Below are 57,671 nucleotides of genomic sequence, written 5' to 3' on the forward strand. Positions count from 1 at the left end.
AGTGGAGGCGCATTATAGGGAGTTCCTGACAGGCTGCAACCCCTAATTTCAAATAATTTTCCAACCGGCTTTTTTTTAGGCAAAACTCCATTAAATTGCGAGTTTTTTCAGCATTGGAAAGCCATAACCCTGTAAAACGGGCAATAAAGCATCAGTATCCGCATCTAACGCCATGCAATAAGCCACATTATCTTCCTGAGTAGAAATGACATTCTCTTGTGAAGAAATCAGCCAGGCAGTTCTGCGGGCAATCGCAGCACCGGAATCAACCATTCGCGTCCCCTCTGGCAACACCTGCGCCAGCTCTTCAGCTAATAGAGGGAAATGAGTACAGCCTAATACCACGGTGTCCGGCGGCTCACGCATACTCAGCCACGGATTAAGGATTTTCTTTAATGCAGAAAGAGGCACTTCCCCACCGTGTAATTTGGTTTCCGCCAGTTCCACCAGCTCAGATGAACCCAACAGCTCGATTTTGCAATCAGTCGCAAAGCGCGCGATCAGATCCAGAGTATATGAACGGTGCACAGTTGCCCGAGTTGCCAATAGCCCAACGACACCATTGCGGGTTAACCGCGCCGCAGGCTTGATTGCGGGTACGACACCAACAACAGGGAAAGAGAAGCGCTCACGTAAAGCTGGGAGGGAAACGGTGCTGGCGGTATTACAGGCGATGACGACAATGGCAAGGGGATGTTGTTGCTGAACCGCAGTGACGATCTCTACTACACGCTCGACAATAAACTCTTCGGACTTCTCTCCATAAGGAAAGGCGACGTTATCGAAAGCATATATATAGTGAAGATCCGGCAGAAGCTGCCGAATCTCTTGGTACACAGACAGCCCGCCGACGCCGGAATCAAAAATCAGCGCCGTCGGACGAATGGAAGTGTCTGCCTTAGAAGTTATAGCTTCCAGTGAAGTAGTATTCGCGTCCTGGGGTTTGGTAGCCATAAACCGTCTCATAATCTTTATCAAACAGGTTGGCGATTCTACCACGAACCGTAAGATGAGAGGTGACTGGATATGACACAGCAAGATCCCACAGGCTTACACCACCGAGTTTTACCGTTCTTTCAGGGTAAACACTGTAGTCTTTGTCATAACGCTGCCCAAGATACTGATAGGTTATAGACCAATCCAAATCAGCAACTTGCCAGTCCAACTGGTATTTAATCTGTTGTTTAGCACGACGAGTCAGAACTTCATTAGTTTCCGCATTGCGTGGATCCAGATATTCCAAAGTAAGCTGATGCGATAACGGTCCGGTATCGAATGAACCTGTCCATTCCACGCCCTTAATGGTGGCTTGATTGACGTTGAAATAGCTACTGGTCAGATTGCTGTAATCAATAAGTTGTTCAATATCATTACGGTAAGCGGACAAGCGCCAGTTTAACGCCCCGGTCAGCCCTTCGATACCCCCTTCCCATTGCTTGCTTTCTTCTGGCTTGAGATTGGCATTACCACCGAAAGCACTATATAGCTGCATCAGGTTAGGGGCTTTATAGGCCGTTCCATAGGAACCGATAAGCCGATAGCCCTCAACAAACTCCCAACCAGCACTGGTTTGCCATGTGGAATGCCAGCCAAATTGGGAATTATCGTCGCTTCGCACTGAGCCTTCCAAGGTAACATCACTAACTTGCTGCTGCCCTGTCAGATAAATACCGGTATTACGCTGTGTAAAATCAGAGGTGGTATTCGAATTGCTACTCTTACGCTCGGTTTTCTGCTCCTGCCAATCAGCTCCAGCGGCGATCGTGCCATTCGCCACCTGGAAAGTATTACCCCACTGTAGGTTATATTGCTCAGCATCGTCTAAAGAGGCGGTAATATCATGGGGGCCAAAGAGTGGGCTGTAATTATAATCTTTGGTGCGGTTATAGCTGGCTATCAGCTGAGAGGCATAAATACCGTTTTTATAGCGTAGCCCCGTATCATAGGTGCGACTAGACAATTTACGCGTATCTATCAGTGCTAATGGGTTACTGAAATTAGCATAGCCGTCATAGTCACTGCGGTTATCGAAACCGTATACACGGGCAAAACCATTAAACTGCTCGTTAAATTGATGCTCTAATCCTGCCCACAGCATTTTTCCCATAAAACCATCGCGGTCAGGCTGACGTGGGCCACCAGCTTCCGGCATCCCCGCTACAATGTCATATCCTTTGGTGTAGGTATAATTACCAGCCAAAGTGATTGTAGTGTCTTCACCCAACTTTTGCTGTGTTGAACCATCGTAGGTTTGATAACCGTGAGAACCCAGCCCTGCAGATAAAGTTGTGCCCGGGTTCTCACGCGCGGTAAGAATGTTAACAACCCCGCCAATCGCATCAGAGCCATATACCGCAGAGCGTGGCCCACGAATATATTCAATACGTTGTACCAACGAAATCGGAATTTGGCTGAGATCCGATGCGCCAGTGATCCCGGCCTGATTTAATCGAACACCGTCGATCAAAACCAGCACATGCCGGGATTCGGTGCCACGGATAAACAACGAGCTACGCTGCCCCATACCACCGTCTTGCGCAATATCAACACCCGGTAAACGGCGTAAAACATCATTAATACTGGTCGCCTGCCAGCGCACAATATCCTCACGGGTTACGATATTCATTGGCGCTAATACGCTGGATATTGGCTGAGGGAAGCGGTTTGCAGTGACCACCATTTGGTCTCTAGTGTCAGAAGAGGTGTTGGAACTGTCTTGCGCCCAGCCAGAAAAGGCTGTCACAGATAGAGCCGTGAACAGCGTATATTTTTTAATTGTCATGAAAAGCATCCAAACTTAATTGGCGGATGCCGCAGAACCATGGCCGGTAGCACGCGACGGCCACAAATATTGCGACGTAATACCGGCAGGTTTTCGGGCTTGGGATTTATTGCCTCAACCTCCTTATTAAAGTGCGAACTCTTAATAGATGAGGTAAAGCAATACCGGGCGATGACTTCCCATCCGCTATGGACAGTGTCTGTTAATAAACTATCGCCGTGACTTCCCCTTACCGCTGCGCGTCAGCTCTGGATTCACACCAGATTCCCATTTCACTCTCAGCTGGAGGCCGGACGGCAATGCTACGATCAACATAAATAGATGTCTAGACTGCTATGATTGTAACGAGGAATAAACACGACAAAACTGGACTTCATAGTCACATCCCCTACAATCCCGCAGGAATAACCATCCTTTTTACTGCCAGACGAGACGAAACATGACCCCCGACATCCTGCCTACTGAAAATTACGATCACCAATTGGCGGAGAAAATTGCCTCTCTCAAAGAGATGATGTCGCCGTTCAAGGCACCTGAACCGGAGGTTTTTCGTTCTCCGGCAGAACATTACCGTATGAGAGCCGAGTTTCGCGTTTGGCATGATGAAGATGAGCTGTACCACATCATGTTTGATCAGCACACCAAGCAGCGTATTCGCGTTGAACAATTCCCTGTCGCCAGCGTACTGATCAACCGTCTGATGAGCGCGCTAATGACCGCTATCCGCGCGCAGCCTATTTTGCGTCGCAAACTGTTCCAGATTGATTACCTATCAACACGCAGCGGCAAAATCATTGCTTCTTTACTGTATCACCGTCAATTGGACGAAGAATGGCAACAGCACGCCATGGCATTGCGGGATCAGCTGCGTGCTGAAGGCTTTGATTTACAATTGATTGGTCGCGCCGCTAAAACCAAAATCATGTTAGATCATGACTATGTCGATGAAATTCTACCGGTCGCTGGCCGCGATATGATTTATCGTCAGGTAGAAAACAGCTTTACCCAACCAAACGCCGCGGTAAATATTCACATGCTGGAGTGGGCGCTGGACGTCACTCAAGGTGCTAGCGGCGATCTGTTAGAGCTGTATTGCGGTAACGGTAATTTCTCTTTGGCATTGGCGCGAAATTTTGATCGGGTACTGGCTACCGAGATTGCTAAACCTTCCGTTGCAGCGGCACAATTTAATATTGCGGCTAACCATATTGATAACGTGCAGATTATTCGTATGTCGGCGGAAGAGTTTACTCAGGCCATGCAGGGCGTACGTGAGTTCAATCGCCTGAAAGGTATTGATCTGAAAAGCTATAACTGCGAAACCATTTTTGTCGATCCTCCACGCAGTGGCCTGGATGACGAAACCATCAAGATGGTGCAAGAATATCCACGTATTCTCTATATTTCCTGTAACCCGGAAACGCTGCGAGCTAATCTAGAACAACTACAACACACTCATAAAATCAGTCGGCTGGCGCTATTCGACCAATTCCCTTATACCCATCATATGGAATGCGGTGTGTGGCTGGAAAAACGCGACTAATCAGACAGCAAAAAGGGCAACATAGCGTTGCCCTTCTGATTTCAGCCTAATGGATTCCCACTCAATATTTCATGCCATAAGCGGGTATATCACTGTGATTCTGTTGCTGCTGCTTTACGCGCCTTCAGTTTGAAGAAAATCCAGAATACCAATATCACACACAGGATAGACGGCAAAAAATTCGAGCCTATCTGCGGATACTCGACCCGAATAATGGCACTGTAGGCCAGAATACCCAGCAGGAAACACGCCGAAGCCAGTTTAGGCAGCCCCAACGGCATTGGGTAGTTAAGATAACGCTGATGCAGACAGTAAACGGCCAGAACCAAAGCCAGCAACGGGAATAGCGAAAAAGAAACGAATGAGCTAAACAATGCGGCAAAAGAACCGTTTACTGCAAGCCCGGCAATCAACGCCAATATAAGGGTGCCATTTTCACGGCGAGGTTGTTCCATCATCTTCTTCCTTACTTTACTTTTCTTCAACACGGGATACAGCAAGCCTTTCCTGTTCACGGCGATACCAATAATAAGCGCCCTTGGAAATCATCCGTAACTGCAAGACTAACCGCTCCTCTAACTGTCGCCGTTGTTCAATATCAACGTCCAGCACTTCCGCACCGGCACTGAACACAATTGTGACCATGGCCTCAGCCTGCGCTTCGGTGAAGCTGCGCGGCATATGATTTTCCAATTCGAGATAGTCGGCCAGTTCTGCAATAAAATGCTGAATTTCGCGGGCTACAGCGGCACGGAAAGCCGCCGAGGTACCGGAACGCTCCCGTAGTAGCAAACGGAAGGCATTCGGATTGTTTCCAATAAACTCCATAAAGGTTGAGACCGAGGTGCGGATAACGCTACCGCCTTTGGCTATGCGTTGGCGAGCCTGGCGCATCAGTTGACGCAACATCAGGCCACTTTCATCCACCATAGTCAGGCCCAGTTCATCTACATCGCGGAAGTGGCGGTAAAATGAAGTAGGCGCAATACCGGCTTCGCGGGAAACTTCCCGCAGACTCAAGCTAGCGAAACTCCGCTCCGCACTCAGTTGGCTGAACGCCGCTTCGATCAGGGAACGACGCGTTCGCTCTTTTTGTTGTGCTCTGACGCCCATAATCGTACCCAAAAGATATCCATTTTCTTTAGCTAAGCCATATAGTAAGCAATATACCAAACTTTATAGTAACAACGACTATACAAACACATCATCCTTATCCGCGTAAGAACGAATTTACAGCAGGAGCCAAAGCCAACTGCCTAATGATGATTGGGTTATTTATAGGATGATGTTAATGTATCGTTGTAATTTTGTATAAAAATAGGTCTCTCCTACATGCAACAGCACTTCCATTTTGATGCCATCGTTATTGGCTCGGGCCCTGGCGGTGAAGGTGCCGCTATGGGATTGGTGAAACAAGGGGCTCGCGTTGCCGTGATTGAACGGTATAACAATGTGGGCGGTGGATGTACCCACTGGGGTACCATTCCTTCCAAAGCCCTGCGCCATGCCGTTAGCCGTATTATTGAATTCAACCAGAACCCACTTTACAGCGACAACTCGCGTGCCATCAGCTCCTCTTTCTCCGATATTTTGCGCCACGCCGATCGGGTCATTAACCAGCAAACCCGCATGCGACAAGGTTTTTACGATCGTAACCATTGTCAGATGTTTTCCGGTGATGCCAGCTTTGTCGACGCCAAAACCCTTAACGTACGTTACGCCGACGGCACGTCCGATCGCCTGACGGCCGATAACATCGTTATCGCGACCGGTTCGCGGCCTTATCGCCCGGAGAACGTTGATTTTACCCACGAGCGTATTTACGACAGCGACACTATTTTGCAGCTCAGCCACGAGCCACAGCACGTCATTATTTACGGTGCGGGAGTGATTGGCTGTGAATATGCATCGATCTTCCGGGGATTGAGCGTCAAAGTTGATTTAATCAACACCCGTGATCGTCTGCTGGCATTTCTCGATCAGGAAATGTCCGATGCGCTCTCCTATCACTTCTGGAATAACGGCGTGGTTATCCGCCACAACGAAGAGTTTGAGCAGATTGAAGGCACTCCTGATGGCGTTATCGTCCACCTGAAGTCCGGCAAGAAAGTGAAAGCCGATTGCCTGCTGTATGCCAACGGGCGTACCGGCAACACCAGCGGACTCGGTTTGGAAAATATCGGTCTGGAAGCGGACAGTCGTGGTCTGCTGAAGGTCAATAGCATGTACCAAACCGCGTTGCCTCATGTCTATGCCGTAGGAGATGTGATTGGCTATCCAAGTCTGGCATCCGCCGCTTACGATCAGGGCCGAATTGCTGCGCAGGCCATGATTCAAGGGGAAGCGCAGGTTCATCTGATTGATGATATTCCTACCGGAATTTATACCATTCCTGAAATCAGCTCCGTCGGGAAAACTGAGCAGGAACTGACAGCGATGAAAGTGCCTTATGAAGTTGGCCGGGCGCAGTTTAAGCATTTGGCTCGGGCGCAGATCGTCGGTATGGATGTTGGTAGCCTGAAAATTTTATTCCATCGGGAAACCAAACAGATTTTGGGTATTCATTGCTTTGGCGAACGCGCCGCAGAGATTATTCATATCGGTCAGGCCATTATGGAACAAAAAGGTGAAGGTAATACCCTGGAGTATTTCGTGAATACTACCTTCAACTATCCAACCATGGCCGAAGCCTATCGCGTTGCGGCTCTCAATGGCTTAAACCGCCTGTTCTAACGGCGCGCTCATGCGAATTTGCATGTGATCGCGTATCGCCTCGGCTAGTTGCTCATAGCGGCCACGCAATGGGGAGCCGGGGCGATAAACCAGAGCAATAGTGCGCTTCGGCTCCGGTTTGTAGCATTCCAGATAGCAGACACCGTCGCGCTCTTTTTCTTTTGGTACCGCCAGTGATGGCAATAAGGTGATGCCGCTGCCCGCCGCGACCATATTGCGCAGAGTTTCTAAACTGGTCGCGCGAAAATGGGTATCTTCCTCAGCACCCGCCTGGAAGCAAAAACCCATTGCCTGATCGCGCAAGCAGTGACCATCTTCCAGCATCAATAATTTTTCTCCTGCTAATTCATGCATTTGCACGCGGTCACGCTTCGCCCATGGATGGTCGGAATAAACCGCCAGATTCATTGGCTCATCAAATAACGGCACTTCGATAAAAGCTTCGGTCTCTTTGACCAACGCTAAAATAGCGCAATCCAGTTTACCGCTGTCCAGCTGTGCCAACAGATTATGAGTCTGCGCCTCGTGTAGATACATCTCCAGCTTTGGAAAAGCCTGATGCAGCATCGGAATAATTTGAGGTAATAAATATGGCCCGACAGTGGGAATCAAACCAATATGTAGCGGCCCGGACATACTCTCGCCCTGCAAACTGGCCATCTCTTTGAGCACTTTTACTTCCCGCAATACGGTTCTGGCCTGATCCACCAACAGCAAGCCAGCCTGGGTAAACAGCACCTTACGGCTGGTTCGCTCCAGCAGCATCACACCCAGTTCATCTTCCAACTTACGAATCTGGCCGCTTAAGGTCGGCTGGCTGACATGGCAGGAATCCGCAGCACGTCGGAAATGACGAAACTCGGCCAAAGCCACCAGATACTCGAGATCGCGAATGTTCATCTGCTCTCCACTTTATGATAGTCAATAACGATAGGTAAGATAGCAACCAGTGATTAGATCTATCAAGAGATAAAGTAAATAATGTGTCTCAAGAAAGAAAAGCCTAACTAAATGAAAAATTATGTTTTCTAATTAAGGAGTTACACATGTTTACCAGCCAAGAAGGTAAAAAAGTCCCACAGGTTACTTTCCATACCCGTCAGGGCGACCAGTGGGTTGACGTAACGACTGATGACCTGTTTAAAGATAAAACCGTTATCGTATTTTCACTGCCGGGCGCGTTCACCCCGACCTGTTCTTCCAGCCATTTACCGCGCTACAACGAGTTATCCGGCGTGTTCAAACAGCATGGCGTAGACAGCATTCTGTGCATTTCGGTCAACGACACTTTCGTAATGAACGCCTGGAAAGCCGACCAACATGCCGAAAATATTACTTTCGTGCCAGACGGCAACGGTGAATTCACCAAAGGCATGAACATGCTGGTAGAGAAGGCCGACCTTGGCTTTGGCCCACGCTCATGGCGTTACTCCATGCTGGTACGCAACGGCGTGGTAGAAAAAATGTTCGTTGAACCAAACAAACCGGGCGATCCGTTTGAAGTGTCCGACGCTGACACCATGCTGAAATATTTAGCGCCAGAATACAAAGTGCAGGAATCCGTGGCTATTTTCACCAAACCGGGCTGCCCATTCTGTGCTAAAGCGAAACAAATGTTGCAGGATCGCGGTATACAATATGAAGAAATCGTACTGGGTAAAGACGCAACTACCGTGAGTCTGCGCGCCGTCAGCGGCCGTTCAACTGTACCGCAAGTGTTTATCGGTGGCCGTCATATTGGTGGCAGCGACGATTTAGAAACCTATCTGCCAGCCTGATTACATCAATAAAAAAGAAGCCAACGTGAAGTATTTTGGTAGGCCTCGGCCTACCCTTTTTTCCTGTTAGGAGCGGATATGAAAACCTTAAACGTAGATGTCGCCGTAATCGGTGGCGGCACCGCCGGTCTGGGCGCTTATCGCGCAGCTAAACTTTCCACCCCCAGCGTGGTAATGATTGAAGGCGGCGAATACGGCACAACCTGTGCCCGCGTAGGCTGTATGCCTTCCAAGTTATTGATTGCAGCCGCCGAAGCGGTGCATGAAATTGAAAAGGCGCCCGGCTTTGGGATCTATCCGCAGGGAAAAACGCTGATTAATGGACGCGAAGTCATGGATCGCGTGAAACGTGAACGTGACCGTTTCGTAGGCTTCGTATTGGAAGGTGTCGAGAGCATCCCTGCCGTGGATAAAATTCAGGGCTACGCTCGCTTTATTGATGACAACACCCTGCAAGTGGACGATCACACCCGTATCGTAGCGCAACGTATTGTTATCGCAACGGGTTCTCGTCCGAGCTGGCCTGCACCCTGGAACGATTTGGGCGATCGCCTTATCGTGAACGACGATGTATTCAGCTGGGATGACTTACCTGAATCCGTCGCCGTGTTCGGCCCTGGCGTGATTGGCCTCGAATTAGGCCAAGCCCTACACCGCTTGGGCGTAAAAGTAAAAATGTTTGGCGTGGGTGGAGCCGTTGGCCCGCTAACTGATAGCGTAGTACGCGAATACGCAGCCAACACGCTAGGCGATGAGTTCTATCTCGATCCTGATGTAAAAGTCGAATTGATTCAGCGAGAAGGCGATAAAGTCTTTATTCGCTATCAAAATCTGGATGGAGAAATGCAGGAAATCATGGTGGACTACGTATTGGCCGCCACCGGTCGCCGTCCGAACGTCGATAAATTAGGGCTGGAAAATACCAGTCTGGAGCTAGATGAGCGCGGTGTACCTAAAGCCGACCGATTAACCATGCAAACCAGCGTACCGCATATTTTTATCGCCGGCGATGCCAGTAATCAGCTTCCTTTATTACATGAAGCCAGCGATCAGGCACGCATTGCCGGTGCAAATGCCGGTAGTTTCCCGGAAGTGTTGCCCGGTTTACGCCGAAGCCCGATTTCCGTCGTATTTTCCGATCCGCAAATCGCAATGGTAGGTTCGACTTTCCGTCAATTGAGCCAGAAATTCAGCGTCTGCGGCTGTTTTGAAATCGGTGAAGTTTCTTTCGAGAATCAGGGGCGTTCACGAGTTATGCTGCGTAATAAAGGCATACTGCGGGTTTACGGCGAGCAGGGTACAGGGCGCTTCCTCGGAGCCGAAATGATAGGACCAAGCGCTGAGCATATTGCTCACTTGCTGGCTTGGGCACATCAGCAGCAAATGACCATCGACCAGATGCTGGATATGCCGTTCTATCACCCGGTGATTGAAGAGGGTTTACGTACCGCACTGCGTGACCTGCAATCCAAGCTGAAACTTGGAACCGACGAGGCAGAACGCTGCCTACGTTGTCCGGGCGAGTAATTCGCCTCTCTATTACCTTTCTCTCAGCAAAACCGGGGTCTTGCCCGGTTTTTGCTTTCTACATTCTTTTTCTCCGCGCCGAATTTAAATTATTTCTGCGGGACGCCTCCCTGAAAAGCTCCGCCCTGATTGCCCCGCTGCAAAAAATTCCCCACTGTACTTTTCTCACCGCGAATAACAGAGATGTACTTGAAACAGTATCAATAACAGTACTGCATTGGAATTGGAGGCGTAATGAAAGGCATGGAAAGCCGGATTGCTCGTATCAAAGCGAACCCATCGGGAGTGAAGTTCAGTGAACTGGCAAAAATTTGCAGTTATTACTTAGGACCACCTCGACACAACTCAGGCAATCATCATGTCTACAGCATGCCTTGGCAAGGCGACCCACGAATTAACATTCAACTCGGCAATAACGGAATGTCGAAGTTTTATCAAGTGAAACAAGTAATTACATCTCTAGGAAAGTTAGAGGAGATGATCCATGGTTAATATTGAACACTACACCTACCGCATTACCTGGTCGGCAGAGGACGCGGAATTTATTGGTTTATGCGCCGAATTCCCCAGCGTGTCATGGTTAGCGCCTACCAGAGTACAGGCGCTGGATGGAATAACGGTAGTAGTGGCAGATATTCTGGCCAAAATGGTTCGCTCCGGTGAAACACCGCCGATACCGTTATCAGAGAAGCACTTCAGCGGGAAATTAGTGCTGCGTATGCCTCCCGACCAACATCGGCGTTTAGCCATCAATGCGACAGGAGAAGGGATTAGCTTAAATCGTTATTTATGCTCACGTTTGGCCTGTTAGTCACAGAAATCGTCTCGTTAGAGTCTGCTCGCCAATGGGCTTGCTGTGTGCAACAAAACTAACCGACTGAGCTTGTATTCGCAAAGCTGGAAACTCGTTTAGGCAGTTGGTGAATGCGTGATGAGCGCCGAAAGTACATATTTATCTGGCGGCTTCGGCTCTCTGTTTTATCTCGAAATCTACCGGCAGCGAGATAATCACCTGCCCACCAGATAACAATTCAGTCGGCGGAAAAGGTAGGGGCTGGGCACGTTTTAAAATAGCTAATGCCTCACGATCTAATAAAAGAGTGCCGCTGCTACTGGTCAAAGTAGCGGATAGCACTCGCCCTTTGCTATCAACGATAAATTTAACGATCGCGGTGCCCTGCCGCTTTTGCTTTCTGGCTCCGGGAGGGTAGCGCTTGAAGTTAGCTAAATGGCTTTGTAAAACGCCAGCCCAGTTTGCTCGTGCCTGAACATGTTGTAATGAGTGACTATTATTAGGTGCCGATACGCGCTGGGCTGTCCCTGATAACGGCGAACTCTTGCTCATCACAGTCGACAGTCTTTCATTATTTTCTTGATTTATAACGGTTTTAGATTTAAGCGCGTTAGCCTTTTCACTTGGCTTTTTTGCTATTTTCGGTTTTAGTTTCAAGGCGGGTAATACGGAATCAAGGGAAGGCTCTTCTGCCAAAAAGTTATTATTTTCAATATGTTGTTCTGTCTGCGATTCACCGACGGGTAAAGTTGGCTCTTGTTCAACGCCTACCTGAATTTTTTCAAGGCTTGGTGCAAATTCTGCTTCCGCTGACAGCGTTAGCACTACGGCGGACAGGGAATCTGGCGGTAACGGAGAAACAGATCGCTCTGCCAAAAACCACAGCCCGGTCAAATGCAACGCAAAAGATAACAACCCGCCGCACCACAAAGATATCGCCGAGGAGCCACGACAAACTGAAGAGTGAGTATTTTCCACGGATAAAATCATCACATTCCTTTGTTATTCAATTAATAGCGTAACTTTCATTAGGTAAGAGCAGCCGTTTACTCTTCTGCCAACGCGGCATACAGACGATCGGCCAAGGGTTTCAGTAAATAGCTCAGTAGTGAACGCTCTCCGGTGCGAATAAAAATATCGACGGACATACCTGACTGGATTTTTTCTGTGTGAGTTTGCTGTGCTTCATCCGTATTGATCGACACAGTTAATGGATAATAGGGCTGTAAGCTGCTTGGGTTATTCAATCGGTCAGCGCCTATATGCAGAACGCTTCCCTGCAATCGAGGAGAATGGCTTTGGTTGAAAGCGGAAAAAATAAGTTCTACAGGTAAATCTACCGCAACTTTATCGATCAATTCGATGGGTAGCTGAGCTTCAATCAACAGTGGGCGCCCGCTAGGAACAATTTCCATCAGTTGCTGCCCAAAGCCGATAACGCCCCCCACGGTGTGCTGTGCCAAGGCGATAATGATGCCGCTTTCTGGTGCATAAATGCGCATATTGGCCAGATCATATTCCGCTACGCGAATTTGCTGATCTAAATCCTGCAACCGTCGCTGAGTTTTAGCTAACTGCTCATGAATATCTGCCTGATATTGCTCAACCTGCTGTAATAATCGTTGCTCATTCGCCTTAATTTGCTGACAAGTTTCACTAATATGGCCACGGTGCTGATCCACCAAAGCCTTCAATGCAATAGCCTGGCTTTCCATATCAAGCTGGTGTTTAAGCGCCACATAGCCGCTTTTTGCCAGCGTACGCACACCTTTTAACTGTTGCTGAATTAAATCGGACTGAAGTTGGTTATTTGCTCGTTGTCTATGCAACCCGGCATGGCGAGCGCGTAAAAGAGCTATTTCCGCTGACAAACGCGCTATTTCCGCTTGTTGAGCCTGATATCGGTGGTAGAAAAGTTGCTGTTGTAAAACCATGAGCTCAGCAATATGGGGCTTCTCACGCTGCGTTAATAATGCGACTGGAAAGCGGATCTCCGCCTCATGATTTTTCTCAGCAATTAAACGCGCCTCTAGCGAGAGTAAGGAAAAATACTGCTGCTGTAGATTATCTCGCTGACTCCGTTCCGTTGTATCATCCAGCGAAATCAGCAATTGTCCCTTTTCTACCCATTTACCTTCGGCAATATGTAGCTGACTGATTCGCCCGCTTTGCGAAGACTGAACCACCTTTCTATTTTCTGTGACCACCACAACTCCGGCGACAGCGACGCCTTTATCTAGTGGCGCAAAACCGGCCCAAATAAAAAAACCAATAAACCAAATCAACACCAGCAGCCCGCCAATATAAAGATAGCGTCCGCTATTAATTTGCAGCGGTTCCTGAGCGGTGGCAAACGGCATGATTTCGCCCCTTTCCGTGGCTTTTGGATTAGTCACCTTGTGATGTTCTCCCGGCGGGAACAAACCGATAATTCGCCACGTTACCCCAGACATTTTTTTTATCTGCTTTTCGCGTCGAAGCGATATTATCTTTGGCGTAAAAACTGCTGAGCACTGCCGCAGTGCGATCAAACAGCTGTTGTTGCCCGTTTTTTAGAAGCAATAAAAAATCACTGCCAGACAATAATTCAGGCTTATGAGTGATCATAACCACCGTACTACCCTGCCGTTTTAGCTGTTCAATGCTCGCTAATAACGCCTTTTCTCCGCCTTCATCTAGGCTGGCATTCGGTTCATCCAACACAATCAGCCGCGGCATCCCGTACATAGCCCGCGCCAGCGCAATTCTCTGGCTCTGTCCTCCGGACAGTCCTTCCCCACCATCACCCAGCTGAGTGTCATAACCCTTTGGCAAATGTAGAATCAAATCATGCACATCCGCCATCTTTGCAGCAGCCACAATCTGGGATGAATCCAGCACGCCAAAACGAGCAATATTTTCAGCCACCGACCCTTGGAATAACTGCACATCTTGTGGCAGATAGCCGATGAATTTTCCCAGTAAGGATTTGTTCCAATGAGAAATTTCTGCTCCATCTAGTCGTATTGATCCACTGAATGCTGTCTGACTAGCAACCAGTAACCTCGCCAGCGTGGATTTACCGCTTCCTGATGGCCCCAAAACGCCAAGAACCTCCCCCGGTTGCAGGGTAAAATTGACGGAATGCAGGATAGGAACCGAAGTGCCAGCTCGGCAGGCGAGTAATTGAGTGACGGTTAACTGACCCAGAGGGTCAGGCAAAACTATCTCTGTCGTCAATGAGGATTGCTGATTAGCCAGCAAATCAGTTAAACGCTGATAAGCCAGACGGGCATGGCTCCAGTGTTTCCAGACTGCAATCAATTGATCGATCGGCCCCAATACTCGCCCGATCAATATTGATCCCGCAATCATCACTCCAGCCGTAATTTCTCCTCGAATAACCAGCAATGATCCTAATCCCAGCATCATTGATTGCAGCGTTAACTTGCTGGACTTGGCTAACGCACTAATGCGGCTGCTTCTGTCACTGGCAATATTTTGCAGATAAAGGAAGCGGCAATGCTGAGTTAGCCATCGTTCCCGCAAAGCTTTTAGCATCCCCATCGCCGCGATGGTATCGGCATTACGTAAATGGGCGTTTGCCTGCAAAGTTGCCCGCGAAGTGATTTCAGAGGCCTGTTTTAATGGTTTTTTACATGCCCAGTGATTAGTGCAAGCCAGTAGAATCAGCACGCCTGCCCCAATGGTTGCCATCGCTCCAAGCCAAGGGTGCAGCAGATAAATCACCAATAAATAGAAGGGAAACCAGGGCGCATCAAAAATGGCAAACAACGCATTGCCGGTGGCGAACTGGCGTAGCGTCGTCAGATCGTTAAGTGCCTGCGCGGCCTGAATTTTGTTACCTTGCAAAATTGATTGGAAGGTCGAGTTAAACACCTGCTGATTCAACTGCATATCGGCTCTGGTGCCTAAACGAATAACGACGGCTCCTCTCACCCATTCTAATAAGCCAATCAAAGCAAAAGCGCCCAAAACTAATAAAGTCAGCATCAGTAACGTCATGGTGTTTGCTGAGGCCAAGACGCGCTCGTAGACCTGTAACATATATATTGCGGGAGCCAACATCAGCAAATTGATAATTGCGGTGAATATCCCTATTCCCCATAGACTGGTTTTATCACAGATTAAAACCGCTAAAATCGGAGGTAAGGTCGTTTGAGAGGTATTAGCTAATGGCATGGGTCCGTTTCCACACTGTAATCACACTTTTAATTCGCACCGCAGCTACCATTCCAAAAGAGCAGTACAACTCGTAAAAATGCTTGAACAATGTATATCAAAATCACCACCGCACCTTATTTCCCTATTGGCACGGCGGTGACATTTTCATTCAGTCAAAGGGGTATTTCCCAGCAGCGCTTTATCAGGCGGCTAACAACATTTCGTTGTACTCTGCCACACCAATTGCTTCGATAAATGGTGCGTCATCCATCACGTCGCCAGAATTATACTGGCTAGCTATAGATAACGTGTTGAAGGCGCTGTCAACATCCACCCCACTCGTTTTGAGAATTTCCAGCATCGGATCAGGGTCTCCTTTCATTAAACCGTATAACGTTTTGTGCAAATCGCTCTGATGATTTTGTTCCTCAGTGAGCGCAGGATCATATTGCCCAGTGATAGCCAGACCACTAAAGGTGACCTCCGTTTTTACGATGTGTCTTCCCCCGCCGACGCTAGGTTCTAGCCCTTCACCAAACTGCACCTCATCAATATTGCCATGGAGCGTATGCTGAGGATAAAAGGTGTAATGTAAGTTACCCTTCGCTATCAGGCTGGTTTCCGTATTATGCGAACTGCCAATAGTAAATTGATGGCCATTAAAACCATCCGATCCCCCGTAAAATTGCCCACGATCTTTAACCGGAGCCAGTTCGATATTACCGAACCCCGCAGCCCACGCTTTTAGGTAAGATGAAACACTAAATTCGGCAAATTCTTCTTGGTATTTAATTGTTATACTCATAAATAATTTCCTTTTAGTAAATGGGATATAACTTAGAATATGATTATTAATATAACCATACATACCAACAGGGGTTAATTAACACACCTGAAGACTTTAAAATTTGTATTCAAATCCACCCTGAATAGTTCGGCCACGGCTAGCAGAAAATGACAGTGAATCGCCATAATTAACCAGATAAGCACGATTACTGATATTTTCTATTGAAGTACGTAATATCAAATTATTTGTTATTTTATAGCTGGCATATAAATCAAACACTATGTATTTCGGCCAGTCAGCGACATAAGCCGTACCTGGATAGCCATAACCATTAAGCACTGATAAATCTTGATACCCACGGTTATAACGGATTACGGTACCAAAATCTAACAGTTTATTTAATGCTCTTCCCCCCAACGTTAAACTGCCACGATCGCCCGGTAAATAAGCGGATGATCCGAATACCGCCCCATGTCTACAGAGAATGAAATCATTAAGATGGTTACCATCGACACCATACATTCCTATCCCTTTTGTATTTTTAACCGATTGAATACCGCCCAACCAGGCTGGTTTTGAGCAAGTATCGTTATGACCTATCATTCGGGTATAATTCAGACTGGTATAAAAAAAACCGGCATCGTAACTTAATTGATATTCCAATCCGCGAAAGCGACTTTTAAGTAAATTATTAACGTAAGCAGCATAGGCAAATGATTGGCTTCCGCGCAGAGGTAATGCTCGCTCTAATTCCAAGTTGATATAGTTCGTCACCCGGGTATCAAAGTAGGCCATTTTTGCGCCAAATTTATCGCCGCTAATGAATAAATCTTCCTGTTGAATATTCAACCCAGATTCCCAGGTGCGGGAGCGCTCTATGGCCAGATTAGGATTTGGGAACAAAAAACCCGAACCGTGGGCACTGCCGGTAGCCAGAGTTTCTGTTATACCCGGTGGCCGCCATGATTGACCGTAGTTGCCAAAAAACTCCAGCCATTGCACTCCTGGCTTCACCCCAATGCCCAAGGTTGGCAATATTTGCTGCTCATGGCGATCAACATCCCAAGTCATTGTCACAGGGACTTTTTTACAGGTATTTCTTTTTCCCCCGCCATGTTGGGGGTTACATGGGTTTTGCCGTGTATAAGGCATTTTTGATGTGTATAGCCAGGTATGCCCTTGTAATCGAGAATGTTCGAAACGCAGCCCGCCATCCAGCCGTAACCAGTCATCGTAGTGGTAATCAAACTGAGTGAAAACGCTAGTCAGACTGCGCTGGCCAGACGGAGTCACACCCTGCATGAGATCTTTGTTCGTGTGGCCGCTGGAACGATCGCTAAACCAATCCATACCATATTGAAGGCTCAATAAATGGTTATCCGGCAGCATGAAACGTTGAGTATTTTGTAGCTGGAGACCGCGCGTAGTTAAACGCGTGCGAGTGGTATATTTCCGACAGAAAATAGGATCAGAACACAAAGTATTGGTTTTATCATCGGTATCAACGTAATAGGCTTTTGCCTTGGCATCCAACCAGGGTAGATGCTCGGGCTGTAAGCTGTAATCCAATCCGAAATTCTGCGTTATGACATCGCTAATACTGCTGGTTTTCCAGCCGACGCCGCTTTTATTCGGTGAGTTTTTTACACTTACCAGAAAGCCGCCGTTAGGGCTGCTTACCTGAGTTTGCAGGTAACTGGCAACCAAACGCTGCTCCGCAGGCAAGTTCCAGCCCACTTTAGCCAGTCGGGTATGCATTTGGTAGCCGGAATTGAGCACTTTCATGTGCTTTAACTCATCACCGATTGAGTTTTTCCCCTTATTTCCATATCCAAAACGTAGCTCGCCCAGACTACCGATGTTTCCCGGCCAATAATCACCAAAGTTCCGCTCACTTATGGCTATCAATAAATCTCCGGTTTCATGACCAAATGCCAATGTTCCGCCACCTATAAATCGGGTACCGTTATCGCCCGTTGTGGCTCGCAGATTACCGCCAAGCTCTTTTCCTGGCTCAAGAAAATCCGCCGCGTTTATCGTATTAAAAGTAGCAATACCGCCAATTACGCCGGCGCTACCGATACCGCTGGTCGGCCCTTTTTCAATCACCACATTGCTAAGAATATCCGGATCAATAAACATCACGCCGTTACGTCCGCCGTGGCCACTTTTCATAAAGTTTTGCCGCATACCGTCAATATTCATATTTATACGACCAAAATCTTGAATACCGCGAATATTGACCGATAAAGCAGGATCTTGTTGGTCTACGGCAGAATAGACGCCCGCAGTCTGCTCCAATATATCAGCCGCATGGCGGGCAGGACGGTTATCTAATTGTTCTTTAGTTATTTCACTAACAGAGCGAGGTTCATCATATATCCAATCGTCAGAATATTGCAGACCGCCACCTTCTATTTTTAGCGGTTCTAATACCACATTATTATCATCTATCTTTGAAGAGGGGATATTAACATCAAGCTGTTCCGAGTAACTTTTATCACTAAATAAATAAAAAATAAAAAAAAGAATGATACTGATTAAACCATTAGGCTTAATTTTATTCACATAATTATTATGCATATTTTTGCTTCATCCTTGGAAAAATAATGCGGCAGCCAACTTAGTTATTTCACTAAATCAACAGTTTAAAAATAAAGTCTTACATTAGCGCTTTATTTATATTTCAACAATTGAGAATGATTATCATAATCACTTAATGAAATAAACTCAACTTCCTACAGGAAGAAATAAAGAAATAGCGCCAATGAATGACAGTAAATGTGAATACTCGCCCTAATGCTAAAGGAATGAATGGTTAATTATCGCAGATGAACCCAATATATTAATTAAAGGGATGTTTAATTACGACTGACAGTTAGCCTATAGCTAACATATTCACAGGGAAGGGAATATTTGGCAATAAAGCGGATGGTAAGCGTGCCATCCGCAATGCGTAAGGAATTAATTAAAACAAACGCTCTTTAGCTTCAGCAATGGCTGATGCCACCTGCAGTGGCGATACGCCGCCCTTGGCCACACGTTTATCCAGACAGGATTGTAAAGCCAGTATTGGGTACACGTCGTCGCTAATAATGGCGCTGAATTTTCGCAAATCCTGCAACGGCAACGCTTCCAGTGCTTTACCCTGACGAATGGCTTCAACCACCGCTTCGCCGACAATATGATGCGCTTCACGGAAAGGCACGCCTTTCGCTACCAGATAATCCGCCAATTCGGTCGCATTCGCATAACCCTGCTCGGCAGCTTCTTTGCAACGCGGACGTTTCACCTGAATACCATCCAATACCAGCGCCGCCATATGCAGGCAATCCAGCCAGGTATCCAATGCGTCAAACAGCCCTTCTTTATCTTCCTGCATATCTTTGTTGTAAGCCAAAGGCAGGCCTTTCAATGTCATCATCATCCCGGTCAATGCGCCTTGTACACGGCCACATTTACCCCGAATCAGTTCCAACGCATCCGGGTTTTTCTTCTGCGGCATCAGGGAAGAGCCTGAAGTGACGCGGTCAGATAAATCGACAAAGGCCGCTTCGCCACTGTTGAAGAAAATCAAATCTTCGGCAAAACGAGAGAGATGAACCATACCAATGCTGGCATTTGACAGTAATTCCAGCACATGGTCGCGATCGGAAACACTATCCAGACTGTTGCGGGTCGCAGAAGCAAAACCCAGCCAATCGGCCAGCTGTTCGCGATCGATGGCGTAAGCTGTTCCCGCCAGCGCTCCACAGCCCAATGGGCTCACGTCCAAACGCTTTAAAGTGTCTTGCAACCGACTTTCATCACGAGCCAGCATTTCGCTGTAAGCCAAACACCAGTGAGCAAAGGTCACCGGCTGAGCGCGTTGCAGATGGGTATAACCCGGCATGACCGCGTCCTGATTGGCTTCCGCAGTGATGACCAACGCCTGTTGCAGCTGGCGTACCGCCGATTGCAGCTCCGTCACTTGGAATTTGCACCATAGTTTTAAATCGGTAGCGACCTGATCGTTACGGCTACGTCCGGTATGCAGCTTTTTACCTAAATCGCCGACTTTGGCAATCAGTTTGGTTTCTACCCAGCTATGAATATCTTCCGCATCGCTGGTCAGAATGGCTTGTGGATCGGCCTGAACCTCTTCCAATAATACGGTCAACGCCTGTTCGAGTTGTAATTGCTCTTCGGCGCTCAACACGCCTACGGTAACCAGCGCTTTTGACCAGGCAACAGAGCCGAAAATATCCTGTTCTGCCAATCGGTAATCAAACCGCAGAGAATCGTTAAATTGCTTAAACCGCTGATCTGCTGCCTGACTGAACCGTCCGCCCCACAATGCCATAACTTGATTTCCTTAAACTGATAAACCGATAATCCTGATAAACGATGCTAAAACAGTGAGATGCGAGCGCAAGCAGAGCTGCACTCGCAAAGGTCACCGCATTACTTCTTCGCGTTCAGCGCACGAATACGGGAAGACAGCGAGAACAGACGGATAAAGCCGCCGGCGTGGCTGTGATCGTAAACTTCATCTTCACCGAAAGTAGCAAACTCTTCGGAATACAGGCTGTTAGAAGACGTTTTCTGAATTGCAGTCACCTGACCTTTATACAGTTTTAGAACCACTTCACCGTTAACTTCCTGCGCCAATACTTCGGCCGCAGCCTGCAAGGATTGACGCAACGGGGCGAACCAACGGCCATCGTAAACCACGTAGGACATTTCCAGACCTAACTGCTCACGCCATTTAAAGCTATCGCGATCCAGCACCAGTTGCTCAACGCCACGCAGCGCAGCCATCATGATGGTGCCCCCCGGCGTTTCGTAACAGCCACGGGATTTAATGCCAACCAGACGGTTTTCCACGATATCGATACGGCCAATACCGTGTTTAGCGCCCAGCGTATTCAATGCATCCAGACATTGGAACGGGCTCATCGCTTTGCCATTAACCGCAACCACTTTGCCTTTTTCAACGGCAACGGTGACCAGCTCAGGTTCGTCCGGCGCATCTTCTGGCGCTACGGTCCAAACCCAGCAATCTTTGTTTGAAGCATTAGCCGGGCTTTCCAACACGCCGCCTTCAGTAGAGATATGCCACGCATTCTCGTCACGGCTATAGATTTTTTCCAAGGATGCCGTAGTCGGAATATCACGCTCTTTCAGGTAATCCAGCAGCGCTTCACGGGAACGCAGATCCCACTCACGCCAAGGCGCAACCACTTTCAGTTGTGGCGCCAGCGCGGTATAGGTGCTTTCGAAACGCACCTGATCGTTACCTTTACCGGTCGCACCGTGGGCTACCGCATCAGCACCCAGTTTCAACGCTAGCTCAACCTGCGCTTTAGCAATTAACGGACGCGCCATTGAAGTGCCCAGCAGGTAAGTACCTTCGTACAGAGCGCCCGTTTGCAGCACTGGATACACGTAATCTTTGATAAATTCTTCACGCAGGTCAGCCACATAGCAGGCTGAGGCACCCGTTCGCAGCGCTTTTTGTTCAATCCCTTCCAGATCGGCACGTTCCTGCCCGATATCCGCAACGAAGGCGATCACTTCGCAGTTATCATAGTTTTCTTTCAGCCATGGAATGATTGCCGAAGTATCTAAGCCGCCGGAATAAGCCAGAACAATTTTGCTGATGCCTTTAGTTTGCATTTTCATTTCCTTGAATCTCAATTCAGATAAAACAATAGAAGAAGAATCTGTAATCACCGGAGCGACGAGGCTCAGGCCAGAATACGTGTACCTATCGGTACCCCGTTAAACAGAGCAGGAAGCTGGTCAGCATGACGCCAGCTGGCAATATCCACCGGACGCCCCAGTGAACGGGCTGCATCCAACGCCGCGTTCACTTTCACCACCATACCATCAGTAATAATGCCCTGAGCAATCAGTTGCTCTGCTTTTTGCGCCGTCATTTCGGCAATGCGTTGCCCTTTGCCATCCAGAATGCCGCTAACATCAGACAACAGGATTAAATCCGCGCCTAAGGTTGCCGCCAGCGCGGTTGCCGCCTGATCCGCATTCACATTCATTAGCTCGCCAGAGGCGGTAATGCCGATAGAACTAATGATCGGCATGTAGTTAGCAGCCAGTAGGGTTTGTACTAACGTCGGTGAACCCGGTTGAGCACCTCCAACGTGACCCAACTCCGCATCTAGCGGCGTTACTGTGACCGTATTACCATCGCCCAAACACAGGCCAACGGCGGCGATATGATGTTTCACCGCCCAGGCTAACAGGGTTTTATTGGCAGTCCCCGCCAGTGCACCGGTGATGATGTCGATCTGGTCGGCCGGCGTCACCCGCAGGCCATTTTTCTTCACGACAGGCAGAGCCAGTTTTTTCATCAAGTCGTCTACCAGACAGCCGCCGCCATGCATAATGACCAGCGGACGCTGATGCTTTTCGCGGTAGATCACCAAGGCATTAAACAGGCGCTCCAACGCCTCTTCGCTGTCCAATAACACCCCACCTAATTTAATGACTAACGGATTCATCATGGTCTGCGCCTCAATTGCGTCTTGAAAATATAGGGGTGAGCGAGAATACGTTGCGGGAGAATTTCGCTACCGTCCCTGATTAAAGCAAAGCCTGAGTTTCCGGGAAACCAAAGCGTATATTCATGCACTGAACAGCCTGAGCTGCCGCGCCTTTCAGTAAGTTATCTTCCGTCGCGACCACAATCAGATGTTCGCCCTGAACCGAAAAGCCGATATCGCAAAACGGTAACCCAACCACGGCTTTCAGTGCGGGAACGCCCTGCTGATACAAACGCACCAGAGGTTTATCCTGATAGGCGTTGTGATAGGCCTCGGCGATATCCTGTGCGGTGACGCCAGCGTTTAGGCGACAGGTAATGGTAGCCAGAATGCCGCGGGCAAAATTCCCCAGATGCGGAGTGAAAATGACCGGCGTACCCAAATGAGCCACAATTTCAGGCTGATGACGATGAGTAAACAAGCCGTAAGGCTGCAAACTGACTTCGCAGAAGCTGTTGCCGACGCTGGCTTTACGCCCCGCGCCGCTCACGCCGCTTACTGCATTAATCACTGGCCACTGTTCCTGATTTAGCAAACCGTTTTCTACCAGAGGCTTTAACGCCAACTGGGATGCCGTGGGATAACAACCCGGCACGGCAATCAACTGAGCTTGTTTAATTTTATCCGCCTGCCATTCCGCCAGGCCGTAAACTGCCTGCTCCAGCCATTCGGCATGCTGATGTTCAAAACCGTAATAAGTGGTATAAAAATCAGGGTCCTGTACGCGATACGCACCGGACAAATCGAATACTACGCAGCCCGCCGCTAGAAATTGCGGAGCCAAATCGTGGCTAACTTCATGAGCGGTTGCCAGAAACACCACATCCACGTTTTTCGCAGCTTGAGCCACATCAACCAAGGGTTGCAGCGGTAAATCGATGATGCCTTTTAACTGCGGGTGCAGATCGGAAAGCAATTTTCCTGCATCTGCACTTTGCGCTGAAACCGTTAAACCGGTTATGTTCATATGTGGGTGACGATTCAGGTAAGCCGTAAGTTCAGCTCCGGCATAACCGCTGGCACCAACAATCAGCGTATTCAACATGGATTCAGTTCACCTTCTGACTAACTGTACATAAGTACGCAAAACGAGTTGCAGGGTTTATCAGCAAGTTTTTACTGTTTCCCTACGCGATTGAGCATTGACATTTTCGTAAATTCAAGGGCGTTTCTGGTTCCCTTACGCTCATGCTTGCTGTATTTTCATTCAAATAGTTATTCACAATAACTGCATGAATATTGATACTACCCTAACCAAAGGCTGTCAACAGTGAAGATGAAATTACCTCCATTTATTGAGCTGTACCGGGCGTTAATCGCAACGCCCTCTATTAGCGCAACCGATAGCGCTCTGGATCAAAGTAATGAAGCGTTAATCAACTTGTTGGCCGAATGGTTTAGCGAACTAGGTTTTCGCGTGGAAATCCAACCAGTGCCGGAATCCCGCAACAAATTCAACCTGCTGGCCAGCATTGGTGAAGGCAGCGGCGGGCTGCTGCTGGCGGGTCATACCGATACAGTACCTTACGATGAAGGCCGCTGGACGCGCGATCCGTTCACTTTGAGCGAACATGACAACAAGCTGTACGGTTTAGGTACTGCGGATATGAAAGGCTTCTTTGCCTTTATTCTGGATGCGGTGCGCGATATCGACGCCAGTAAACTGACCAAACCGCTGTATATTCTGGCTACCGCGGATGAAGAAACGACTATGGCCGGAGCGCGTTATTTTGCGGCTTCCACCCAACTACGCCCCGATTTTGCCATTATCGGCGAGCCAACCTCGCTGAAACCGGTGCGTGCCCATAAAGGCCATATTTCTAGCGCTATTCGCATCGTGGGTCAGTCCGGTCACTCCAGCGATCCGGCGCGCGGCGTCAACGCCATAGATCTGATGCATGAATCCATCACCCATTTGATGGCGCTACGCAACACATTGCAGGAGCGTTACAACAATCCGGCCTTCAATATTCCCTATCCCACCATGAACTTTGGCCACATCTCCGGCGGTGACGCGGCAAACCGTATTTGTGCCTGCTGTGAATTACATATGGATATTCGCCCGCTACCGGGGCTGACGTTGAGCGATTTAAGCGAATTGATGAATGAAGCGCTGGCACCGGTGAGCCAACGCTGGCCGGGTCGCTTGACCATCGACGAGCTACACCCGCCGATTCCGGGTTACGAATGCCCAACCGATCACGCTATGGTGGCGGTGATTGAGAAACTGCTGGGCAGCCGTACCGAGGTGGTGAATTACTGCACCGAAGCACCGTTTATTCAGCAGGTATGCCCTACACTGGTGCTTGGCCCTGGCTCGATTAATCAGGCACATCAGCCAGATGAATATATAGACACCGCTTTTATTGAACCGACCCGCGAGCTGATTTCCCAGTTGGTCGATCACTTCTGCCAGCAGTAAGCAAGCTACCCGAACGCATGTGTTATCGGGTAAGCACGTGTTATCAGATAAAAAAGTGGATGGGAGATCGCTACCCATCCACAGATAGCCCATTTCGATCAATATCGATGATTAGCCAGACTGATAACCTGCGACCAGTAATTAAATTTCAGAAATACCCCCAATTTTGATGTTTTTTTGCTAAAAATAGTGTCAATTGGGTTATTGGAATTGAACGCGGCGAGATTCGTAATCAGTCTCAGCCTCTTGGGTGAAATTAATTTACAAAAAGAAACCATAAAAGGTTATACCTCTAATTATGAGGGTTATAGGCAAGCGGCCAACAAACGCATCCGATGAGCTTACTCTGGTCAGCCATTCACATGAGCGAGCGTAACCAACATGTCTGTAACCTCAAATACGCAGGGTATATATGGGTCAGGGGTCATATGAACGAACAATATTCCGCAATGCGAAGTAACGTCAGTATGCTCGGCACACTACTCGGAGACACAATTAAGGAAGCGCTGGGCGAGCACATCCTTGACCGGGTAGAAACCATTCGTAAGTTATCTAAATCTTCGCGAGCCGGTAATGAAGCGCACCGTCAGGAGCTGCTTTCGACGCTGCAAAACCTTTCTAACGACGAGTTATTGCCCGTCGCTCGTGCGTTTAGCCAGTTTCTTAATCTGACGAACACCGCTGAGCAATACCACAGCATTTCGCCGCATGGTGAAGCGGCAAGTAATCCAGAAGCCTTGGCCCAGCTGTTTAATCGTCTGAAAGATAAGAATCTAAGCAATAAGGATATGTGCAAAGCGGTGGATGAACTGTCCATCGAACTAGTTCTTACTGCGCATCCAACCGAAATTACCCGCCGTACTCTGATTCATAAACTGGTTGAAGTGAATACTTGCCTGAGCCAGTTGGATCACAATGATTTAGCCGATTACGAACGCAACAAGATCATGCGTCGTTTGCGGCAGTTAGTTGCACAATCTTGGCATACCGACGAAATTCGCAAACTGCGGCCGTCACCTATCGACGAGGCCAAATGGGGTTTTGCCGTTGTTGAAAACAGTCTGTGGGAAGGGGTTCCGGCTTTCCTGCGTGAATTCAATGAGCAGTTGGAAAATTCTCTCGATTACCGACTGCCGGTAGAAGCGGTGCCGATTCGCTTTACCTCGTGGATGGGCGGCGACCGCGACGGCAACCCGAACGTTACCGCCGAAGTCACCCGCCACGTTCTGCTACTCAGCCGCTGGAAAGCGACCGATCTGTTCTTGCGCGATATTCAGGTGCTGGTTTCCGAACTGTCGATGTCGGAATGTACACCGGAACTACGCAAACTGGCCGGTGGCAAAGAGGTGCTGGAACCTTATCGCGAATTGATGAAACGAATTCGTACCCAGCTAATCAACACCCAAACTTATCTGGAAGGCCGCCTGAAAGGCGATCGCGTATTACCTCCGGAAGATCTGTTGATCAGCAATGAACAACTGTGGGAACCGTTGTATGCCAGCTATCAATCGCTAAAAGCCTGTGGGATGGAAATTATCGCCAACGGCCAGTTGCTGGATACGCTGCGCCGCGTGCGCTGCTTCGGCGTGCCGCTGGTGCGTATCGACGTTCGTCAAGAAAGTACCCGTCACACCGATGCTATTGCCGAACTGACTCGCTATTTGGGTCTGGGTGATTATGAAAGCTGGTCAGAATCAGATAAACAAGCGTTCCTGATTCGCGAACTTAACTCCAAGCGCCCGCTGGTACCATTAAAGTGGGAGCCCAGCGCCGAGACTCAGGAAGTGCTGGAAACCTGCCGGGTTATCGCCGAAGCGCCGGAAGGCTCCATCGCCGCTTACGTGATTTCCATGGCGAAAGTCCCTTCTGACGTACTGGCCGTGCATTTACTGCTCAAAGAAGCCGGTTGTCCATTCACTCTGCCCGTTGCGCCGCTGTTTGAAACTCTCGACGATCTGAATAACGCCGATGACGTGATGAAACAGTTGCTAAGCATTGACTGGTATCGCGGCCTGATTCAGGGCAAACAGATGGTTATGATCGGTTATTCCGATTCAGCCAAAGACGCGGGTGTCATGGCCGCTTCGTGGGCGCAGTATCGTGCTCAGGATGCCTTAATTAAAACCTGTGAGAAAGCCGGTGTCGCTTTGACGCTGTTCCACGGTCGCGGCGGTTCTATCGGTCGCGGTGGCGCACCTGCTCATGCGGCGCTGCTCTCCCAGCCTCCGGGTAGCCTGAAAGGTGGCCTGCGCGTCACCGAGCAAGGCGAAATGATTCGCTTTAAATTCGGTTTACCTGAAGTCACTATCAGCAGTCTGGCGCTGTACGCCGGGGCGATTCTGGAAGCCAATCTATTGCCACCGCCGGAACCGAAGAAAGAGTGGGTCGAAGTCATGGATCTACTGTCTGAGGCATCCTGTGATATGTATCGCGGCTATATTCGTGAAAATCCTGACTTTGTGCCTTATTTCCGTGCGGCAACGCCGGAACTGGAATTGGGCAAATTGCCGTTGGGTTCTCGCCCGGCGAAACGCCGCCCGAACGGTGGTGTGGAAAGTCTGCGCGCTATTCCGTGGATTTTCGCCTGGACGCAAAACCGCCTGATGCTGCCCGCTTGGCTGGGTGCCGGGGCCGGTTTGCAAAAAGCCATTGATGCAGGAAAACAGGATGAGCTGGCAACCATGTGCCGCGATTGGCCATTCTTCTCCACTCGCATCGGCATGCTGGAAATGGTCTTCGCTAAAGCCGATCTGTGGCTGGCTGAATATTACGATCAGCGTTTGGTCGACAAAAAGCTCTGGCCGTTAGGTAAGCAATTGCGCGATCAGCTCGCCGCCGATATTAAAGTGGTGTTAACCATCGCCAATGACGATCATTTGATGGCCGATCTACCGTGGATTGCCGAATCTATCGCGTTACGCAACGTTTATACCGATCCATTGAACGTGCTTCAGGCGGAATTACTGCACCGTTCCCGTCAGCAGGAACATCCGGATGCCCGCGTTGAACAGGCGTTGATGGTGACTATTGCTGGCGTCGCCGCAGGTATGCGTAATACCGGCTAGTTTCTGATGGGGGAGCAATCCCCCAAATGATGAAATCGCAAAATCGTTATTGTAAGGACGACAAAGGGGCTAATTAGCCCCTTTTGCATATTGAAATCTATAATGTCGACAATAAGTTAAGGCCTAACACCCAAAGTATGGCAAATGGCGTAGCTCATTTCTGCCCGATTCAGGGTATAGAAATGGAAATCCTTTACTCCTTCGCGGCTCAGAATTTTCACCATATCCATAGCGATAGAAGCGCCCAGCATTTTGCGCGTCTCAGGGTCGTTATCCAGCCCTTCAAATACGCTGGTCATCCAATGAGGAACGCGCACGTTGGTCATGGTGGCAAAGCGCTGTAGCTGCTTAAAGTTGGATACCGGCAAAATTCCCGGCACGATTTCTACGTCAATTCCCGTCGCCACACAGCGATCGCGAAAACGCAGGTAACTTTCTACGTCGAAGAAAAACTGAGTAATGGCACGGTTAGCACCGGCATCAATCTTACGCTTAAGATTAATCAAATCCGCCTGAGCGCTCTTAGCCTCAGGATGTACTTCCGGATAAGCCGCCACGGAAATATCAAAATCGCCGACGTCTTTCAGCAAAGCAACCAGATCGGTTGCATACATTTCCGGCTTACCGCTGCCCTCCGGCAAATCACCGCGTAACGCCACAATATGACGAATGCCATTGCGCCAGTAATCCTGCGCAATCTCACGCAGCTCACCCGCCGAGGCGTCAATGCAGGTCAAATGCGGTGCAGCATCCAGACCGGTACGCTCTTTAATGTCTTTAATAATGCTGTGAGTACGGTCGCGCTCACCGGAGTTAGCCCCGTAAGTCACTGAAACAAACTTAGGTTTCAGTGTGCTTAAACGGTCAATCGAGCTCCACAGGGTGTCTTCCATCTCGCTGGTACGCGGCGGGAAAAACTCGAAAGAGACGTTAATCTGACCCTGCAACTCTGCCAGACTCTGATTCAGCGCTTCCCGCTGGTTTGCGTGAAAAAAACTCATACCCTGTCTACCTCGTCACCCATCGTTATCGATATCGCGGTTTAGTTTCTCCGCATTTACCATTCTAAGCGTCCATACGTTTAGACGTCTAGATAGAAAATGACCGATCTTATCGCTGGAGTCAACGCTTATATTAGTTTAGCCCGATGATTAATCTTCACTCAGTACACGCAGGAAATTCATGTGTATAAAAACGGGCAAACATGCTCGAAATGAGCCGCGGTAGACAGGGGAAATAACAGAATATTGATATGAATAACAGGCCGCTAGCCAGATAGAAACTCTGAATAGCGACCTGCCAGAAGTACGATTACAACAGCTGAGACAAACGGTTCAAATCGGACTGGATAGCGCCGGCGGTTACGTCTCGCCCCGCTCCCGGCCCGCGAATCACTAATGGGTTATCACGATACCAACGACTTTCAATGGCAAACACATTATCGCATGGCAATAACGAGGCCAGCGGATGTTCAGGACGAACGGCTTCCACGCCAACCCGCGCTTTACCATTGGCATCAAAACGCGCGACGTAACGTAATACCAGCCCCATTTCGTTGGCCGCCTCCAGACGCTGAATCATTTGCTGATTTAACGCTTCGCCATTTTCGAAGAATTGATCGACAGAACCTGTCTCAGTACCCGCAGGCACCAGGGACTCGACCCGCACTTGATTAGGTTCGATGTCGTAACCCGCTTCGCGAGCCAGAATCACCAGTTTGCGCATGACATCCTGTCCGGAAAGATCGACGCGCGGATCGGGTTCGGTTAATCCTTGCTGCCACGCCTGATCCACCAGCTCGGTGAAAGGTACTGTGCCGTCAAACTGTAGGAACAACCAGGATAAAGTACCGGAGAAAATGCCGCTAATTGCCAGAATGCTGTCACCGCTGTCGCGCAGATCCCGCACCGTATGGTTGACCGGCAAACCGGCACCCACGGTGGCGTTGTACAACCAATGGCGACCCGTTTTGGCGAAAGCATCGCGAATCTGTCGATAAGTATTGCTGCTGGATGCGCCCGCCAGCTTATTGGCGCTAATCACGTGGAAACCATAGCTGGCAAAGTCCAGATATTGCTCCGCCAGCGACTGACTGGCCGTGACATCCAATACCACCAAATCATCGAATGGATGCGCACGCATCCACAGGAAAAGTGATTCTTCATCCTGCTCTTTGGCTTCATCATCGTAGAAAGCCAAGGTGCGGCTGGCGTCCAGCCCGTCGTAACTCAGCAAGCTGCGGCGGCTATCAACCACACCTGCCAGTACAAATTCGAATCCGCTGCGAGCCGAAATGTTTTTTTGTTCGCGGGCAAAGAGCTCCAGCCAGCGAGCACCAATATTACCTTTGCCGAACAGCATCAGCCCGATACGTTTTTCCGCCCGGAACAGAGTCTGGTGTAGGCCTTGAATCAAATGTTGGGTCGGCCCCAGACGCAGTACCGCAACGATGCTGATACCGTCTTCGGCCTGCCAGATAAACTCAACCGGCTGATCTTTAAGCTGTTGATAGAAACGATGGCTGTGCAACGGATTCTTGCAAACGCCTGCGCCTACTAATGCCACCAGTGCCAAGCCTTCCCGTAGCGATAATTTCCCCGGCAGCGTGGCATCTTCCAACACCCGCAGGGCGCTATTGACGACTTCAGAGGTATAGCAAAGCTGCAATAGGTTACGATCGGGATGAATCCCCGTCGCTAACGGTTTGATTTGTGAGCGTTTCAGCAGCAGGTCTATCTCTTTTTGCGCCAGCGAGAAATCGTGGTGACGGGCTATCTGCAATTCAATCAGGCAGACATCATCATGACTGGTCACTATTTTTGCACCGGTGCCTGATGCCAGCACGCGTTCGATGCGAGTAGAGCCTTGCTCCGGCTGGTAGCTACAGCGCAGCTGCAAATCGATATCACTGCCAGAAACCGGCTGCAAAGTACGCGTATGCAATACCGGCGCAGCCAGACGCGCCAGCTCGCTAGCTTCATCCAAACGCAGCAACGGCAACAAACAGGCATCTTTAACTTTGCGCGGATCGGCGCTATATACGCCAGCGACGTCACTCCAGATGGTTACCCGCTCGGCGGCGGCCAATGCCCCAACCTGAGTTGCCGAATAGTCACTGCCATTACGACCAAGCAGTACGGTTTCACCTGCATCGTTACGCGAGATAAAACCGGTGACCACTAAACGTTGATGAGGATGTTGCGCCAATAGCTGTTGCAGCAGCGGATAAGATCGCCCTTCGTCGATCTGTGGCTGTGCTGCCCGCTCTGCCCGCAGGAAGCTGCGCGCATCCAGCCAGGTGGCATCCATATCCTGCTTTTGCAGTACCGCCGCCATCAGGCGCGCTGACCAGATTTCTCCATGGCCAACCACTTCGGCATAAATAGCATCGTCAACGCGGTTATCCAATAATCCAGCCAGACGCTCCAGATCCTGAATAAAGGCTGCAATCAACGGCTCGGCGGCCTCCGGTGGCAATAATCCATTAATCAAATCCTGCTGATAGCGGCGCAGCGCTTGCTGCACCTGATGCGCAGACAAACGATCGCTTTGGCTTAGTTTTAGCCAGTTTATCAATTGGTTGGTCGTACTGCCTGCGGCAGATACCACCATTAAATCACCCGGTTTACTGTAGTTGGCCATAATTTCGGCCACTCGCAGGTAACACTTCACGTCAGCAAGGCTGCTACCACCAAATTTATGCAGTTGACGCCCAGTGACCGCCCCTGCTATCGCTATTGCATTCATGCTTACCTCGTTACCGCCAACCGGAAGGCATTTTCCAGATCGGCAATCAAATCTTCGCTGTCTTCAATACCCACGGAAATGCGTAACAAGCTGTCGGTGATACCCGCAGCAGTCCTTGCTTCCGCCGCCATACCCGCGTGAGTCATGGTAGCGGCATGGGAAATCAGGCTTTCCACGCCGCCTAATGACTCTGCCAATGTGAATAATTCCAAAGCAGAAAGGAAGCGGCGCAGCACCTGTTCATCTCCATCCAGTTCAAAACTGAGCATCGCACCGAAGCCAGACTGTTGGCGACAGGCAATTTCGTGGCCGGGATGTTGTGGCAGAGAAGGATGATACAGCTTTTTTACTAAAGGCTGCTGTTGTAAATAACCAACAATGTCATCCGCGTTGCGCTGCTGTTGAGCCATTCGCGGTGAAAGCGTTCGCAGGCCACGTAATAACAAATAGCTGTCGAAAGCCGCGCCGGTCACGCCAATATTATTCGCCCACCACGCCAGCTCTACCGCCAGCGCTGGGTCTTTGGCAATCACCGCGCCGGCAACCACGTCCGAGTGACCGTTGAGATATTTGGTGCAGGAATGGATCACCAAATCGGCACCCAGCGCCAGCGGTTGCTGCAATACCGGGCTGAGGAAGGTATTATCCACCACGGTCAGCGCGCCCACGGCCTGCGCCGCCTGGCAGATGGCTGCAATATCTACCACCCGCAATAATGGGTTGCTTGGGGTCTCAATCAGTACCAGCTTGGGTTTTTCCGCCAGCGCACGTTTTAACGCCGCTTCATCCCCTTGATCGACAAACAGCACCCGATAGGCACCGCGCTTACTCAGACTATCAAACAGACGATAGCTACCGCCGTAGCAGTCATGGGGCGCAACCAGTAAATCACCCGGCTGCAATAGCGTAGTGCAAACCAAATGAATCGCAGACATACCGGAGCTGGTCATTACCGCTCCCGCACCGCCTTCCAGCTCAGCCAGAGCACGTTGTACCACGTCGCGCGTCGGGTTGCCGCGTCGGGAATAATCGTGCGTTCTGGGCTGATTAAAATCGATAAAGTTATAGGTACTGGAGAGGTGAATCGGCGGAACAACACAGCCATATTGCTCGTCATCATTCAACCCGCTACGGACTGCTATTGTTGCCTGTTTACGTGTCATATTGGTTTCTGCCTGCCGGGACGCTAAAAATGTTACGTCAGATTAGACGCACAAAGAATGGACGTCAATACATCTGGACATCTAAACTTCTTTGCGTATAGATTGAGCAATGGAATAATACCCGCTAAAATTATAGCGGCTTTAAGTATCATTATGATGTCACGCTGATTTCAGCTATGCCCCGTGCAACAATCAGGGTATTAAGCAACAGGTTGAGTCTATTAATCACGGGCAAATTGCGTCCTTTCAGTGACTCTGGTCGAGTAAAACCGACATTTATTTAGTGAGAACACGGAAGATCGGGCATAATTGGCCGGTTTTCAGAATTTTGTATTTTTCCGACAAATTTAAGGTGTCCCATGGCTGAGTGGAACGGCGAGTATGTCAGCCCTTACGCTGAACACGGCAAGAAGAGCGAACAAGTCAAAAAAATTACGGTATCCATTCCTCTGAAGGTATTAAAAATCCTCACCGATGAGCGGACCCGACGCCAGGTGAATAACCTGCGCCATGCGACCAACAGTGAATTACTGTGCGAAGCATTTCTGCATGCCTTTACCGGGCAGCCGTTGCCGAATGATGAAGATCTGCGTAAAGAACGCAGTGATGAAATTCCTGAAGCAGCGAAGATTATTATGCGTGAGCTGGGTGTTGATCCCGACACTTGGGAATATTGATTTCGCAGTAATACCCAAAACAGCGGGTAACATGCTATCGAGACAATCTATCGACCTATCGACTCGACGAAGTCGCCTTCTGTCCACAGTAGGCGGCTTTATCCTACGTCAGGACATGATTTATATGGAATGACTGATTGGCAGACCTGAATCCTGCGATATACACAGTATTTAGGCAGATTGATGATGATTGAGAAGCAGAAATGAAAAAAGGCGCTAAAAGCGCCTTTTTCGTCTGACGGGCAGAGATTACTTCTTGGCACCCGGCACGCTGAAACGCTTGTTGAAGCGGTCAACACGGCCACCGGTAGCAACGTCACGCTGCTTGCCAGTGTAGAACGGATGGCATTCACCACACACGTCCAGATTCAGGTCATGACCAACAGTAGAGTTGATCTTGATTACGTTACCGCAAGAACAAGATGCAGTAACCAATTCGTATTTAGGGTGGATACCTTTTTGCATGGGAAACCTCTAATTTAGGCCGTGTCGCTATCCAGCCCTGTTCCGCCAGACACCACACGTAGTTAATAATAGGATTTGATATCGGATTATATCAAAGGCGGCGAATCATACAGAATTTGAGCAGCCCTCGCAATCGAATCCGCACATTGTGAATCACACAGTGTAAACTGTTCAATCTTTTTTTATCCAGGATGGTGTCATGTCCGTTGTTCAAGTTGCATTGCCGGTACCGCTTGCACGCTCATTCGACTACCGCTTAGGCAGTAATATGAGCAGCCCGGCGATCGGCGGGCGCGTTAGCGTCACCTTCGGCAAACGCAAAGCTATCGGAATCGTGGTGGGTCTTAGCGAAACCAGCGATTTCCCTCTTGAGCAGCTCAAACCTATTGAAGAAGTTCTGGATCAGGAAAGTTTATTCCCACCAAGCCTGTGGCGTATTTTGCGCTGGGCTGCGGATTATTATCACTATCCCATTGGAGAAGTGCTGTTTCACGCCCTGCCAATATTGCTACGACAGGGGAAACCGGCTCAATCCGCACCGCTTTGGCAATGGTTTGCAACCGAACAAGGCCGGGCTACGCCGCCGGAAAGCCTGAAGCGCGCCCCTAAGCAACAGCAGGCTCTGGCCGCGCTACTACAAAAACCTGTTTATCGTCATCAGGTTAATGAACTCGCCCTGACAGAAAGCGCCTTGCAGGCGTTACGCTCCAAAGGATTAATCGACCTCCGGGCGCAGGAACCGGCAACCACCGACTGGCGTACTCATTTCGAAGTGCTGGGCGACCGGCTGCGCCTCAATACCGAGCAGGCCACCGCCGTGGGTGCGATTCGCAGCGAAGATACTCAGTTTGCCGCCTGGCTGCTGGCTGGCGTCACCGGTTCAGGTAAAACCGAAGTTTACCTGAGCGTACTGGAAAATATTCTGGCGCAAGGGCGTCAAGCATTGATTCTGGTGCCAGAGATTGGCCTGACGCCGCAAACCATCGCCAGATTCCGCGAACGCTTTAATGCACCGGTGGAAGTCCTGCATTCCGGCTTGAACGATAGCGAACGTTTATCGGTTTGGCTGCGGGCGCGTAACGGCGAAGCGGCCATCGTTATCGGCACGCGTTCTGCGCTGTTTACGCCGTTTTCTCGCCTTGGCGTCATTATTATCGATGAAGAGCACGACAGTTCCTATAAGCAACAGGACGGCTGGCGCTATCATGCGCGGGATTTAGCCGTGTTTCGCGCTCGCGAAGAAAATATTCCCATTGTGATGGGGTCTGCCACGCCCGCGCTAGAAACCCTGCATAACGTGCAACTGGGTAAGTATCGTCAGTTAACCCTGACTAAGCGTGCCGGGAATGCCAAACCGGCGGCGCAGCATTTACTGGATTTAAAGGGTCTGCCGCTCAAAGTGGGCCTATCCCAGCCGTTATTACAGCGCATGAAAGATCATCTTAAAGCTGATAATCAGGTAATTCTGTTCCTTAACCGCCGCGGTTATGCTCCAGCGTTGCTGTGCCACGAATGCGGTTGGATCGCCGAATGCCAGCGTTGCGATCACTATTACACTTTGCATCAGAATCAGCGCCAGCTGCGGTGTCACCATTGTGACAGCCAGCGTCCGGTGCCTCATCAGTGCCCTCACTGCGGCTCTACCCATATGGTTTCCGTTGGCGTAGGAACCGAACAGTTGGAAAATGAGTTGGCACCGCTGTTCCCAGATGTACCGATCACCCGAATCGACCGCGATACCACTAGCCGTAAAGGCTCATTGGAACAGGCTTTGGCCGAGGTACATCAGGGTGGCGCGCGCATTCTGATCGGTACGCAAATGCTGGCTAAGGGTCACCATTTTCCCGATGTCACACTGGTGGCATTACTTGATGTGGACGGCGCGCTGTTCTCCGCCGATTTCCGCTCAGCCGAACGTTTTGCTCAACTGTATACGCAGGTTTCTGGCCGAGCCGGACGAGCAGGCAAAAAAGGCGAAGTGATCCTGCAAACCCATCATCCGGAGCACCCCTTGCTGCAAACCCTGCTGCAACGCGGCTACGATGATTTTGCCAAACAGGCTCTGGCAGAGCGCCAAAGCGTTTTTCTGCCGCCTTACACCAGCCATATTATTGTACGCAGCGAAGATCACGATAATCGACAGTCAGCGCTATTCCTGCAACAGCTACGCAATCTGCTGGAAGCCAGTCCGATGAAAGATGATGCTCTGTGGATCATGGGGCCAGTACCGGCGCTACAGGCCAAACGCGGTGGGCGTTTCCGCTGGCAACTCCTGCTCCAGCATCCATCCCGTCAGTTTCTACAAAAATTGATAAAAAGCAGCCAACCGCTAATCAACACTTTGCCTCAGGCAAGGAAAGTTAAGTGGACTTTAGACGTCGATCCCATAGACAGTTAGTCTTTAGCTTGTTAATTAATAGATACAGGTAGGGTTACAAGGCAAACGTTTACGGTGTGATCTGCGAGGCATATCGAAAAAAACTACTTATGTCACATTTTTCATGCAAATTAGGTAACAAATTGACCTCACTATCTGTATAGAATGACGTAAGGCATTAATTTTACCGAGACCACTCGGCTTGGAACGAACATCACCTCGCCGATCGGGAATCCCATTCGCGTGCGATAAAACATTAATATTCCGTGCTATTGGTAACAAACTATCTCAAAGCGTTGGTGCTGGCTCGGAGCCAGAGCAAGGAGAAAGGCGTTGGAACATAAGAAAGAATTCAGTATGGCGACCATGAAAGACGTTGCTGAAATGGCCGGTGTTTCAACCGCGACGGTTTCTCGGGCATTAATGAATCCGGAAAAAGTCTCGACCATGACGCGACAAAAAGTAGAGCAAGCCGTCCTCGCCGTGGGTTATTCCCCCCATGCCTTATCCCGAAATATCAAACGCAACGAGTCGCGTACTATTCTGGTCATTGTGCCGGACATCAGCGATCCCTTTTTTGCCGACATTGTTCAGGGTATTGAGCAAACCGCCGCCCAACAAGGCTATTTGGTGTTAATTGGCGACTGCGCGCAGCAAACCCAGCAGGAACGCACTTTCGTCAATTTGATTATTACCAAACAGATTGATGGGATGCTGTTACTCGGTTCCAACCTGCCGTTTGATGCCAGTAAAGAAGAACAACGCAACCTTCCACCGATGGTGATGGCTAACGAATTCGCGCCAGAGCTGGAGCTGCCGACGGTTCATATCGATAACTTAACCGCCGCTTTTGAAGCCGTACATTATCTGCATCAGTTGGGTCATACGCGCATTGCCACCATCGCCGGGCCAGAGACAATGCCGCTGAGCCATTATCGCTTACAGGGTTACGTACAAGCGCTGCGCCGTAATGGGATTGCCATTGAGCAAACTTATATTTTGCGGGGCAATTTCAGCTATGAAGCCGGTGCAGAAGCCTTTGCCGAACTGATGTCACTGCCGAAACCGCCAACGGCGATTTTCTGCCACAACGACGTCATGGCGATCGGCGCTATCTGGCAAGCGAAGAAGATGGGGATTCGTATTCCCGAAGATGTATCACTGGTTGGTTTTGACGATCTCAAACTGTCGCAATACTGCGATCCGCCATTGACCACGGTAGCGCAACCTCGCTACCAAATTGGTCAGCAAGCCATGTTACTATTACTGGAACAGCTACAAGGGAATAACGTTCAAAGCGGTTCTCGACTGTTAGATAGCGAATTAATCATTCGAAACAGTACCTGTAAGCCTAAAAGCTAGGCAAATATTATAGGGTTAAGTAACATGACTGACTTACTCCAACATCAAAACGCAGCGAAACGATAGTGGCACAAAGAGATTATGTAAGCCGAGGGCGCTCAGGAGCGCGGCGCAAGAGCACCAGCAAGAAGAAAAGCAGTGCTCCAAGAATATCGAAAACCCTGGTGGCGCTAGCCGGCGCCTTGTTGGTGGTATTCGTTGGTGGCCTCTATTTCATTACTCATAACAAACCGGGTGAACTCCCGCTGTTACCCAGCCATGATCCGCGCACGGGCAATGGATTACCGCCTAAGCCGGAAGAACGCTGGCGGTATATCAAAGAACTAGAAAATCGTCAGATTGGTGTAACGACGCCAACCGAACCTTCTGCTGGCGGCGGCATCGATGCAAAAACCCAGTTAACCAACGAACAGCGCCAATTATTAGAACAAATGCAGGCCGATATGCGGCAACAACCGACACAACTGTCGGAAGTGCCTTATAACGATGCCACTCAGGTTCCTCGTTCTCAGGTAACAATCAAGCCGCCAGTGAATGTTCAGCCACAGATTCAGCAACCGGTTAGCCAACCGCGCCAAACCGCGCCGGTAACAGCGCCATCAGCGCAGCAGCGGATGTTGCCGTCTAATCCGGCTCCGGTTACTCCGGCGGTAACGCCACCGAAGCCGGAAAAAGAGAAGGAAAAAGAAAAAACCCAGCGCTGGATGTTGCAGTGTGGTTCCTTCAAAGCAATGGATCAGGCCGAATCAGTGCGCGCGCAGCTGGCATTTGAAGGTATTGAGAGCCGGATTACTACCGGTGGCGGTTGGAATCGCGTGGTTCTGGGGCCTTATAGCACCCGCCCTGCGGCAGATAAAATGCAGCAACGATTGAAAGGCGCAGGTGTATCCAGCTGTATTCCCCTCTCTATTGGGGGTTGAAAAGTATCAATCCCCCCCCATTTATAATCTCAATATGCCTCGCGTTGTGTTGAACGATACAACGCGGGGGCTCATTCCGTCTGCAACGAGGGTTCGCTCGTGACAACAATTGTAAGTGTACGCCGAAATGGCCATGTAGTAATTGGTGGTGATGGTCAGGTCACTCTGGGCAATACCGTGATGAAAGGGAACGCTAAAAAAGTTCGCCGCCTATATAACAATAAGGTCATTGCCGGTTTTGCAGGTGGCACCGCTGACGCTTTCACTTTATTTGAACTCTTTGAGCGCAAACTGGAAATGCATCAGGGTCATTTGACCAAGGCCGCCGTTGAGTTAGCCAAAGACTGGCGAACCGACCGCATGCTGCGCAAACTCGAAGCGCTGCTGGCAGTCGCGGATGAAACCGCTTCGCTTATCATCACCGGTAACGGTGACGTCGTGCAGCCAGAAGATGATTTGATCGCTATCGGCTCCGGTGGGCCATACGCTCAATCCGCCGCGCGCGCGCTGCTGGAAAACACAGAATTAGGTGCTCGGGATATCGTTGAGAAATCACTGAGTATTGCGGGGGATATTTGTATCTATACCAACCGCTTCCAAACTATTGAAGAATTAACTTACAAGGCGTAAGGATAGAATATATGTCTGAGATGACCCCACGCGAAATCGTCAGTGAGCTTGATAGCTACATCATTGGCCAGGACAAAGCTAAGCGCGCAGTGGCGATCGCCCTGCGTAACCGCTGGCGTCGTATGCAGCTTAACGAAGAGCTGCGCCATGAAGTGACCCCGAAAAACATTCTGATGATCGGCCCAACCGGCGTCGGTAAAACCGAAATTGCCCGCCGTCTTGCAAAACTGGCGAACGCGCCGTTTATCAAAGTTGAAGCCACTAAATTCACCGAAGTTGGCTATGTTGGTAAAGAAGTGGACTCTATTATCCGCGATCTTACCGACGCCGCCGTGAAAATGGTCCGTCATCAGTCCATTGAAAAAAACCGTTACCGCGCTGAAGAACTGGCGGAAGAACGTATTCTGGATGTGCTGATTCCACCGGCTAAAAACAACTGGGGCCAGGTTGACGAATCTCAGGAGCCTTCCGCTACCCGTCAGGCATTCCGCAAAAAACTGCGTGAAGGCCAGTTGGACGATAAAGAAATCGAAATCGATCTGGCTGCCGCACCGATGGGCGTTGAAATCATGGCGCCTCCTGGTATGGAAGAAATGACCAACCAGTTGCAATCCATGTTCCAGAACATTGCTGGTCAGAAACAAAAACCGCGTAAAATCAAAATCAAAGAAGCATTCAAGCTGTTGATTGAAGAAGAAGCGGCCAAACTGGTTAATCCGGAAGAGCTGAAACAGCAGGCTATCGATGCCGTTGAACAGCACGGTATCGTGTTCGTGGACGAGATCGATAAAATCTGTAAGCGCGGCGAAACCTCCGGCCCGGATGTCTCCCGCGAAGGTGTGCAGCGCGACCTGTTGCCGCTGGTTGAAGGCTGTACCGTTTCGACCAAGCACGGCATGGTGAAAACCGATCACATTCTGTTCATCGCTTCAGGCGCTTTCCAGGTTGCCAGCCCGTCGGATTTGATTCCTGAGCTTCAGGGTCGTCTGCCAATCCGCGTAGAGCTACAGGCACTGACCACCGAAGATTTTGAACGCATTCTGACCGAGCCTAGCGCTTCCTTGACCGAGCAATACAAAGCGCTGATGGCAACCGAAGGCGTTACCATCGATTTTACTGCAGAAGGTATTCGTCGCATCGCAGAAGCCGCATGGCAGGTTAATGAGCGTACCGAAAATATCGGTGCCCGCCGTCTGCATACCGTTCTGGAACGTTTGATGGAAGATATTTCCTTCGATGCCAGCGAAAGTAACGGTTCATCCGTGACTATTGATGCTGAATACGTTGGGAATCATCTGGATGAGCTCGTAGCAGATGAAGATCTGAGTCGATTTATTCTATAATTTGGTTCTATTAGCGTCCGCTGGATAGATAAAAGTGGGAGGCTTGGCCTCCCCTTTTTGTCTCTGGCTGACATGGACTCACACAGACCGAAGCGAATTATGAGCTCATCAACTTCTACCAGCCAAGCTCAAGCCTGGCTAGAAAGCCTGCGGCCACGGACTTTACCACTGGCTTTTGCCTCTATTGTTACCGGCTCCGCCCTGGCTTATTGGCTCGACAGTTTTAAACCTGCGGTAGCGCTACTGGCCTTGATTACTGCCGGTATGCTGCAAATTTTATCTAATCTGGCCAATGACTACGGCGACGCGGTGAAAGGTAGTGATACCGAAGAACGCATCGGGCCACTGCGCGGAATGCAAAAAGGCATCATAACCCGCGAGCAGATGAAGAAAGCGCTGATTCTCACCGTTATTCTCACCATTATTTCCGGCGTAGCGCTGATTGCCGTTGCCTGTGAAAAACCGAGCGATATTCTGGGCTTTCTGGTACTCGGCTTGATGGCGATTGTCGCCGCCATCACCTACACCATTGGTAGTAAACCTTACGGTTATATGGGTTTGGGGGACATTTCGGTACTAATGTTCTTCGGCTGGCTAAGCGTGGCCGGTACCTATTATCTGCAATCGGGCCATTTTGACAGTCTGGTGATGCTACCGGCTACCGCCTGCGGTTTATTGGCCACTGCGGTGTTAAACATTAATAATCTGCGCGATATCGAAAGCGATGCGGCCAACGGCAAAAATACCCTCGCCGTGCGTTTGGGCCCACAGCGCGCCCGTTATTATCACGCCGTATTAATCACCGCCGCGATTGCCTGTCTGGCGTTGTTTAGCCTGCTTTATCTGCACCGCTGGACCGGCTGGATCTTTGTTCTGGCTATTCCGCTACTGGTAAAACACGCGATTTATGTACTGCGCGAGCCAACCGCCGCAGGCATGCGTCCGATGCTGGAACATATGGTAAAAGCTGCGCTGCTCACCAATATCCTGTTTGCCGTTGGTCTGGTATTTAACTAACGCGCCTTTTTCTGCCAATTCCCAGAAAACCCTGCGGATTGGCAGAATTTAACAATTGATGATTTTGCCAACAGTAGCCAGAAAGGGATATACTGACTATCCCAGCCGCAACCAGACATTAATCCTATGAAATATGATACTTCCGAACTCTGTGACATCTATCATGAAGAGATAAATGTGGTAGAACCTCTGTTCTCCAATTTTGGCGGACGTACTTCATTTGGTGGCCAAATCACGACCGTAAAATGCTTCGAAGACAACGGGTTACTCTTTGACCTACTTGAGGAGAACGGGCGTGGACGCGTGCTGGTCGTTGACGGAGGTGGTTCAGTGCGCCGAGCGCTGGTCAACGCAGAATTGGCTAGCTTGGCGGCCGCGAATGAATGGGAAGGCATTGTGGTTTACGGTGCCGTCCGTCAGGTAGACGATCTGGCCGAACTGGACATTGGCATTCAGGCTATGGCTGCTATTCCGGTAGGTGCTGCTAGCGAAGGCATCGGCGAAAGCGATATTCGCGTGAACTTCGGCGGCGTAACTTTCTTCTCCGGCGATCATCTGTATGCTGATAATACAGGGATTATTCTGTCGGAAGATCCGCTGGATATCGAATAACACCGACTCGGTTATACCAAACGAATTCTATAAGAAAGGGCGATATAAATATCGCCCTTTTGCTTTTGCGCTTAATCGGTTGCCAGCGCTATGGATGCCGAGAATAACCTCAGACCTCTTCCATTTTACCCAGCAGTGCGCGCAGACGATCCTGCCATACGTGCTGTTCTTGCTTTAGCTGCTCATTTTCACGCACTAACGCTTCACGGTTACCCGCTGCGTCCTGAACCTCTTGGGACAGGGTGTTGTTTTTTTCTTTCAGCTCTTCAATTTCCATCTGCAACAAAGTGATGGTATCAATCGCCTGCTGAACTTTACCTTCCAGTTTCTCAAATACTTCAAATGACATTCTTTAGTCCCCTCATGATCGCAAGGCGTACATCTATTGGTAGCGGTCGCATTTTGAAGATGCAACCACTGCGAATATCCATCGCGCTATATATTCATCGAACTCGGTAACAAGCGCTGTATTTTAACGCGCCCCCGTAAACAGCGGCGCAGCTTGATTAAAACGATTGTATGTAGCCTGTCTCCCCCTGTCTAGCGACATACCGGCACAAAGCACAGTCTCTCGCAATTTACCTAGCGCCACTATCAGCAAATGCTGAAAACCTGCGGCCTGTTATCGCGTCATATTTTACATATTTACAACAATGGAAAGTAAAAGCACTGGTCTGATCACACTTTCAGAAAGCACTAACACCCACGCGTTACGCGAATTCGCTCATTTTTATGACAAGGCACACAGATTTCGATTTCGCTATTTCTCGTTTGTGCTCGTTAACGATAAATTCACATAAACCCCAAGGATGAATTTGGGGAAAAAACAATAAATACCCTATAACTCTCTGTCTGTAGGACATCACTATGAGCCAAACATCAAGTCCGACCCTAAAAGGCCAGTGCATTGCGGAATTTCTTGGCACCGCTTTGCTGATATTTTTTGGCGTTGGCTGTGTTGCCGCATTAAAATTAGCCGGTGCAAGTTTCGGCCAATGGGAAATCAGTATTATCTGGGGTCTAGGCGTCGCCATGGCCATTTATCTAACGGCAGCCATTTCAGGGGCGCACCTTAACCCCGCCGTCACTATCGCTCTGTGGCTGTTTGCCTGTTTTGATCGCAAAAAAGTCCTTCCTTACATTGTGGCTCAGGTTGTTGGCGCATTCTGCGGCGCGGCTCTGGTCTACGGCCTGTACTACGGCCTGTTTGTTGATTTCGAACAAACCCACCAAGTGGTACGCGGCAGTAGCGAAAGCCTGAATCTGGCAGGAATTTTCTCTACTTACCCAAATGCCCACATCACCGTTTTCCAAGCTTTCCTGGTTGAAACCGTGATTACCGCCATTCTGATGTGCCTGATTCTGGCGTTGACCGACGACGGTAACGGCATTCCACGCGGCCCGCTGGCTCCCCTGCTGATTGGTATCCTGATTGCGGTTATTGGTGCTTCGATGGGGCCATTGACTGGCTTTGCGTTGAACCCGGCTCGTGATTTCGGCCCTAAGGTATTTGCTTATCTGGCTGGCTGGGGCGATATCGCCTTCACGGGCGGGCGTGATATTCCTTACTTCCTGGTACCGATTTTCGGACCTATAGTAGGCGCATTATTAGGTGCATTCGGCTACCGCGCACTGATTGGCCGCCATTTGCCATGTGACGTCTGCGTTGTGGAAGAAGATGCTTCCACCAGCACCACCGAACGTAAAGCGTAATCCAGACACTGGAATAAACGGTAACTAAAGCAGGCTTATTATTATGACAACAGAAAATAATACTGAAAAAAAATACATCGTTGCTCTCGACCAAGGCACCACCAGCTCCCGCGCCGTGGTGCTGGATCATGACGCCAACATCGTGAGCGTTTCCCAACGGGAATTTACCCAAATTTATCCAAAAGCCGGCTGGGTTGAACACGACCCAATGGAAATCTGGGCTACGCAAAGCTCAACTCTGGTAGAAGTGCTGGCAAAAGCCGATATTCGCTCCGATCAAATCGCCGGTATCGGTATCACCAACCAGCGTGAAACCACCATCGTATGGGAAAAAGAAACCGGTAAGCCAATTTATAACGCCATTGTCTGGCAGTGTCGTCGCACCGCAGAAATCTGCGAAAAACTGAAAAAAGACGGGCTGGAAGAGTATATCCGCCACAATACCGGCCTGGTGGTTGATCCCTATTTCTCCGGCACTAAGGTGAAATGGATTCTGGATCACGTGGAAGGCGCTCGTGAACGCGCCAAACGCGGCGAACTATTATTCGGTACCGTGGACACATGGTTAGTGTGGAAGATGACCCAAGGACGGGTACACGTCACGGATTTCACCAACGCATCTCGTACCATGATGTTCAACATTCATCAGTTGGATTGGGATGAGCGCATGCTGGAAGTGCTGGATATTCCGCGCGCCATGCTGCCAAAAGTGCGTTCTTCTTCTGAGATTTATGGGCAAACCAACATCGGTGGTAAAGGCGGTACTCGTATTCCAATCGCCGGTATCGCGGGTGATCAGCAGGCCGCGCTGTATGGCCAGCTGTGCGTTCAACCTGGTATGGCGAAGAATACCTATGGTACCGGCTGCTTCTTGCTGATGAACACCGGCAAAGAGGCGGTACGCTCCAATCACGGCCTGTTAACCACTATCGCCTGCGGCCCACGCGGCGAAGTGAACTATGCGTTAGAAGGGGCGGTGTTTATCGGCGGGGCTTCCATTCAATGGCTGCGTGACGAATTGAAACTGATCAGCGATGCCGCCGATTCCGAATACTTCGCTACCAAAGTGAAAGACAGCAACGGCGTTTACGTCGTGCCAGCCTTCACTGGACTGGGCGCGCCTTACTGGGATCCGTATGCCCGTGGCGCAATCTTCGGTCTGACTCGCGGCGCGAACAGCAACCACATTATTCGCGCAACGCTGGAATCCATCGCTTATCAAACTCGCGACGTGCTGGATGCGATGCAGGCCGATGCCAATACACGCCTACAATCCCTGCGCGTAGACGGCGGTGCGGTAGCCAATAACTTCCTGATGCAGTTCCAGGCAGATATTCTGGGCACTCGCGTTGAACGTCCTGCCGTACGTGAAAGCACCGCATTGGGTGCCGCTTTCCTCGCTGGTTTAGCCATCGGTTTCTGGAACGATCTGGACGAAGTTAAGAGCAAAGCAACCATTGAGCGGGAATTCCGCCCAAGCATCGAAACGACGGAACGTAACTACCGTTACAGCGGTTGGAAAAAAGCCGTGGCCCGTGCTCAAGCCTGGGAAGAACACGACTAATATTGTCAACTTTCGCATCGCAGCAGCCAGAGCTGTAATTTGAAAGAGTACATGCATGACCCATCACGCGCTGTCGCTCCCCCCGGCAGCGCGTTTTTTATCCCTTCGCCCCTGCCGCCACGCCCCAGTGTGATAGAATTCCCGCTCTATATCCGTTTTCCCATTCTGCAATTAACAGGTCGAGCCATGAAACGTGAATTAGCCATCGAATTCTCCCGCGTAACCGAAGCCGCCGCCTTGGCGGGCTACAAATGGTTAGGTCGGGGTGACAAAAATGCCGCCGACGGCGCTGCCGTACGAGCTATGCGCATTATGCTCAACAAGGTCAATATCGATGGCCGGATCGTGATCGGCGAAGGGGAAATTGATGAAGCCCCGATGCTGTTTATCGGCGAAAATGTCGGGACTGGCGAAGGAGATACGGTAGATATCGCCGTTGACCCTATTGAAGGCACCCGCATGACCGCAATGGGCCAATCTAACGCTCTGGCTGTTTTGGCGGTTGGTGATAAGGGCACCTTCCTACATGCGCCTGATATGTATATGGAAAAACTGGTGGTCGGCCCGGGAGCCAAAGGCGCAATTGATCTCAATTTACCGTTGGCTGATAACCTGAAAAATATCGCCCATAAACTCAATAAACCGTTATCAGAACTGACGGTTATTACGCTGGCTAAGCCACGCCACGACGGTGTGATTGCCCAAATGCAGCAAATGGGCGTCAAAGTGTTTGCCATTCCTGACGGTGACGTCGCGGCCTCTATCCTAACCTGTATGCCGGAAAGCGAAGTGGATGTGATGTACTGCGTCGGCGGCGCGCCGGAAGGGGTTATTTCCGCAGCGGTCATTCGCGCACTGGACGGCGATATGCAAGGGCGTTTGTTGCCGCGTCATGAAGTCAAAGGGGACAACGAAGAAAACCGTCGTTTAGGAGAGCAAGAGCTGGAGCGCTGTCTGAGCATGGGCATCGAGGCGGGTAAAGTACTGCGTCTGGACGATATTGCTCGTAACGATAACGTGATCTTCTCAGCGACCGGTATTACCAAAGGGGATTTGCTGGAAGGTATTTATCGTAAAGGGAATATGGCCACCACGGAAACCCTGTTGATTCGCGGTAAATCCCGCACCATACGCCGCATTCGCTCTACTCACTTCCTCGATCGTAAAGACGAAGCCTTGCACGAATATCTGCTGTAATTCATCCGACTAAGCAAAAAAATGATAAGGGCACCGAATCACAAGTGCCCTTAACGTCACTAAACCATATGTTCCTGGCGCTGCATCCGATGAGACAGCGGCCACCAGCACAGCAAAATCAACAACGCCATAGCAAACATCAGCAACCCAAGACTAAACTGCCCGCTCTGCGGTAACATCGCCGATAGCCAGGTTGTCAGGCCGGAGCCGATATTCTGCAAGCCTCCCACCAAAGCACCTGCGGCACCCGCCAGGTATGGGAAAGGTTCCATCGCCCCGGTCGTTGCCAGCGGGAATAACATACCCGCGCCAAAGAAGAACAAAGCGGCAGGAATGATCAGCGTCCAGATATTCATGATGCCAAACCAACCGGGAATCCACATCATCAGCCCCGCCAGCAGGCAGCTAATCACTGAGTGCCACATTAAATTATGGAAAGTTCGCCCTTCCCGCCCCGCATACCAAGCCCCGAAAAATGCCGCCGGTATTGGCAGGATAAATAGAATACTGACCGTCAGGCCGCTGAGACCCAATACGCCGCCCATTAATACGCCGGAGCTGGCTTCAAACACCGCAATCCCAGCCAGAGCGCCAATCAGCATCACCAGATAACAGCTAAAAGAACGATCAGATAATAAGGTATAGAAACTGGCCAGCATGCGCGGTTTCTCCGCTCGTTCAGGGCGCGTTTCTGGCAGCCAGCGGAACATGCAAAAAGCCACGCCGCTGCACAATAAGAGTAAAAAAGCGTAGCAGGCGCGCCAGCCAAACCAGCTTGCCAACACGCCACCAATAATGGGTGCCAATAGCGGGCTGACCAAAATCCCCATATTCAACATACTGTTGGCATAACGTAGCGAAGTACCGGCGTATAAATCACGCGGCATGGTACGCGCCATCACACCTGCGACACCGGTGCCCATGCCTTGCAAAGCGCTGGCCGCCACCAACATCGGTAAATTATTAGAGAACAAAGCGCCTAACGCACCGAGCATAAATATCGTCATCCCCGCCAGAATAACTGGACGGCGACCAATGCGGTCAGATAAAGGCCCGTAAATCAACTGCGAAGCACCATAGGTCAACAGATATGCAGCCATAACCCGCTGTACGGCTCCGGGGCGTACGGCAAGATCCTGAGCGATTTCAGCAATCACCGGGACATAAATGGTCTGGGCCATCTGGCCGACAGCAACCAGAATGATTAACATCAGCAGCAGGTGAAAATTCTCTATTTTTCTCATGGTCTTAAGTAATATCTCAATGCAGATTACATGCTTTTTCCTGCGAAAATTTCGGGCAAATCGCAGTACACCTTTAGTTATGGCGCATAAGCTATCAAATTCATAACTTATATCCAGCTAGAGTAAGATTTTGGCAAATAGTACTTTGGCAGTAAAAACGACCGCAACGTAAATTAATCTGTACATCATCAACTGGATTTTAATAAAAATACCCACACTTTATGCTGATAACATTTAATCGATAATGGTTTCGAGCCAAATCCCATAAAATGCCTCCATCGCTATTTACATCATGAGCACATCTGAATAACGGGAGTTGTAAGCATGGCTGAATGGGTCAGTGGTAAAATCACGCACGTTGAACATTGGACGAACGCCTTGTTCAGCATTCAGGTTGACGCGCCAATAGATACCTTTACTGCCGGTCAGTACGCCAAACTGGCACTGGATGTCCACGGTGAACGGGTACAGCGAGCCTATTCCTACGTTAATGCTCCCAGTGATAACAAGCTTGAATTCTATTTGGTCAACGTTCCGGAAGGGAAACTCAGCCCTCGCCTACGTCAGCTTCGGGTCAACGATGAAATTATGGTGACCAAACAAGCCGCAGGTTTCTTCGTTCTGGAAGAAATCCCTGACTGCAACACCCTGTGGATGTTAGCGACGGGTACCGCCATTGGCCCTTATCTGTCGATTTTGCAGGAAGGTCGCGATTTGGAACGTTTCAACAATCTGGTACTGGTTCACGCCGCACGCTTTGCTCAGGATCTCAGTTACCTGCCGCTAATGCAGCAACTGGAGCAACGCTACAATGGCAAACTGAGAATTCAAACCGTGGTCAGTCGTGAAGAGTCCCCCGGTTCTCTGACCGGACGCGTACCTGCGCTGATTGAACATGGCCTGCTGGAAGCGGCGGTAGGTTTGAAGATTGATAGCGAACGCGATCACATCATGCTGTGCGGCAACCCGCAGATGGTCCGCGATACGCAACAGACGTTGAAAGATCAGCGTCAAATGAAAAAACACCTGCGTCGCAAACCCGGCCATATCACCAGCGAACATTACTGGTAACTCGAATCAGCCGTTAAATTTGGTCGAAAAAAAGGGCGCTAAGCGCCCTTTTTCATCTAAATAGCCCGTTATTGTTTTTTCTCAGGCAAAAACTTCACCGGATCTGGTTCCGGGCCAAAACGATTATCGCCTTCGTGACCCAGAAATGCGCCGCAATCAATCAGCATCATGACAATAATCAGCGTGGGAATGAAACGCCCAACGCCCCACTGCCAGATCGGCGCCAACATTTGCCAGTTTCCAGCCATCAGCATCCAGGCCAGCACCACCAACAGCGCCCACCAACCGACTTTATTGCGATCGTGCAGGCGTTTTACCACAACTGCCGCCGTTGGCCACAGCAGAAAAACAATCGCAAAGGCGGCGGTTTGCATCGGCAATATCTCTTGCCCGGCAAGCGTAAAAATAGTCGCCATGGCCAGTAGCCACAGGCCGATCCAAATCCAAAAATCACGACGGCCAATCCGGCCTTTAAACGAAAAACACCATTGCTGAATGGTCATAGAGATTCGATTCCATTTCTTCGAAATTATTGCGCCAAAGTGTACCCTAACGCCGAGCTTAACGAATAATCTTTGCGGGGATTTTTGACAACGGCTACCGAATACCGTTTTAATCTTCCACACACTCCCTTAACTACGGCGTAAGTCATGAGAAATACCATAGCCGCTGTGCTCGCCATTTTAGTGCTAATGGCCACGGTTAGCCGCACAGCTCATGCTGACCCAACGGATAATAGCGGCGCTCCGGTGCCGAACAACCAACCCACTGCGCCCTATCTGCTATCAGGGGCACCGACTTTTGATTTAACCCTGGTAAAATTTCGCGAAAGCTACAACCAGGCCAATCCATCATTACCTATTAATGAATTTCGGGCCATTAGCGCTAAAGATGAGGGCAGCAATCTGACCCGTGCTGCCAGCAAGATTAATGAAAATCTTTATGCCTCAACGGCGCTGGAAAAAGGCACCGGTAAAATTAAAACTCTGCAAATTACTTATTTACCGATTAAAGGTGATGAAGAGAAAGCTGCAAGGCTGGTCGCTATCAGCTATATGGCAGCGTTGATGCGTCAGTTTGAACCCACCTTATCGCTACAGCAAAGTCTGGATAACGTACTCAAACTGCTAGCGCAGGGAAAAGGCTCCCATTTCCATAGCCATGCTGTCGGTGCGATCCGCTATGTAGTGGCAGATAACGGCGAAAAAGGGCTAACTTTCGCTATTGAACCGATTAAGCTGGCACTATCCGAGCCATAATCTCGGCGTAATTAATGACAAAAAGCAAAGCCATTGCCATTAATCATCTCTATACTGTTGGGCAGGTAAACTGCCGGTCCGGCAGTCATTATTATTGACCCTCGCGTCCCTGGTTGGAGGAAGAAACATGCGTCATCCATTAGTTATGGGTAACTGGAAACTGAACGGTAGTACTCACATGGTTAACGAGCTGATCGCTGGCCTGCGTAAAGAGCTGAGCAATGTTGACGGCTGTGGCGTTGCCATTGCTCCACCAGCAATCTATCTGAGCCAGGCTAAACACCATCTTTCCGGTAGCCGTATTGCTCTGGGCGCTCAGAACGTCGATGTTAATCTTTCCGGCGCATTTACCGGCGAAACTTCAGCAGAAATGCTGAAAGATATCGGTGCTAAATACATCATTATCGGTCACTCCGAGCGTCGTACTTATCACCACGAAAGTGATGAGTTCATCGCCAAAAAATTCGGCGTACTGAAAGACGCTGGCCTGATCCCAGTACTGTGCATCGGTGAATCTGACGCAGAGAACGAAGCGGGTCAAACTGAAGCCGTTTGCGCTAAGCAACTGGACGCAGTGCTGAACACTTTGGGTGCAAAAGCATTCGAAGGCGCGGTTATCGCTTACGAACCAATCTGGGCCATCGGTACCGGCAAATCAGCCACCCCAGCGCAGGCGCAGGCTGTTCACAAATTCATTCGTGACCATATCGCCAAACAAGATGCTGCAGTAGCTGAACAAGTTATTATTCAGTACGGCGGTTCTGTTAACGATAAAAACGCTGCAGAACTGTTCGCTCAGCCGGACATCGACGGCGCATTGGTTGGCGGCGCATCTCTGAAAGCTGACGCTTTCGCAGTTATCGTTAAAGCCGCAGCTAAAGCGAAAAAAGCATAATTCACGTTTAAATACGTAAAAATGCAAAAACCCCGGTAACGGGGTTTTTTTATGTCTGAATCTCAATGCCGTTTAGCGCTTATTGATCTCGTCAAATACGCCGCCGGTAGCAAAATGCACCTGTTGGGCTTTGGTCCACCCGCCGAAAACCTCATCTATGGTAAATAATTTCAATGTTGGGAATTCGCTGGAAAATTTGGCCGCTACTGTCGCATCACGCGGACGATAGAAGTTTTTCGCCGCAATGGTCTGGCCTTCTGGCGAATACAGATACTTCAGGTAAGCATCGGCGACTTCACGGGTTCCACGTTTTTCGACGACTTTGTCCACTACCGAAACCGTCGGCTCAGCCAGAATGGAAACGCTCGGCGTCACAATATCAAACTGGTCTTTGCCCAATTCATTCACCGCCAATAGGGCTTCATTCTCCCAGGCAATCAATACGTCGCCAATACCGCGCTCAACGAAGGTATTTGTCGCGCCACGCGCACCGGAGTCCAGCACTTCAACATTTTTATACAGCGTTTTGACGAATTCCTGCGCCTTCGCCTGATCGTTATTGTTGTGCTCCAGAGCGTAGCCCCAGGCCGCCAGATAGTTCCAGCGAGCGCCACCGGAAGTTTTCGGATTCGGCGTAATCACGGAAATCCCCGGTTTTACCAAATCTGACCAATCGTGAATTTGCTTGGGATTACCTTTACGCACCAGAAAAACGATGGTTGAAGTATAAGGAGCAGAATTATCCGGCAGGCGCTTAATCCAGTTCTTATCAATCCGACCACGTTCAGCGATTGCGTCCACATCGTAGGCCAAAGCTAGCGTCACGACATCGGCTTCAATACCATTGATAACTGAGGTTGCCTGCTTACCAGAGCCGCCGTGCGACTGACGTACCGTGACTTTATCCCCAGTTTGCTGCTGCCAGTGTTTACTGAAAGCCTGATTATATTCCTGATAGAATTCCCGCGTTGGGTCGTAAGAAACATTCAACAACTGAATATCTTTTGCCACGGCACCTGATGCCACCAGCATTAATGTTAAACCTACACCCCATTTGCGCATCGCCCGCTCCCCAGAATTTATATAATCAACCCCAATAGGTTGGATAAGATAAAGCCTGCCAGAAACTAAGCTAACGATTAAAGAATAAAAAATACCCTATTATATCTTTAAGAAATATACGTTCCGTAAAATGCAAAAAACCCCCGCGAGCGGAGGCTTTTTTCAGACCTGGAACGTGGATTAGAACAGTTTTTTCGCTGTGTCGTACCAGTCTTCTTTGAATTTGCTTTTCTTGTTCTTCGGATCGATACACACAGAAATCAGGTCGTTAACCATTTTCTCATTCTGTACGCCGACGCAAAGACCGCCTTTGCTCTGATCAACATTTTTCATCAGCAGTTCAACCGCATAAGCACCCATACGGGAAGCCAGAATTCGGTCATAAGCTACCGGTGAACCACCGCGCTGAATGTGGCCCAGTACGGTTGCACGGGTTTCACGGCCAGTTTCTTTCTCGATATATTTAGCCAACTCATCGATATCACAGAGTTTTTCGGTGATAGCCACGATGGCATGTTTTTTACCTTTGGCGATACCGGCTTTGATCTCACAAACCAGATCGTCCGGATTGAAAGGCACTTCCGGAATCGCGATAAACTCACAACCACCGGCGATAGCTGCAGCCAGAGTCAAATCGCCACAGTAGCGTCCCATCACTTCAACGATAGAAATACGTTGATGAGAAGAAGAGGTGTCACGTAAACGGTCAATGGCCTCAACCACAGTATCCAACGCAGTGAAGAAACCGATGGTGTAGTCAGTACCCGCCACATCGTTATCAATGGTGCCCGGCAGGCCAACGCAGGAAATACCGCCTTCCGCCTGCAGTAAATCAGCACCGGCATAAGAACCATCGCCGCCGATAACAACCAATCCATCGATACCGCGCGCTTTCATGTTCTCAATGGCTTTTGCACGAATGGCCGGATCGCGGAACTCAGGGAAACGCGCAGAACCCAGGAAAGTACCGCCCCGGTTGATCATGTCTGAAACGCTGTAGCGATCCAGCTGTTCCATGCGATCTTCATACAAGCCGAGGTAACCATCATAAATACCGAAAACTTCCAGCCCTTCAGACAAAGCAGCGCGAACCACCCCACGAATTGCCGCGTTCATACCTGGCGCGTCACCGCCGCTTGTTAGCACACCGATTTTCTTTACCATGACTACCTCTGAACTTGTAGATGCGATTTTTTGAGAATTCTTTATTAGCCGATTATGCCATGAGCACGATACTAGTACATAAAATCAACGCTACGACCATGATATTGGATATTATAGCAAAAACACTATGCTGAATTGATTCAAGTCACACGAAGTAACGGTAAATATTTCCATCATTCTGTAACACAGTTTCAAGAATCAACGCAAAATTACAGCTCCCAATGAGCATGGCGCTCTTTTGGCACTACCGAGCAAGGATCTTGATGGATAAGCACATCAGCACCCGGAAAACGGTGTAACAACGCGCGTTCAACCTGTTCAGCTAAAATATGCGCCTGCATCAACGGTAGATCGTCTTCCATCTCCAGATGCAGCTGGATAAAACGAGTCGGCCCGGATTGCCGCGTACGTAGATCATGAGCGCCAATCACTCCCGGCCAGGAAGTCACAGTATCAATAATGGCCTGCCGTTCTTCATCAGGTAAGGCCCTATCAAGCAATGACTGTACCGCTTCATAGCCCATACGCAGGGCGCTATATAAAATATAAACGCCTATACCCAGCGCAAATAACGCATCGGCGCGGTGAAAACCGTACCAACTTAAAGCCAATGCTATAAGAATAGCACCATTCATCATCACGTCTGATTGATAATGTAGCATGTCGGCCCGTATCGCCTGGCTTTGGGTTTTACGCACCACCCAGCGCTGAAATGTGACTAAAATCAGGGTACTGAATAACGCGACTAACGTAACGCCGACGCCTATACCGGGATCTTGTAAGGGTTCCGGCGAGGCGAGATGCTGGAAGCCGGTTAAAAACAGGAATAAAGCGGAGCCAGAAATAAACATACTTTGAGCCAAAGCGGCCAAAGACTCGGCTTTGCCATGACCAAAGGTATGCTCTTCGTCCGCTGGTTGCAGGGAGTAACGCACCACAAACAGATTAGTGAGAGAGGCAGCCAGATCCACCAGTGAATCGACCAAAGCCGCCAATACGCTGACAGAACCGGTCGCCCACCAGGCAAATATTTTAATTAACAGTAGAATTGATGCTAGTGCAGTAGCCGATAAGGCCGCAGCTTTAACCAGCCGCGCATATTGCAGATCCATAACTTGTCCCAAATTGAATCTTAGGGGGGCAAGTATAACGGATACCGGCAAAAAAAAGCCCTCCATCATGGAGGGCTAAAAGACAGGGATGGTGATGCTTTTTTATCACTATCAACATGAAATAAAAGGATTTGTTTCATTCAATGTCCACACATTGGCCACATCGAAAAAAAGCCCCACATTTTGGGGCTTTATCGTTTTTGTTACATCCAGAGCGTTTGTTGACCGTTTCGCGCCGGGTGTGGCATGGCGGGAATAACTTCGCCGGGCAGCATGATCGAGCTTTCGAATGTCTCCATTGTCTTGAATGTATGGCCGCAGTTTATATTTTGGCACTGATGATAACGTTCCTTTGTGTTCTCGCTCAGGTAGCGACTGGAACGAGCATGGGCGGCTTCTCGACATAGTGGACAATGAAACATTTTAATCACCTCAACTGGCTATGTTTGATGTAACGATTTTAGTTTATTTGTCCTTTTAAAACAATGAATTATGATTATATCACCATCTTACTTCTCTTCTTCATACTCTACATCAGAGAGCTTAACCTCAAGCTCTAGCGCCGTCGTGTAGCCACTTTCGCCGAGGGTGTGTGTCACTTTAGTGATAGTCCACGCCTGCTGATCTATGACGCTCTTAAACCCTCGTACTGTGACCGGGGTTTCCGGGTATAAATCTGCTCGCCCCATTGCTAGGTTTATCGAAAACTCCGCTACGCCGCGTTGCAATTTGTCCCACTTGGCCTGTGCGGCGCGCATCGCCTGAGCCTTGGTGGCGTAAATCGTGGTTAAGGCCAGCACGTTATCAGCTTCCCCGGCCAGATATTCGCCCTGTTTTTCCTCCTGCGGCTTGATTGTTTTGGCTTTGATCGGTTTGGCTTTCGGATGCTGCAAAGCGCGCAAGTGCTGAGTTTTAACTTTGCGCTGGAGTTTAACTTTTTGCTTTTTGGGCTTAGGGTCTTTGGTATGCAACCAGCTTGCGGTCACGCCGGTGTAAGCATTGCGGTCGGCAATGGCAAACTGATGCCGGTCGCCGTCGGCGCGTTCGATGGTCATTGTTGGAATTGGCTTCCCACTGGCCGTCACGCTGTTCCCCGCTTTGAGAAATAGCAGCTTACCGGCTTTGACCGAAACCTCGGCACCATTTCGCTCGGCCAGCCGGGTGAGAAACTTAATATCGGACTCTTGCGATTGGTCGATATGAGGGATTTTAATCTCAGCAAGACCTTTCGCCAGCGCAGCTGTGAGCTTGTTACGTTCAGCAATTTGCGTCACCACTGCGCCGAGGGTGGTGTCGTGATAAGAAGCTTCGCGGCGCGAATTGAGCGAACCGCGAAAATCAGCGCTCCGGGCGCGAACTGTTAACGTATCCGGCGCACCACGATGCTCAATTTCATCGACGGTAAATTGGCCTTTACCAATCAGCGCCGAACCTTTCCAGCCAAGAAACAGCGACAATATGGCACCGCGTGCAGGCATCACCACCTGACCGTCGCTATCATCCAGTTCAATATCCAATTGGTCAGCCTCAAAGCCTCGGTTGTCAGTCATGGTCAGCGAAATTAAGCGGTTGCTAAGATTGGCGCTAATATCTTTGCCGCCGAGTGTGAGCATAAACGCCGGGGCAATATCCGCACCGGCGGCGATAGGCATTCCGATCATCATCAGAATAAACCTCCGAGCTTACTCTGTGCCTGTTGCAGCATATCGCTGGCTTGCTGTTGCAAATCGCCAAACATCGCATTCAGTGATTCATCCACCCGGTTGAGCGTCATGCTGAACTCAATACGCCGTGCTCGACCATCATCAAAAAATACGCTGTGAGTTTGCGAGATACTGGCGACAGCATACATGCCATAAATCGCACCATCCCCACCGAGCAACGGCCACGCTTTGCCCTGTTCGGCCATCGTTTTCAGCGTCAGCAATGACAACACGCCACCGGTAATTTCCGGTAACAACACGCCGGAAAGCGTGATTTTGTCCTCACCGATCCCCAAAAACTGATAGGCCGGTCGCTGACCTACGCGGCTGTTGGACGGCCAGCGATAATCAAGGCTTTGCTGTAGCGATTGATAGGGCAAGGTCTGGAGCTGAAACACAAACAGCCCGAGGGTTAACATCATGTTTGTGGCTCCTTAATCAGTGTTCATACGCGAGCGAGCAGTAGCGCGGCGTTGGCGTTCTTTCTCCTCCAACACTTCGCGGATCATGTTTTTGGCATCCTCCCGGTTTTGCCCCGGAGGCACATTAATGTCGAGCTGATAATGGTTCTGGCTTTGGTCGGTGTAACCGCCAGCATTTGCCGTGACCGGCGCATAGTTGGCTGTTAACAGTCCACCGCTAGGGGAATAACCGCGCCCGTTTGAAGCGGTAGCGTACTGGTTTACCTTGCTAGCGTTGATATCAATATCAGCCGATTCACTTTTAATCAGACCGAGCTTTTCCAATAGCCAATCAACGCCCTCGCGCAGCTTGTTGAATAGTTGAAGCGGCGCGGTGAGCACATCAGCCAATGCCTGACCAAACAGCACTCCGGCATTACGGCAGCTATCTAGGGATTCCTGGGTCGATTTGACCGGTGCAATCAGGTCACTAAACCATTTCCATACCGCCTGTAGCTTTTCCCCCAGCCAGTCAAAAACCGGCTTTAAGGGAGAAAATAACTCGGCCACCGGCGAAAAGGCGGCTTTTAGGCCTTCCACTACGCCAGCAAAAAAGGCGCTGATCGGTTCCCAATATTTACGGATAAGTAACGCCCCGGCGACAATAGCCACCGCGATAGCCACTATTGGCCATGTCACCGCTCCGAGCGCCGTCATAATGCCGCCAGCTACCGCGGTGAAAACCGTACCAAGCAAACTCGCCCCGGCAATAATGGCATTAATCCCCATCACCACCGGCCACGCCACCAGACCAATCGCGCCGAGCATACCAAT

At 49.8% G+C, this 57,671-nt stretch carries 50 protein-coding genes and 1 riboswitch (1 of these 51 running past the window's edge); of the genes, 22 read left to right on the forward strand and 28 right to left on the reverse strand.

The features are described from left to right. Positions 1-90: 90 nt before the first annotated feature. Both murI and btuB read right to left on the reverse strand, forming a co-directional pair. Positions 91-954 (reverse strand): glutamate racemase, encoded by an 864-nt coding sequence (gene murI / locus DBA33_RS17220; protein ID WP_064514496.1) that lies wholly within the window; start codon positions 952-954, stop codon positions 91-93. Further along, positions 899-2,782 carry a TonB-dependent vitamin B12 receptor BtuB gene (gene btuB, locus DBA33_RS17225; protein WP_162975233.1) on the reverse strand — a complete coding sequence of 628 codons (1,884 nt, stop codon included), beginning with the start codon at positions 2,780-2,782 and terminating at the stop codon, positions 899-901. Before btuB ends, murI begins: the two co-directional genes overlap by 56 nt. A gap of 66 nt (positions 2,783-2,848) precedes the next feature. Then, positions 2,849-3,091: riboswitch (cobalamin riboswitch) on the reverse strand. A 130-nt stretch (positions 3,092-3,221) separates the two neighbouring features. On the opposite strand from btuB, the gene trmA reads away from it, so the two are divergent. Next, the gene (trmA, locus tag DBA33_RS17230) at positions 3,222-4,325 is read left to right on the forward strand and encodes a tRNA (uridine(54)-C5)-methyltransferase TrmA (RefSeq protein WP_064514500.1); all 1,104 of its coding nucleotides are present in this window, start codon (positions 3,222-3,224) and stop codon (positions 4,323-4,325) included. 89 nt (positions 4,326-4,414) lie between these two features. On the opposite strand, the gene DBA33_RS17235 is transcribed toward trmA, so the two are convergent. Together DBA33_RS17235 and fabR are read right to left on the reverse strand one after the other, a co-directional pair. Next, on the reverse strand, positions 4,415-4,780 hold the full coding sequence (locus DBA33_RS17235) for a YijD family membrane protein (protein ID WP_064514501.1): 366 nt from the start codon (positions 4,778-4,780) through the stop codon (positions 4,415-4,417). A gap of 16 nt (positions 4,781-4,796) precedes the next feature. Further along, positions 4,797-5,438 carry an HTH-type transcriptional repressor FabR gene (gene fabR / locus DBA33_RS17240; protein WP_049601644.1) on the reverse strand — a complete coding sequence of 214 codons (642 nt, stop codon included), beginning with the start codon at positions 5,436-5,438 and terminating at the stop codon, positions 4,797-4,799. Between the two features lie 219 nt (positions 5,439-5,657). On the opposite strand from fabR, the gene sthA reads away from it, so the two are divergent. Continuing rightward, complete coding sequence (sthA, locus tag DBA33_RS17245) at positions 5,658-7,058, forward strand: Si-specific NAD(P)(+) transhydrogenase (protein WP_049601641.1); 1,401 nt, start codon at positions 5,658-5,660, stop codon at positions 7,056-7,058. Here the strand turns inward: sthA and oxyR are convergent. Then, positions 7,041-7,958 (reverse strand): DNA-binding transcriptional regulator OxyR, encoded by a 918-nt coding sequence (gene oxyR, locus DBA33_RS17250; RefSeq protein ID WP_064514503.1) that lies wholly within the window; start codon positions 7,956-7,958, stop codon positions 7,041-7,043. The genes sthA and oxyR overlap by 18 nt on opposite strands. Before the next feature lie 146 nt (positions 7,959-8,104). Between oxyR and DBA33_RS17255 the strand changes: the two genes are divergently transcribed. The 4 genes from DBA33_RS17255 (at position 8,105) to DBA33_RS17270 (ending at position 11,174) form a co-directional block, all read left to right on the forward strand. Then, positions 8,105-8,836, forward strand: a complete 732-nt coding sequence (locus DBA33_RS17255; protein ID WP_064514505.1) for a glutathione peroxidase — start codon at positions 8,105-8,107, stop codon at positions 8,834-8,836. Between the two features lie 78 nt (positions 8,837-8,914). Further along, a complete protein-coding gene (locus tag DBA33_RS17260) occupies positions 8,915-10,363 on the forward strand; it encodes a dihydrolipoyl dehydrogenase (protein WP_120806881.1) in 1,449 nt (482 codons plus the stop codon). A gap of 234 nt (positions 10,364-10,597) precedes the next feature. After that, positions 10,598-10,855, forward strand: a complete 258-nt coding sequence (locus tag DBA33_RS17265; protein ID WP_064514509.1) for a hypothetical protein — start codon at positions 10,598-10,600, stop codon at positions 10,853-10,855. Beyond that, positions 10,848-11,174 carry a toxin-antitoxin system HicB family antitoxin gene (locus tag DBA33_RS17270; RefSeq protein ID WP_064514513.1) on the forward strand — a complete coding sequence of 109 codons (327 nt, stop codon included), beginning with the start codon at positions 10,848-10,850 and terminating at the stop codon, positions 11,172-11,174. The genes DBA33_RS17265 and DBA33_RS17270 overlap by 8 nt, the downstream gene beginning before the upstream one ends. A 141-nt stretch (positions 11,175-11,315) precedes the next feature. On the opposite strand, the gene DBA33_RS17275 is transcribed toward DBA33_RS17270, so the two are convergent. The 9 genes from DBA33_RS17275 to argC form a co-directional block, all read right to left on the reverse strand. Further along, positions 11,316-11,981 carry an energy transducer TonB gene (locus DBA33_RS17275; protein WP_158513760.1) on the reverse strand — a complete coding sequence of 222 codons (666 nt, stop codon included), beginning with the start codon at positions 11,979-11,981 and terminating at the stop codon, positions 11,316-11,318. A 221-nt stretch (positions 11,982-12,202) separates the two neighbouring features. Beyond that, positions 12,203-13,516, reverse strand: coding sequence for an HlyD family type I secretion periplasmic adaptor subunit (locus DBA33_RS17280; protein ID WP_064514517.1), 1,314 nt, complete (start codon positions 13,514-13,516; stop codon positions 12,203-12,205). A gap of 28 nt (positions 13,517-13,544) precedes the next feature. Further along, positions 13,545-15,338 carry a type I secretion system permease/ATPase gene (locus DBA33_RS17285; RefSeq protein WP_064514519.1) on the reverse strand — a complete coding sequence of 598 codons (1,794 nt, stop codon included), beginning with the start codon at positions 15,336-15,338 and terminating at the stop codon, positions 13,545-13,547. Positions 15,339-15,522: 184 nt separating this feature from the next. Next, positions 15,523-16,125 (reverse strand): heme acquisition protein HasA, encoded by a 603-nt coding sequence (locus DBA33_RS17290; protein ID WP_120806882.1) that lies wholly within the window; start codon positions 16,123-16,125, stop codon positions 15,523-15,525. Positions 16,126-16,221: 96 nt separating this feature from the next. Continuing rightward, entirely contained in the window at positions 16,222-18,690 is a 2,469-nt protein-coding gene (locus tag DBA33_RS17295) for a TonB-dependent hemoglobin/transferrin/lactoferrin family receptor (protein WP_064514523.1), read from the reverse strand. Between the two features lie 385 nt (positions 18,691-19,075). Next, positions 19,076-20,449, reverse strand: a complete 1,374-nt coding sequence (gene argH / locus DBA33_RS17300) for an argininosuccinate lyase (protein ID WP_064514525.1) — start codon at positions 20,447-20,449, stop codon at positions 19,076-19,078. A 101-nt stretch (positions 20,450-20,550) separates the two neighbouring features. Further along, complete coding sequence (locus tag DBA33_RS17305; RefSeq protein ID WP_049601613.1) at positions 20,551-21,765, reverse strand: argininosuccinate synthase; 1,215 nt, start codon at positions 21,763-21,765, stop codon at positions 20,551-20,553. A 71-nt stretch (positions 21,766-21,836) separates the two neighbouring features. Continuing rightward, on the reverse strand, positions 21,837-22,613 hold the full coding sequence (gene argB / locus DBA33_RS17310; RefSeq protein ID WP_179207947.1) for an acetylglutamate kinase: 777 nt from the start codon (positions 22,611-22,613) through the stop codon (positions 21,837-21,839). A 79-nt stretch (positions 22,614-22,692) separates the two neighbouring features. Continuing rightward, positions 22,693-23,697: an N-acetyl-gamma-glutamyl-phosphate reductase gene (gene argC, locus DBA33_RS17315; protein WP_064514527.1), complete on the reverse strand. Its 1,005-nt coding sequence runs from the start codon at positions 23,695-23,697 to the stop codon at positions 22,693-22,695. Between the two features lie 231 nt (positions 23,698-23,928). Here argC and argE point away from each other — a divergent pair, with 231 nt between their 5' ends. Both argE and ppc read left to right on the forward strand, forming a co-directional pair. Further along, positions 23,929-25,074, forward strand: coding sequence for an acetylornithine deacetylase (gene argE / locus DBA33_RS17320; RefSeq protein ID WP_064514529.1), 1,146 nt, complete (start codon positions 23,929-23,931; stop codon positions 25,072-25,074). Positions 25,075-25,502: 428 nt separating this feature from the next. Further along, on the forward strand, positions 25,503-28,139 hold the full coding sequence (ppc, locus tag DBA33_RS17330) for a phosphoenolpyruvate carboxylase (RefSeq protein WP_064514531.1): 2,637 nt from the start codon (positions 25,503-25,505) through the stop codon (positions 28,137-28,139). A 116-nt stretch (positions 28,140-28,255) separates the two neighbouring features. On the opposite strand, the gene metF is transcribed toward ppc, so the two are convergent. The 3 genes from metF to metB form a co-directional block, all read right to left on the reverse strand. Further along, a complete protein-coding gene (gene metF, locus DBA33_RS17335; RefSeq protein WP_049601603.1) occupies positions 28,256-29,140 on the reverse strand; it encodes a methylenetetrahydrofolate reductase in 885 nt (294 codons plus the stop codon). Positions 29,141-29,450: 310 nt separating this feature from the next. Beyond that, on the reverse strand, positions 29,451-31,886 hold the full coding sequence (locus tag DBA33_RS17340; protein ID WP_064514532.1) for a bifunctional aspartate kinase/homoserine dehydrogenase II: 2,436 nt from the start codon (positions 31,884-31,886) through the stop codon (positions 29,451-29,453). Between the two features lie 2 nt (positions 31,887-31,888). Continuing rightward, positions 31,889-33,049, reverse strand: coding sequence for a cystathionine gamma-synthase (metB, locus tag DBA33_RS17345; protein WP_064514534.1), 1,161 nt, complete (start codon positions 33,047-33,049; stop codon positions 31,889-31,891). 359 nt (positions 33,050-33,408) lie between these two features. Here metB and metJ point away from each other — a divergent pair, with 359 nt between their 5' ends. Continuing rightward, positions 33,409-33,726, forward strand: coding sequence for a met regulon transcriptional regulator MetJ (gene metJ / locus DBA33_RS17350; RefSeq protein WP_049601594.1), 318 nt, complete (start codon positions 33,409-33,411; stop codon positions 33,724-33,726). Positions 33,727-33,975: 249 nt separating this feature from the next. On the opposite strand, the gene rpmE is transcribed toward metJ, so the two are convergent. Then, a complete protein-coding gene (gene rpmE, locus DBA33_RS17355; RefSeq protein WP_049601591.1) occupies positions 33,976-34,191 on the reverse strand; it encodes a 50S ribosomal protein L31 in 216 nt (71 codons plus the stop codon). Positions 34,192-34,390: 199 nt separating this feature from the next. Between rpmE and priA the strand changes: the two genes are divergently transcribed. The 7 genes from priA (at position 34,391) to rraA (ending at position 42,452) form a co-directional block, all read left to right on the forward strand. Further along, on the forward strand, positions 34,391-36,589 hold the full coding sequence (gene priA, locus DBA33_RS17360; RefSeq protein ID WP_064514536.1) for a primosomal protein N': 2,199 nt from the start codon (positions 34,391-34,393) through the stop codon (positions 36,587-36,589). Positions 36,590-36,901: 312 nt separating this feature from the next. Then, positions 36,902-37,930, forward strand: a complete 1,029-nt coding sequence (gene cytR, locus DBA33_RS17365) for a DNA-binding transcriptional regulator CytR (protein ID WP_064514539.1) — start codon at positions 36,902-36,904, stop codon at positions 37,928-37,930. Positions 37,931-37,995: 65 nt separating this feature from the next. Continuing rightward, a complete protein-coding gene (gene ftsN, locus DBA33_RS17370) occupies positions 37,996-38,850 on the forward strand; it encodes a cell division protein FtsN (protein WP_064514541.1) in 855 nt (284 codons plus the stop codon). A gap of 99 nt (positions 38,851-38,949) precedes the next feature. After that, the gene (gene hslV / locus DBA33_RS17375) at positions 38,950-39,480 is read left to right on the forward strand and encodes an ATP-dependent protease subunit HslV (protein WP_004719528.1); all 531 of its coding nucleotides are present in this window, start codon (positions 38,950-38,952) and stop codon (positions 39,478-39,480) included. An 11-nt stretch (positions 39,481-39,491) separates the two neighbouring features. Further along, positions 39,492-40,823 carry an HslU--HslV peptidase ATPase subunit gene (gene hslU, locus DBA33_RS17380; protein ID WP_064514543.1) on the forward strand — a complete coding sequence of 444 codons (1,332 nt, stop codon included), beginning with the start codon at positions 39,492-39,494 and terminating at the stop codon, positions 40,821-40,823. Between the two features lie 99 nt (positions 40,824-40,922). Continuing rightward, positions 40,923-41,840, forward strand: coding sequence for a 1,4-dihydroxy-2-naphthoate polyprenyltransferase (locus DBA33_RS17385; RefSeq protein WP_064514545.1), 918 nt, complete (start codon positions 40,923-40,925; stop codon positions 41,838-41,840). A 126-nt stretch (positions 41,841-41,966) separates the two neighbouring features. After that, entirely contained in the window at positions 41,967-42,452 is a 486-nt protein-coding gene (rraA, locus tag DBA33_RS17390; RefSeq protein ID WP_064514546.1) for a ribonuclease E activity regulator RraA, read from the forward strand. Between the two features lie 109 nt (positions 42,453-42,561). On the opposite strand, the gene zapB is transcribed toward rraA, so the two are convergent. Beyond that, positions 42,562-42,801, reverse strand: a complete 240-nt coding sequence (zapB, locus tag DBA33_RS17395; protein ID WP_049601572.1) for a septal ring assembly protein ZapB — start codon at positions 42,799-42,801, stop codon at positions 42,562-42,564. A gap of 518 nt (positions 42,802-43,319) precedes the next feature. Between zapB and DBA33_RS17400 the strand changes: the two genes are divergently transcribed. From DBA33_RS17400 to glpX, 3 genes are all read left to right on the forward strand, one after another. Further along, a complete protein-coding gene (locus DBA33_RS17400; protein ID WP_120806884.1) occupies positions 43,320-44,165 on the forward strand; it encodes an MIP/aquaporin family protein in 846 nt (281 codons plus the stop codon). Between the two features lie 43 nt (positions 44,166-44,208). Next, positions 44,209-45,729: a glycerol kinase GlpK gene (gene glpK, locus DBA33_RS17405; protein WP_049601565.1), complete on the forward strand. Its 1,521-nt coding sequence runs from the start codon at positions 44,209-44,211 to the stop codon at positions 45,727-45,729. A 186-nt stretch (positions 45,730-45,915) separates the two neighbouring features. After that, positions 45,916-46,926, forward strand: coding sequence for a class II fructose-bisphosphatase (glpX, locus tag DBA33_RS17410; RefSeq protein ID WP_120806894.1), 1,011 nt, complete (start codon positions 45,916-45,918; stop codon positions 46,924-46,926). Between the two features lie 59 nt (positions 46,927-46,985). On the opposite strand, the gene emrD is transcribed toward glpX, so the two are convergent. Beyond that, the gene (gene emrD / locus DBA33_RS17415) at positions 46,986-48,170 is read right to left on the reverse strand and encodes a multidrug efflux MFS transporter EmrD (RefSeq protein ID WP_120806885.1); all 1,185 of its coding nucleotides are present in this window, start codon (positions 48,168-48,170) and stop codon (positions 46,986-46,988) included. Positions 48,171-48,494: 324 nt separating this feature from the next. Between emrD and fpr the strand changes: the two genes are divergently transcribed. Next, positions 48,495-49,241, forward strand: a complete 747-nt coding sequence (gene fpr, locus DBA33_RS17420) for a ferredoxin--NADP(+) reductase (RefSeq protein WP_064514552.1) — start codon at positions 48,495-48,497, stop codon at positions 49,239-49,241. Positions 49,242-49,309: 68 nt separating this feature from the next. Here the strand turns inward: fpr and DBA33_RS17425 are convergent, their stop codons facing one another. Next, positions 49,310-49,744, reverse strand: coding sequence for a DUF805 domain-containing protein (locus DBA33_RS17425; RefSeq protein WP_064514554.1), 435 nt, complete (start codon positions 49,742-49,744; stop codon positions 49,310-49,312). 147 nt (positions 49,745-49,891) lie between these two features. On the opposite strand from DBA33_RS17425, the gene DBA33_RS17430 reads away from it, so the two are divergent. Both DBA33_RS17430 and tpiA read left to right on the forward strand, forming a co-directional pair. Beyond that, on the forward strand, positions 49,892-50,500 hold the full coding sequence (locus DBA33_RS17430; RefSeq protein ID WP_064514559.1) for a DUF1454 family protein: 609 nt from the start codon (positions 49,892-49,894) through the stop codon (positions 50,498-50,500). Positions 50,501-50,627: 127 nt separating this feature from the next. After that, on the forward strand, positions 50,628-51,395 hold the full coding sequence (gene tpiA / locus DBA33_RS17435; protein WP_064514561.1) for a triose-phosphate isomerase: 768 nt from the start codon (positions 50,628-50,630) through the stop codon (positions 51,393-51,395). 72 nt (positions 51,396-51,467) lie between these two features. Here the strand turns inward: tpiA and DBA33_RS17440 are convergent, their stop codons facing one another. The 7 genes from DBA33_RS17440 to DBA33_RS17470 all read right to left on the reverse strand — a co-directional run. Further along, the gene (locus DBA33_RS17440; protein WP_120806886.1) at positions 51,468-52,457 is read right to left on the reverse strand and encodes a sulfate ABC transporter substrate-binding protein; all 990 of its coding nucleotides are present in this window, start codon (positions 52,455-52,457) and stop codon (positions 51,468-51,470) included. A 180-nt stretch (positions 52,458-52,637) separates the two neighbouring features. Then, entirely contained in the window at positions 52,638-53,621 is a 984-nt protein-coding gene (pfkA, locus tag DBA33_RS17445) for a 6-phosphofructokinase (RefSeq protein ID WP_064514565.1), read from the reverse strand. 209 nt (positions 53,622-53,830) lie between these two features. Then, a complete protein-coding gene (gene fieF / locus DBA33_RS17450; protein ID WP_064514568.1) occupies positions 53,831-54,733 on the reverse strand; it encodes a CDF family cation-efflux transporter FieF in 903 nt (300 codons plus the stop codon). A gap of 203 nt (positions 54,734-54,936) precedes the next feature. Continuing rightward, positions 54,937-55,155 (reverse strand): DNA-binding transcriptional regulator, encoded by a 219-nt coding sequence (locus DBA33_RS17455; protein ID WP_071840401.1) that lies wholly within the window; start codon positions 55,153-55,155, stop codon positions 54,937-54,939. 87 nt (positions 55,156-55,242) lie between these two features. After that, complete coding sequence (locus tag DBA33_RS17460; RefSeq protein WP_120806887.1) at positions 55,243-56,397, reverse strand: phage late control D family protein; 1,155 nt, start codon at positions 56,395-56,397, stop codon at positions 55,243-55,245. After that, positions 56,397-56,858: a phage tail protein gene (locus DBA33_RS17465; protein WP_120806888.1), complete on the reverse strand. Its 462-nt coding sequence runs from the start codon at positions 56,856-56,858 to the stop codon at positions 56,397-56,399. Before DBA33_RS17465 ends, DBA33_RS17460 begins: the two co-directional genes overlap by 1 nt. A 12-nt stretch (positions 56,859-56,870) precedes the next feature. Continuing rightward, positions 56,871-57,671 carry the 3' end of a phage tail tape measure protein gene (locus DBA33_RS17470; protein ID WP_120806889.1) on the reverse strand. Its footprint extends 1,644 nt past the window's final position, so only the last 801 of its 2,445 coding nucleotides appear in the window; the start codon falls outside the window, past its right edge; its stop codon occupies positions 56,871-56,873.

This window comes from Yersinia sp. IP36721 (genome assembly GCF_003634395.1).
In the GTDB taxonomy this organism is placed as follows: domain Bacteria; phylum Pseudomonadota; class Gammaproteobacteria; order Enterobacterales; family Enterobacteriaceae; genus Yersinia; species Yersinia entomophaga.

Bases quoted from the DNA above. Each gene is read 5' to 3' on its own strand.
- DBA33_RS17270 (WP_064514513.1), top strand. From the start codon at position 10,848: ATGGTTAATATTGAACACTACACCTACCGCATTACCTGGTCGGCAGAG.
- DBA33_RS17280 (WP_064514517.1), bottom strand. From the start codon at position 13,516: ATGCCGTTTGCCACCGCTCAGGAACCGCTGCAAATTAATAGCGGACGC.
- tpiA (WP_064514561.1), top strand. From the start codon at position 50,628: ATGCGTCATCCATTAGTTATGGGTAACTGGAAACTGAACGGTAGTACT.
- metF (WP_049601603.1), bottom strand. From the start codon at position 29,140: ATGAGTTTTTTTCACGCAAACCAGCGGGAAGCGCTGAATCAGAGTCTG.
- glpX (WP_120806894.1), top strand. From the start codon at position 45,916: ATGAAACGTGAATTAGCCATCGAATTCTCCCGCGTAACCGAAGCCGCC.
- DBA33_RS17460 (WP_120806887.1), bottom strand. From the start codon at position 56,397: ATGATGATCGGAATGCCTATCGCCGCCGGTGCGGATATTGCCCCGGCG.
- btuB (WP_162975233.1), bottom strand. From the start codon at position 2,782: ATGACAATTAAAAAATATACGCTGTTCACGGCTCTATCTGTGACAGCC.
- hslU (WP_064514543.1), top strand. From the start codon at position 39,492: ATGTCTGAGATGACCCCACGCGAAATCGTCAGTGAGCTTGATAGCTAC.
- fieF (WP_064514568.1), bottom strand. From the start codon at position 54,733: ATGGATCTGCAATATGCGCGGCTGGTTAAAGCTGCGGCCTTATCGGCT.
- DBA33_RS17235 (WP_064514501.1), bottom strand. From the start codon at position 4,780: ATGGAACAACCTCGCCGTGAAAATGGCACCCTTATATTGGCGTTGATT.
- fabR (WP_049601644.1), bottom strand. From the start codon at position 5,438: ATGGGCGTCAGAGCACAACAAAAAGAGCGAACGCGTCGTTCCCTGATC.
- sthA (WP_049601641.1), top strand. From the start codon at position 5,658: ATGCAACAGCACTTCCATTTTGATGCCATCGTTATTGGCTCGGGCCCT.
- DBA33_RS17440 (WP_120806886.1), bottom strand. From the start codon at position 52,457: ATGCGCAAATGGGGTGTAGGTTTAACATTAATGCTGGTGGCATCAGGT.
- DBA33_RS17430 (WP_064514559.1), top strand. From the start codon at position 49,892: ATGAGAAATACCATAGCCGCTGTGCTCGCCATTTTAGTGCTAATGGCC.
- DBA33_RS17305 (WP_049601613.1), bottom strand. From the start codon at position 21,765: ATGCAAACTAAAGGCATCAGCAAAATTGTTCTGGCTTATTCCGGCGGC.
- trmA (WP_064514500.1), top strand. From the start codon at position 3,222: ATGACCCCCGACATCCTGCCTACTGAAAATTACGATCACCAATTGGCG.
- DBA33_RS17465 (WP_120806888.1), bottom strand. From the start codon at position 56,858: ATGATGTTAACCCTCGGGCTGTTTGTGTTTCAGCTCCAGACCTTGCCC.
- argB (WP_179207947.1), bottom strand. From the start codon at position 22,613: ATGATGAATCCGTTAGTCATTAAATTAGGTGGGGTGTTATTGGACAGC.
- emrD (WP_120806885.1), bottom strand. From the start codon at position 48,170: ATGAGAAAAATAGAGAATTTTCACCTGCTGCTGATGTTAATCATTCTG.
- argH (WP_064514525.1), bottom strand. From the start codon at position 20,449: ATGGCATTGTGGGGCGGACGGTTCAGTCAGGCAGCAGATCAGCGGTTT.
- pfkA (WP_064514565.1), bottom strand. From the start codon at position 53,621: ATGGTAAAGAAAATCGGTGTGCTAACAAGCGGCGGTGACGCGCCAGGT.
- DBA33_RS17290 (WP_120806882.1), bottom strand. From the start codon at position 16,125: ATGAGTATAACAATTAAATACCAAGAAGAATTTGCCGAATTTAGTGTT.
- glpK (WP_049601565.1), top strand. From the start codon at position 44,209: ATGACAACAGAAAATAATACTGAAAAAAAATACATCGTTGCTCTCGAC.
- DBA33_RS17340 (WP_064514532.1), bottom strand. From the start codon at position 31,886: ATGAATGCAATAGCGATAGCAGGGGCGGTCACTGGGCGTCAACTGCAT.
- DBA33_RS17295 (WP_064514523.1), bottom strand. From the start codon at position 18,690: ATGCATAATAATTATGTGAATAAAATTAAGCCTAATGGTTTAATCAGT.
- DBA33_RS17285 (WP_064514519.1), bottom strand. From the start codon at position 15,338: ATGCCATTAGCTAATACCTCTCAAACGACCTTACCTCCGATTTTAGCG.
- argC (WP_064514527.1), bottom strand. From the start codon at position 23,697: ATGTTGAATACGCTGATTGTTGGTGCCAGCGGTTATGCCGGAGCTGAA.
- DBA33_RS17260 (WP_120806881.1), top strand. From the start codon at position 8,915: ATGAAAACCTTAAACGTAGATGTCGCCGTAATCGGTGGCGGCACCGCC.
- metJ (WP_049601594.1), top strand. From the start codon at position 33,409: ATGGCTGAGTGGAACGGCGAGTATGTCAGCCCTTACGCTGAACACGGC.
- DBA33_RS17265 (WP_064514509.1), top strand. From the start codon at position 10,598: ATGAAAGGCATGGAAAGCCGGATTGCTCGTATCAAAGCGAACCCATCG.
- murI (WP_064514496.1), bottom strand. From the start codon at position 954: ATGGCTACCAAACCCCAGGACGCGAATACTACTTCACTGGAAGCTATA.
- fpr (WP_064514552.1), top strand. From the start codon at position 48,495: ATGGCTGAATGGGTCAGTGGTAAAATCACGCACGTTGAACATTGGACG.
- priA (WP_064514536.1), top strand. From the start codon at position 34,391: ATGTCCGTTGTTCAAGTTGCATTGCCGGTACCGCTTGCACGCTCATTC.
- DBA33_RS17400 (WP_120806884.1), top strand. From the start codon at position 43,320: ATGAGCCAAACATCAAGTCCGACCCTAAAAGGCCAGTGCATTGCGGAA.
- DBA33_RS17255 (WP_064514505.1), top strand. From the start codon at position 8,105: ATGTTTACCAGCCAAGAAGGTAAAAAAGTCCCACAGGTTACTTTCCAT.
- metB (WP_064514534.1), bottom strand. From the start codon at position 33,049: ATGACACGTAAACAGGCAACAATAGCAGTCCGTAGCGGGTTGAATGAT.
- ppc (WP_064514531.1), top strand. From the start codon at position 25,503: ATGAACGAACAATATTCCGCAATGCGAAGTAACGTCAGTATGCTCGGC.
- rraA (WP_064514546.1), top strand. From the start codon at position 41,967: ATGAAATATGATACTTCCGAACTCTGTGACATCTATCATGAAGAGATA.
- DBA33_RS17455 (WP_071840401.1), bottom strand. From the start codon at position 55,155: ATGTTTCATTGTCCACTATGTCGAGAAGCCGCCCATGCTCGTTCCAGT.
- rpmE (WP_049601591.1), bottom strand. From the start codon at position 34,191: ATGCAAAAAGGTATCCACCCTAAATACGAATTGGTTACTGCATCTTGT.
- argE (WP_064514529.1), top strand. From the start codon at position 23,929: ATGAAATTACCTCCATTTATTGAGCTGTACCGGGCGTTAATCGCAACG.
- oxyR (WP_064514503.1), bottom strand. From the start codon at position 7,958: ATGAACATTCGCGATCTCGAGTATCTGGTGGCTTTGGCCGAGTTTCGT.
- DBA33_RS17425 (WP_064514554.1), bottom strand. From the start codon at position 49,744: ATGACCATTCAGCAATGGTGTTTTTCGTTTAAAGGCCGGATTGGCCGT.
- DBA33_RS17385 (WP_064514545.1), top strand. From the start codon at position 40,923: ATGAGCTCATCAACTTCTACCAGCCAAGCTCAAGCCTGGCTAGAAAGC.
- zapB (WP_049601572.1), bottom strand. From the start codon at position 42,801: ATGTCATTTGAAGTATTTGAGAAACTGGAAGGTAAAGTTCAGCAGGCG.